The sequence below is a fragment of the Dactylosporangium sp. NPDC051541 genome, assembly GCF_044454505.1.
GTDB lineage: Bacteria > Actinomycetota > Actinomycetes > Mycobacteriales > Micromonosporaceae > Dactylosporangium.
Map to the genome: position 1 here is coordinate 57,672 of NZ_JBITDU010000015.1, position 57,086 is coordinate 114,757.

48 protein-coding genes (2 of these 48 cut by a window edge) are annotated in these 57,086 nt (G+C 71.8%); 20 read left to right on the forward strand and 28 right to left on the reverse strand.

What is annotated here, in order from left to right; all coding sequences use genetic code 11:
- On the forward strand, positions 1-1,102 hold the 3' portion of the coding sequence (gene gabT / locus ACIA8L_RS44305) for a 4-aminobutyrate--2-oxoglutarate transaminase (protein WP_395914636.1). The gene continues 191 nt to the left of window position 1, outside the view; the window shows 1,102 of its 1,293 coding nt (coding positions 192-1,293); its start codon lies beyond the left edge, outside the window; its stop codon occupies positions 1,100-1,102.
- On the opposite strand, the gene speB is transcribed toward gabT, so the two are convergent.
- Genes speB through ACIA8L_RS44335 form a run of 6 tightly spaced genes read right to left on the reverse strand, consistent with a single transcriptional unit; the run spans position 1,085 to position 7,333 of the window.
- Entirely contained in the window at positions 1,085-2,065 is a 981-nt protein-coding gene (gene speB / locus ACIA8L_RS44310; RefSeq protein WP_395914396.1) for an agmatinase, read from the reverse strand. The genes gabT and speB overlap by 18 nt on opposite strands.
- Positions 2,062-3,267 carry a saccharopine dehydrogenase family protein gene (locus ACIA8L_RS44315; RefSeq protein WP_395914398.1) on the reverse strand — a complete coding sequence of 402 codons (1,206 nt, stop codon included), beginning with the start codon at positions 3,265-3,267 and terminating at the stop codon, positions 2,062-2,064. Before ACIA8L_RS44315 ends, speB begins: the two co-directional genes overlap by 4 nt.
- A gap of 27 nt (positions 3,268-3,294) precedes the next feature.
- Positions 3,295-4,104 carry an ABC transporter permease gene (locus ACIA8L_RS44320; protein WP_395914400.1) on the reverse strand — a complete coding sequence of 270 codons (810 nt, stop codon included), beginning with the start codon at positions 4,102-4,104 and terminating at the stop codon, positions 3,295-3,297.
- Positions 4,104-5,000, reverse strand: a complete 897-nt coding sequence (locus tag ACIA8L_RS44325) for an ABC transporter permease (RefSeq protein ID WP_395914402.1) — start codon at positions 4,998-5,000, stop codon at positions 4,104-4,106. Before ACIA8L_RS44325 ends, ACIA8L_RS44320 begins: the two co-directional genes overlap by 1 nt.
- Positions 4,997-6,100 carry an ABC transporter ATP-binding protein gene (locus ACIA8L_RS44330; protein ID WP_395914404.1) on the reverse strand — a complete coding sequence of 368 codons (1,104 nt, stop codon included), beginning with the start codon at positions 6,098-6,100 and terminating at the stop codon, positions 4,997-4,999. Before ACIA8L_RS44330 ends, ACIA8L_RS44325 begins: the two co-directional genes overlap by 4 nt.
- A 3-nt stretch (positions 6,101-6,103) precedes the next feature.
- A complete protein-coding gene (locus tag ACIA8L_RS44335) occupies positions 6,104-7,333 on the reverse strand; it encodes an extracellular solute-binding protein (protein ID WP_395914406.1) in 1,230 nt (409 codons plus the stop codon).
- 243 nt (positions 7,334-7,576) lie between these two features.
- On the opposite strand from ACIA8L_RS44335, the gene ACIA8L_RS44340 reads away from it, so the two are divergent.
- Genes ACIA8L_RS44340 through ACIA8L_RS44350 form a run of 3 tightly spaced genes read left to right on the forward strand, consistent with a single transcriptional unit; the run spans position 7,577 to position 10,810 of the window.
- Positions 7,577-8,077, forward strand: a complete 501-nt coding sequence (locus ACIA8L_RS44340; RefSeq protein WP_223098718.1) for an Lrp/AsnC family transcriptional regulator — start codon at positions 7,577-7,579, stop codon at positions 8,075-8,077.
- Positions 8,074-9,456: an aspartate aminotransferase family protein gene (locus ACIA8L_RS44345; RefSeq protein WP_395914408.1), complete on the forward strand. Its 1,383-nt coding sequence runs from the start codon at positions 8,074-8,076 to the stop codon at positions 9,454-9,456. Before ACIA8L_RS44340 ends, ACIA8L_RS44345 begins: the two co-directional genes overlap by 4 nt.
- Positions 9,457-9,463: 7 nt before the next feature.
- A complete protein-coding gene (locus tag ACIA8L_RS44350) occupies positions 9,464-10,810 on the forward strand; it encodes an NAD(P)/FAD-dependent oxidoreductase (protein ID WP_395914410.1) in 1,347 nt (448 codons plus the stop codon).
- A gap of 5 nt (positions 10,811-10,815) precedes the next feature.
- Here the strand turns inward: ACIA8L_RS44350 and ACIA8L_RS44355 are convergent, their stop codons facing one another.
- Both ACIA8L_RS44355 and ACIA8L_RS44360 read right to left on the reverse strand, forming a co-directional pair.
- A complete protein-coding gene (locus tag ACIA8L_RS44355; RefSeq protein WP_395914411.1) occupies positions 10,816-11,469 on the reverse strand; it encodes a response regulator in 654 nt (217 codons plus the stop codon).
- Positions 11,462-12,532, reverse strand: coding sequence for a sensor histidine kinase (locus ACIA8L_RS44360; RefSeq protein ID WP_395914412.1), 1,071 nt, complete (start codon positions 12,530-12,532; stop codon positions 11,462-11,464). The genes ACIA8L_RS44355 and ACIA8L_RS44360 overlap by 8 nt, the downstream gene beginning before the upstream one ends.
- 142 nt (positions 12,533-12,674) lie before the next feature.
- Between ACIA8L_RS44360 and ACIA8L_RS44365 the strand changes: the two genes are divergently transcribed.
- Positions 12,675-14,429 carry a serine hydrolase domain-containing protein gene (locus tag ACIA8L_RS44365; protein ID WP_395914414.1) on the forward strand — a complete coding sequence of 585 codons (1,755 nt, stop codon included), beginning with the start codon at positions 12,675-12,677 and terminating at the stop codon, positions 14,427-14,429.
- 12 nt (positions 14,430-14,441) lie between these two features.
- Here ACIA8L_RS44365 and ACIA8L_RS44370 read toward each other — a convergent pair whose 3' ends face one another.
- The gene (locus tag ACIA8L_RS44370) at positions 14,442-14,891 is read right to left on the reverse strand and encodes a metallopeptidase family protein (RefSeq protein WP_345134834.1); all 450 of its coding nucleotides are present in this window, start codon (positions 14,889-14,891) and stop codon (positions 14,442-14,444) included.
- Between the two features lie 252 nt (positions 14,892-15,143).
- On the opposite strand from ACIA8L_RS44370, the gene ACIA8L_RS44375 reads away from it, so the two are divergent.
- The gene (locus tag ACIA8L_RS44375; RefSeq protein WP_395914416.1) at positions 15,144-15,497 is read left to right on the forward strand and encodes a DUF3499 domain-containing protein; all 354 of its coding nucleotides are present in this window, start codon (positions 15,144-15,146) and stop codon (positions 15,495-15,497) included.
- Between the two features lie 71 nt (positions 15,498-15,568).
- Here ACIA8L_RS44375 and ACIA8L_RS44380 read toward each other — a convergent pair whose 3' ends face one another.
- On the reverse strand, positions 15,569-15,826 hold the full coding sequence (locus tag ACIA8L_RS44380) for a WhiB family transcriptional regulator (RefSeq protein WP_223098741.1): 258 nt from the start codon (positions 15,824-15,826) through the stop codon (positions 15,569-15,571).
- 387 nt (positions 15,827-16,213) lie between these two features.
- On the opposite strand from ACIA8L_RS44380, the gene ACIA8L_RS44385 reads away from it, so the two are divergent.
- Positions 16,214-16,705 carry a signal peptidase I gene (locus ACIA8L_RS44385; protein ID WP_395914418.1) on the forward strand — a complete coding sequence of 164 codons (492 nt, stop codon included), beginning with the start codon at positions 16,214-16,216 and terminating at the stop codon, positions 16,703-16,705.
- Here ACIA8L_RS44385 and ACIA8L_RS44390 read toward each other — a convergent pair.
- Complete coding sequence (locus tag ACIA8L_RS44390) at positions 16,692-19,172, reverse strand: bifunctional FO biosynthesis protein CofGH (protein WP_395914638.1); 2,481 nt, start codon at positions 19,170-19,172, stop codon at positions 16,692-16,694. The two genes, ACIA8L_RS44385 and ACIA8L_RS44390, sit on opposite strands and share 14 nt — an antisense overlap.
- 133 nt (positions 19,173-19,305) lie before the next feature.
- Positions 19,306-20,916 carry a hypothetical protein gene (locus tag ACIA8L_RS44395; protein WP_395914420.1) on the reverse strand — a complete coding sequence of 537 codons (1,611 nt, stop codon included), beginning with the start codon at positions 20,914-20,916 and terminating at the stop codon, positions 19,306-19,308.
- A gap of 125 nt (positions 20,917-21,041) precedes the next feature.
- Between ACIA8L_RS44395 and cofD the strand changes: the two genes are divergently transcribed.
- The 3 genes from cofD to ACIA8L_RS44410 are packed head-to-tail and all read left to right on the forward strand — an operon-like array spanning position 21,042 to position 23,657.
- Positions 21,042-21,998 (forward strand): 2-phospho-L-lactate transferase, encoded by a 957-nt coding sequence (cofD, locus tag ACIA8L_RS44400; protein WP_395914422.1) that lies wholly within the window; start codon positions 21,042-21,044, stop codon positions 21,996-21,998.
- A complete protein-coding gene (locus ACIA8L_RS44405; RefSeq protein ID WP_395914424.1) occupies positions 21,998-23,074 on the forward strand; it encodes a coenzyme F420-0:L-glutamate ligase in 1,077 nt (358 codons plus the stop codon). The genes cofD and ACIA8L_RS44405 overlap by 1 nt, the downstream gene beginning before the upstream one ends.
- Before the next feature lie 37 nt (positions 23,075-23,111).
- On the forward strand, positions 23,112-23,657 hold the full coding sequence (locus tag ACIA8L_RS44410; RefSeq protein WP_395914426.1) for an NUDIX hydrolase: 546 nt from the start codon (positions 23,112-23,114) through the stop codon (positions 23,655-23,657).
- A 355-nt stretch (positions 23,658-24,012) separates the two neighbouring features.
- Here the strand turns inward: ACIA8L_RS44410 and ACIA8L_RS44415 are convergent, their stop codons facing one another.
- The 3 genes from ACIA8L_RS44415 to ACIA8L_RS44425 all read right to left on the reverse strand — a co-directional run bounded on the left by ACIA8L_RS44415 (position 24,013) and on the right by ACIA8L_RS44425 (position 28,558).
- Positions 24,013-25,131 (reverse strand): mannose-1-phosphate guanylyltransferase, encoded by a 1,119-nt coding sequence (locus ACIA8L_RS44415; RefSeq protein WP_395914428.1) that lies wholly within the window; start codon positions 25,129-25,131, stop codon positions 24,013-24,015.
- 110 nt (positions 25,132-25,241) lie between these two features.
- Positions 25,242-26,390, reverse strand: a complete 1,149-nt coding sequence (locus ACIA8L_RS44420; RefSeq protein ID WP_395914430.1) for a glycosyltransferase family 4 protein — start codon at positions 26,388-26,390, stop codon at positions 25,242-25,244.
- A gap of 170 nt (positions 26,391-26,560) precedes the next feature.
- A complete protein-coding gene (locus ACIA8L_RS44425) occupies positions 26,561-28,558 on the reverse strand; it encodes an FG-GAP-like repeat-containing protein (RefSeq protein ID WP_395914432.1) in 1,998 nt (665 codons plus the stop codon).
- A gap of 189 nt (positions 28,559-28,747) precedes the next feature.
- Here ACIA8L_RS44425 and ACIA8L_RS44430 point away from each other — a divergent pair, with 189 nt between their 5' ends.
- A complete protein-coding gene (locus ACIA8L_RS44430; protein ID WP_395914434.1) occupies positions 28,748-29,425 on the forward strand; it encodes a TIGR03089 family protein in 678 nt (225 codons plus the stop codon).
- Here ACIA8L_RS44430 and ACIA8L_RS44435 read toward each other — a convergent pair.
- The 4 genes from ACIA8L_RS44435 to ACIA8L_RS44450 all read right to left on the reverse strand — a co-directional run bounded on the left by ACIA8L_RS44435 (position 29,409) and on the right by ACIA8L_RS44450 (position 33,670).
- Entirely contained in the window at positions 29,409-31,346 is a 1,938-nt protein-coding gene (locus tag ACIA8L_RS44435; protein ID WP_395914435.1) for an acetoacetate--CoA ligase, read from the reverse strand. The two genes, ACIA8L_RS44430 and ACIA8L_RS44435, sit on opposite strands and share 17 nt — an antisense overlap.
- A 91-nt stretch (positions 31,347-31,437) precedes the next feature.
- Positions 31,438-32,535, reverse strand: a complete 1,098-nt coding sequence (locus ACIA8L_RS44440) for a hypothetical protein (protein ID WP_395914436.1) — start codon at positions 32,533-32,535, stop codon at positions 31,438-31,440.
- A complete protein-coding gene (locus ACIA8L_RS44445; protein WP_395914438.1) occupies positions 32,532-33,089 on the reverse strand; it encodes an RNA polymerase sigma factor in 558 nt (185 codons plus the stop codon). The genes ACIA8L_RS44440 and ACIA8L_RS44445 overlap by 4 nt, the downstream gene beginning before the upstream one ends.
- A gap of 59 nt (positions 33,090-33,148) precedes the next feature.
- A complete protein-coding gene (locus ACIA8L_RS44450; protein WP_395914440.1) occupies positions 33,149-33,670 on the reverse strand; it encodes an acyl-CoA thioesterase in 522 nt (173 codons plus the stop codon).
- A 24-nt stretch (positions 33,671-33,694) separates the two neighbouring features.
- Here ACIA8L_RS44450 and ACIA8L_RS44455 point away from each other — a divergent pair, with 24 nt between their 5' ends.
- The gene (locus ACIA8L_RS44455) at positions 33,695-35,734 is read left to right on the forward strand and encodes a hypothetical protein (protein ID WP_395914442.1); all 2,040 of its coding nucleotides are present in this window, start codon (positions 33,695-33,697) and stop codon (positions 35,732-35,734) included.
- A gap of 87 nt (positions 35,735-35,821) precedes the next feature.
- Here the strand turns inward: ACIA8L_RS44455 and ACIA8L_RS44460 are convergent, their stop codons facing one another.
- The 3 genes from ACIA8L_RS44460 to ACIA8L_RS44470 are packed head-to-tail and all read right to left on the reverse strand — an operon-like array spanning position 35,822 to position 36,998.
- Positions 35,822-36,166, reverse strand: coding sequence for a hypothetical protein (locus ACIA8L_RS44460; protein ID WP_395914444.1), 345 nt, complete (start codon positions 36,164-36,166; stop codon positions 35,822-35,824).
- Complete coding sequence (locus ACIA8L_RS44465) at positions 36,163-36,501, reverse strand: hypothetical protein (RefSeq protein ID WP_395914446.1); 339 nt, start codon at positions 36,499-36,501, stop codon at positions 36,163-36,165. The genes ACIA8L_RS44460 and ACIA8L_RS44465 overlap by 4 nt, the downstream gene beginning before the upstream one ends.
- The gene (locus ACIA8L_RS44470) at positions 36,498-36,998 is read right to left on the reverse strand and encodes a hypothetical protein (RefSeq protein ID WP_395914447.1); all 501 of its coding nucleotides are present in this window, start codon (positions 36,996-36,998) and stop codon (positions 36,498-36,500) included. Before ACIA8L_RS44470 ends, ACIA8L_RS44465 begins: the two co-directional genes overlap by 4 nt.
- Before the next feature lie 257 nt (positions 36,999-37,255).
- Between ACIA8L_RS44470 and ACIA8L_RS44475 the strand changes: the two genes are divergently transcribed.
- Complete coding sequence (locus ACIA8L_RS44475) at positions 37,256-38,626, forward strand: carbohydrate-binding protein (RefSeq protein ID WP_395914449.1); 1,371 nt, start codon at positions 37,256-37,258, stop codon at positions 38,624-38,626.
- A gap of 40 nt (positions 38,627-38,666) precedes the next feature.
- On the opposite strand, the gene ACIA8L_RS44480 is transcribed toward ACIA8L_RS44475, so the two are convergent.
- Genes ACIA8L_RS44480 through ACIA8L_RS44490 form a run of 3 tightly spaced genes read right to left on the reverse strand, consistent with a single transcriptional unit; the run spans position 38,667 to position 42,591 of the window.
- Complete coding sequence (locus tag ACIA8L_RS44480) at positions 38,667-40,745, reverse strand: putative bifunctional diguanylate cyclase/phosphodiesterase (RefSeq protein WP_395914451.1); 2,079 nt, start codon at positions 40,743-40,745, stop codon at positions 38,667-38,669.
- 9 nt (positions 40,746-40,754) lie between these two features.
- The gene (locus ACIA8L_RS44485; RefSeq protein ID WP_395914453.1) at positions 40,755-41,864 is read right to left on the reverse strand and encodes an FIST signal transduction protein; all 1,110 of its coding nucleotides are present in this window, start codon (positions 41,862-41,864) and stop codon (positions 40,755-40,757) included.
- Between the two features lie 34 nt (positions 41,865-41,898).
- Positions 41,899-42,591: a TetR/AcrR family transcriptional regulator C-terminal domain-containing protein gene (locus ACIA8L_RS44490; protein ID WP_395914455.1), complete on the reverse strand. Its 693-nt coding sequence runs from the start codon at positions 42,589-42,591 to the stop codon at positions 41,899-41,901.
- Between the two features lie 42 nt (positions 42,592-42,633).
- Here ACIA8L_RS44490 and ACIA8L_RS44495 point away from each other — a divergent pair, with 42 nt between their 5' ends.
- Positions 42,634-44,088, forward strand: coding sequence for an MDR family MFS transporter (locus tag ACIA8L_RS44495; RefSeq protein WP_395914457.1), 1,455 nt, complete (start codon positions 42,634-42,636; stop codon positions 44,086-44,088).
- Here the strand turns inward: ACIA8L_RS44495 and ACIA8L_RS44500 are convergent.
- Positions 44,000-44,638 carry a VC0807 family protein gene (locus ACIA8L_RS44500; RefSeq protein ID WP_395914458.1) on the reverse strand — a complete coding sequence of 213 codons (639 nt, stop codon included), beginning with the start codon at positions 44,636-44,638 and terminating at the stop codon, positions 44,000-44,002. The genes ACIA8L_RS44495 and ACIA8L_RS44500 overlap by 89 nt on opposite strands.
- A gap of 72 nt (positions 44,639-44,710) precedes the next feature.
- Here ACIA8L_RS44500 and ACIA8L_RS44505 point away from each other — a divergent pair, with 72 nt between their 5' ends.
- On the forward strand, positions 44,711-45,241 hold the full coding sequence (locus tag ACIA8L_RS44505; RefSeq protein ID WP_395914460.1) for a PadR family transcriptional regulator: 531 nt from the start codon (positions 44,711-44,713) through the stop codon (positions 45,239-45,241).
- Here the strand turns inward: ACIA8L_RS44505 and ACIA8L_RS44510 are convergent.
- Complete coding sequence (locus ACIA8L_RS44510) at positions 45,238-50,340, reverse strand: SCO7613 C-terminal domain-containing membrane protein (protein WP_395914462.1); 5,103 nt, start codon at positions 50,338-50,340, stop codon at positions 45,238-45,240. The two genes, ACIA8L_RS44505 and ACIA8L_RS44510, sit on opposite strands and share 4 nt — an antisense overlap.
- A 137-nt stretch (positions 50,341-50,477) precedes the next feature.
- Positions 50,478-51,899 carry a UDP-glucose dehydrogenase family protein gene (locus tag ACIA8L_RS44515; RefSeq protein WP_395914464.1) on the reverse strand — a complete coding sequence of 474 codons (1,422 nt, stop codon included), beginning with the start codon at positions 51,897-51,899 and terminating at the stop codon, positions 50,478-50,480.
- A 190-nt stretch (positions 51,900-52,089) separates the two neighbouring features.
- Here ACIA8L_RS44515 and ACIA8L_RS44520 point away from each other — a divergent pair, with 190 nt between their 5' ends.
- The 5 genes from ACIA8L_RS44520 to ACIA8L_RS44540 all read left to right on the forward strand — a co-directional run.
- Positions 52,090-53,238, forward strand: a complete 1,149-nt coding sequence (locus ACIA8L_RS44520) for an acyl-CoA dehydrogenase family protein (protein ID WP_395914466.1) — start codon at positions 52,090-52,092, stop codon at positions 53,236-53,238.
- A gap of 125 nt (positions 53,239-53,363) precedes the next feature.
- The gene (locus tag ACIA8L_RS44525; protein WP_395914468.1) at positions 53,364-54,002 is read left to right on the forward strand and encodes a type IV toxin-antitoxin system AbiEi family antitoxin domain-containing protein; all 639 of its coding nucleotides are present in this window, start codon (positions 53,364-53,366) and stop codon (positions 54,000-54,002) included.
- Positions 53,999-54,910: a nucleotidyl transferase AbiEii/AbiGii toxin family protein gene (locus ACIA8L_RS44530; RefSeq protein ID WP_395914469.1), complete on the forward strand. Its 912-nt coding sequence runs from the start codon at positions 53,999-54,001 to the stop codon at positions 54,908-54,910. The genes ACIA8L_RS44525 and ACIA8L_RS44530 overlap by 4 nt, the downstream gene beginning before the upstream one ends.
- A gap of 150 nt (positions 54,911-55,060) precedes the next feature.
- Entirely contained in the window at positions 55,061-56,266 is a 1,206-nt protein-coding gene (locus ACIA8L_RS44535; RefSeq protein WP_395914471.1) for a hypothetical protein, read from the forward strand.
- Between the two features lie 38 nt (positions 56,267-56,304).
- Positions 56,305-57,086, forward strand: partial view of a VWA domain-containing protein gene (locus ACIA8L_RS44540; protein WP_395914473.1) — the 5' portion only. 724 nt of this gene lie beyond the right edge of the window; 782 of the gene's 1,506 nt are visible here — the first part of the coding sequence; its start codon is at positions 56,305-56,307; its stop codon lies beyond the right edge, outside the window.

The following is a 57,086-nucleotide window of genomic DNA, read 5'->3' on the forward strand; positions in this document are numbered from 1 at the left end:
CGCGGTGCAGCGGCAGGTGGAGCGGTTCACCCACACCTGCTTCATGATCGCGCCGTACGAGGCCTACGTCGCCGTCTGCGAGCAGCTCAACGCCCTCACCCCGGGCGCGTTCGAGAAGCGCTCGGCCCTGTTCAACTCCGGGGCCGAGGCGGTCGAGAACGCGGTGAAGATCGCCCGGCACGCGACCGGGCGCCGCGCCGTCGTCGTGTTCGACCACGCCTACCACGGCCGGACAAACCTGACGATGGCCCTCACCGCCAAGGACATGCCCTACAAGCACGGCTTCGGCCCGTTCGCCGGTGAGATCTACCGGGTGCCGATGTCATATCCGTTCCGCGACGGCCGGTCCGGCCCCGACGCGGCCGCCCTGTCCATCAACACGATCGAGAAGCAGGTCGGGGCGGATCAGGTCGCGGCGGTGCTCGTCGAGCCGATTCAAGGCGAAGGCGGTTTTGTGGTACCGGCGGAAGGTTTTCTGCCTTCCCTGTCCGACTGGGCCCGGGCCAACGGGGCGCTCTACGTCGCCGACGAGATCCAGACCGGCTTCTGCCGCACCGGCGACTGGTTCGCCAGCACGCACGAGGGGGTGGAGCCGGACCTCGTCACGACGGCCAAGGGCATCGCCGGCGGCCTGCCCCTGGCCGGAGTTACCGGCCGGGCCGAGCTGATGGACGCCGTGCACCCGGGCGGCCTCGGCGGCACCTACGGCGGCAACCCGATCGCCTGCGCGGCCGCGCTCGCCACCATCGAGACCATGCAGGACCTCGACCTGGCCGCGGCCGCCCGCCGGATCGAGTCCGTCATGCTCCCGCGCCTTCGCGAGCTGCAGCAGCAGTACCCCTTCATCGGCGACGTCCGTGGCCGGGGCGCGATGCTGGCCCTGGAGATCGTGGTCCCGGAGACGGAGACGCCCTGGGGGCCGACCCCGGACCCGGCCCGGACCGCCCAGATCCAGCGCCAGGCCCACGAAGCCGGACTGCTGCTGCTCACCTGCGGCACCTACAGCAACGTGATCCGCTTCCTCCCGCCGCTGGTCATGGACGACGCGACCCTGCACCGGGCGCTCGACCTGCTGGCGTCTTCGCTAGCGGCCCTCGAGTAGGGGCCGGCGGGGGTCCCACGGGTCGCCGCGGCGCTTGCGGGCGATCGCCGACAGGGCCTCCAGGACGACGCGGTTGGCCAGCAAGGCGGTGATGTCGGCGTGGTCGTAGGGCGGGCTCACCTCGACCACGTCGACCCCGACGATCGGCAGCTCGTAGCAGCACCGCCGGACCGCGTCCAGCAGCTGGCGGGCGGTCAGCCCGCCCGGCTCCGGCGTGCCCGTCCCCGGAGCCATGCCGGGATCGACCACGTCGATGTCGACGGAGAGGAAGACGCCGTCGCAGTCGTCGGTGGCGATCGCGAACGCCTCGGTCAGGCACTCGTCCAGGCCGCGCGCGCCGATCTCGGTCATCTCGTAGGAGCGCATCCCCTGCGCGGCCATCCAGTCCAGCGTCTCCGGGCCGGGCCAGTAGCCGCGCAGCCCGAGCTGCAGAAAGCGGTCGCCGCGCAGTGCGCCGGACTCGATCAGGCGGCGCATCGGCTGGCCGTGGCCGATCAGCGAGCCGAACTCGGTGTCGCCGGTATCCGCGTGCGCATCGAAGTGGACCATCGAGATCCGGCCGTAACCGAGCTTGCGGGCCACGCCGGTCGCGTCGGGCCAGGCGACGGTGTGGTCGCCGCCGAGCACGACCGGGATAGCGCCCGCGTCGGCGATGGCGAAGACGGCGTCTTCCAGCCGCTGGATCGCCCGGGCCGAGTCCGGCGCGTACATCTCGACGTCGCCGGCGTCGACCACCCGCAGGTCCCGCAGGCCGTCGACCCGCAGGGCCAGCGATGGCCGCGAGCCGTCCTGCGGCAGGTAGCAGGCCTGCCGGACCGCCGAGGGGCCGAACCGTGTCCCGGGCCGGTGCGAGGTGCCCCCGTCGTACGGCGCGCCGATGATGACGACGTCGACGTCCCCCAAGGCCGACACATCACCACGAGGCACACCGAGGAACGTGATGTCGGGCCCGAACATGGTCATAGCTCCTGCATACTCCACGGGACGCCGTGCTCGCTCAGCAGTTCGAGGAACGGCCGCGGCGGCAGGGCTTCCGGGCCGAGGATGCCGGCGCCCTGCCACACACCGGCCGCGAGCAGTTCGAGGGCCACCACGGCGTTGACGGCGGTCTGCCACACGACGACCTGGCAGCCGTACTCCCGCATCGTCCACGCGTTTTCGACGACGTGATAGAGGTAGGTCGCCCGCGGCCGCCCGTCCCGGCCGAGGCCGGTGACGTAGGTGCCGGCGCAGGTGCGGCCGTGCATCCGGTCGCCGAGGGTGGCCGGGTCGGGCAGGACCGCGGCCACCACGTCGCGCGGGGACACCAGGGCGCCGCCGACCCGGATCTTCTTCGTCGAGTCGAGGCCGAGCTTGTGGATGGTCTTGAGGACCTCGATGAACTCGTTGCCCAGGCCGTATTTGAAGGTGACCCGCCGCACGTCGATCCAGCGCGGGATGAGCAGGACCTCCTCGTGCTCCACGTTCACGCACTCGACGGGGCCGATGCCGGCCGGGAAGTCGAAGATCTCGGGCTCCGAGAAGGGCTGCGTGACGTACACCCCCCGGTTCTTCTCGTATATCAGCGGGGCGTTGAGGCACTCCTCGATGGTGGTCCAGATGGAGAACGAGGGGGCGAACTCGTAGCCCTCCACGACCAGGTCGGAGCCGTCGCGGATGCCGATGTCGTGCACCTCGGCGAAGAGGACGTCGGCGGCGTAGCGGGCGAACACGTCGGACAGGCCCGGTTCGACGCCCATGCCGACGAGGGCGAGCCGGTCGGCCGCCTGCCACTTGTCCTCGAGAGCGAACTGCTCACTGCCGAGGAGCACGCCGATCTTCTCGTAGGGCCGCTCGGGGTGCGGCTGCGACAGCGACATCGCCATGTCGATGTAGTGCGCACCGGCCTCGAACGCGCCGGTGAACACCGACATGACGAAGCGGGGGTCGACGGCGTTGAGCACGTGGGTGATGCGCAGGCTCCGGCACAGGTCGGCGACCGCGGGAGCGGAGGAGGCGTCGAGCACGGCCGCGGCGAACCGCGGATCGTCCACTGAGGACACCGCGGCCTGGGCCCGGTCCGGATCGTGGTCGGCGACCACACAATGGTCGAAGAAGGATCGCCGCGCGGCGATGCGCGCGGCCGCGGTGCCGACGCCACCGGCGCCGACGATGAGTAATCGCATGTGGGTCCCTGAGGTTGGGCCAGGGCATCAGGCCGACTTGCGGCGGCGCAGGCGCGGCAACTGTCCGATGAGGACGATGAGGAACGAGATGAGGAACATCGCGGTGCCGATGACGTTGATCTGCGCGGGAATGCCGCGCTGGGACGCGCCCCAGACGAACATCGGGAACGTCACGACCGTCCCGGAGTTGAAGTTGGTGACGATGAAGTCGTCGAACGACAGCGAGAACGACAGCAGGGCGGCCGACACGATGCCGGGCAGCACCAGCGGCAGGGTCACGCGCAGGAACGTCTGCCGCTCATCGGCGTAGAGGTCCATGGCCGCCTCCTGCAGCCGCGGGTCCATGCCGGCCAGCCGGGCCTTGACCGTGACGACGACGAACGACAGGCAGAACATGACGTGCGCGATGACGACGGTCCAGAAGCCGAGCGGGACACCGGCCGCGACGAACAGGGCCAGCAGCGAGGAGCCCATGACGATCTCGGGCGTCGCCATCGGCAGGAAGATCAGCGTGTTGGTGGCGGCGCGGCCGCGGAAGGCGTGCCGGGCCAGGGCGAAGGACATCAGGGTGCCGAGCACGGTCGCGGCCACCGTGGCCAGCAGCGCGATGCCGATGCTGCGGGCGAAGGCGTCGCCGATGCCGGCCACGCCGAACGGGTTCTTCCAGTGCTCGAGGGTGAACTTGTAGTTGTCGAGGGTGTAGGGCGCGTTGGCCCGGGCGTCCCGGAACGACATCGCGGCCACGACGGCGATCGGCACGAAGAGGTACAGCAGGACGAGCAGCCCGATCCCGAGGACCCAGTGGTCGGCGACGGCCCTGCGCAGGCGGTGGAGCATCAGAGCACCTCGTCCGTTCCGGCCCGCTTGACGTAGATGAACACCAGCACCAGGATCGCCGCCATCAGCGTGAACGACAGCGCGGCGGCCGCCGGGTAGTCGCCGACCTTGAGGAACTTGGACTGGATCACATTGCCGATCATGAACTGGCGGTTGGTGCCGAGCAGCTGCGCGTTGATGTAGTCGCCGGCCGCCGGGATGAACGTGAGCAGCGTGCCGGCCACGACCCCGGGCATCGACAGCGGCAGCACGACCCGGGTGAACCGGGCGACCGGGCGCGCGTAGAGGTCGCCGGCCGCCTCGATGAGCCGCGGGTCGAGCTTCTCCAGGCTGGCGTAGAGCGGCAGCACCATGAACGGCAGGAAGTTGTAGACCAGCCCCGCGATCACGGCCGGGGTGGTGGCCAGCAGCCGGCCGTCGGGCAGCGGGACGTGCAGCGCGTTGAGCACCGACACCAGCGTGCCGTTGTCGGAGAGGATGACCTTCCACGCCAGGGTGCGGATCAGGAAGCCGGTGAAGAACGGCGCGATGACGCAGATGAGCAGCACGTTCTTCCAGCGGCCGGCCTTCAGCGCGATCGCGTAGGCCAGCGGGTAGCCGAGCAGGAGCGAGAAGGCGGTGGTGAGCAGCGCATACCAGAGGGAGCGGCCGAACTGGGGCAGATACTCGGCGATGGCGTCGGTGTAGTTGCTGAACGCCCAGGTCATCGCGTATCCGTCCTCCAGCGACCCGCTCGGGTCGTAGAGGCTGGTGGCGAACAGCTGGATGCACGGCACCGCGAAGAACAGGACCAGCCACAGCCCGCCGGGCAGCAGCAGCAAGTACGGCAGCCACCGTCGTTTCGGTTTTTCCAGCTTGACCGGAGCGCCGGTCCCCAGCTGGCCTAACGCGCTCATACGGCCGCTACCACCGGGGCGTGGGTCTGCTCCGCCGGCCGCTCCAGCAGGAAGGCATGGTCGGGCCGCCAGTACACGGTCACCTCGCTGGCGACCGCGAGCGGCGGGGCCACACCCGAGTTGGGCGAGAACACCGTCAGCTCCTCGCCCCACGGTGCCTGGACGAGATACTGCGTGCTGACCCCCATGTAGGAGGAGTCGGTCACGATCCCGGTCACCGACTGGTGCCCGGCCGGCACTTCGCCGGTGGTCAGGTGCATCTTCTCCGGCCGCACCCCGAGCCAGACCGAGCCTTCGTCCGAACGGGCCCGCGCGGCCGGGACCGAGTGCCGGGCACCGTAGGCGTCCAGCAGCAGGTCGTCGCCCGACCGGCCGGTCACGGAGGCGGCCAGGAGGTTGGACTGGCCGAGGAAGTTGGCGACGAAGGCGGTGCCGGGGTAGTCGTACATCTCCACCGGCGCGCCGAGCTGCTCGATGCGGCCCGCGTTCATCACCGCGACCGTGTCGGCCATCGTCATGGCCTCCTCCTGGTCGTGGGTGACGTGCACGAACGTGATCCCGACCTCGGTCTGGATGCGCTTGAGCTCGACCTGCATCTGCCGGCGCAGCTTGAGGTCGAGCGCGCCCAGCGGCTCGTCGAGCAGCAGCACCTGGGGCTGGTTGATCAGGGCCCGGGCCAGCGCGACCCGCTGCTGCTGGCCGCCGGAGAGCTGGGCCGGGCGGCGCTTGCCGAAGCCGTCGAGGTCGACCAGGTGGAGCATCTCCTCCACCTGGTCGGCGCACTTCTTGATGCCGCGCCGGCGCAGGCCGAACGCGACGTTGTCCTCGATGCTCAGATGTGGGAACAACGCATAGCTCTGAAAAACCGTGTTGACCGGCCGCTTGTACGGTCTGAGCCGCGTGATGTCCTGCTCGCCGAGCTGGACCCGGCCCTCCGTCGGCTCCTCGAGCCCGGCGATCATCCGCAGGGTGGTCGTCTTGCCACACCCGGACGCGCCGAGCAGCGCGAAGAACGAGCCCGGGGGCACGGTCAGGCTCAGGTCGTCGACCGCGGTGAACGCGCCGAACCGCTTCGTCACCCCGCTGAGGCGCAGGTCCATGTATCAGGCCCCCGATACGGCTTCGAACTTGGCGGCGTACTTCTTGTCTTCCTCTTCGGTCAGCGCGCGGAACGAGTGCGTCTTGGCCAGCGTCGCCGAGTCCGGGAAGATCAGCGGGTTGGTGGCCAGGTCCGGGTTGATCTTCTGCATCGCGTCCTGGGCGCCCTGCACCGGGCAGATGTAGTTGACCGTCGCGGCCACCTGCGCGGCCACCGCCGGGTCGTAGTAGTAGTCGATGAGCTGCTCGGCGTTGGCCTTGTGTGTCGCCGGCGCGGGGATGAGCAGGTTGTCCGACCAGACGATCAGACCCTCCTCGGGGGTGACGAACGTGACCTTCGAGCCCTCTTCGGCGGCGAGCTGGATGACGTCGCCGGACCACGCGACGCACGCCGCGAGGTCGCCCTTGGCCAGGTCTTCCTTGTAGTCGTTGCCGGTGAACTTGCGGATCTGGCCGGAGTCGACGGCCTTCTTGAGCTTCTCGACGGCGGCGTCGAAGTCGGCGTCGGAGACCGTCGCCGGGTCCTTGCCCATCGACAGCAGCACCAGGCCGATCGTGTCGCGCATCTCGGTGAGCACGGCGACCTTGCCCTTGAGGTCCGGGCGGGTCAGCAGCTCGTCGATCGTCTTGACCTCTTTGGTGACGGCGCCGTTGTAGGCGATGCCGGTCAGGCCGGACTGCCACGGGGCGGCGTGGGTCATGTCCTTGTCCCACGGCCGGTTCTTGAGGTTGGACAGCAGGTTCTTGGTGAAGTTGGGCACCTTGGCCGGGTCGAACGGCTGGACCCAGCCCAGGTTGACGACCCGGGAGGCCATCCAGTCGGTGAGGACCATGACGTCGCGGTCGATCGACTGGCACGCCTGGAGCTGGTTGCGCACCTTGCCGAAAAACTCGTTGTTGTCGTTGACGTCCTCGGTATAGGTGACCGCGATGCCGGTCTTCTGGGTGAACGCATCCAGCGAGGGGCGCTTCTTGTCGTCGTTGGCGTCGACGTCGATGTAGAGCGGCCAGTTGGACCAGTTGAGCTTCTTCTCACTGGCGGAGGCGTCGGCGCCGACGCAGGCGGCCTTCTCGGCGTCGTTCTTCTTCGCGGGCTTCGTGCCGCAGGCGGCGAGCGCGCCGCCGGTCGCGACCATGGCTCCGCCGGCCAGGAGACCACGCATGAGATTCCGGCGCGAGAGGCCGGTGGCGTTGAGCAACGCCTGCGCTTCAGGGGAGAGCGGCGAGTTGCGCACGGGAGGCTCCTATGGATCTCGACGCCGGTGCAAGTGGGGGGTATTGACCGGCAACTGATCCTGACATGCAGTGCCATCACTCACAAGGGATTCCGTTGTCACGATCCGGCTGCACAACGAAAAGCGCAACGAAGTCAAGCCGGAGTCACGGCTGTCACCTCGCCGAAACAGGGAGCCACAGTGTGCAACGGTTTCCGAGCCTCGGCAACCCTAACGATTCCGTGGGTGATTCGTTGACCAGCCATGGAATTAGTTGCCAAAGGGCCCGTCCTGAGCAAGAATCCACACGTGTCCGAGCCCGTACTCGACGACGTCAACAAGCGGATCATCGAGCAGCTGCAGCGCGACGGCCGCATGTCCTACGCCGCCCTGGCGAAGGTCGTCGGCCTGTCCGAAGCGGCCGTGCGCCAGCGTGTGCAACGGCTGCTGGACACCGGTGTCATGCAGATCGTGGCTGTCACCGATCCGCTCTCCCTGGGCTTCGCCCGCCAGGTGATGATCGGGGTGAAGGTCGAGGGCGATCTGCGGCCGGTCGCCAAGTCCCTGGCCTCCGTCCCCGAGATCGACTACGTGGTGATCTGCGCCGGCGGCTACGACCTGCTCGTCGAGCTGGTCTGCACCGACGACGAGCACCTGCTCGACCTGATCAACGACACCGTGCGGAGCATCCCCGGCGTTACCGCGACGGAGACCTTCGTCTACCTCAAGCTCGCCAAACAGACATACGCCTGGGGGACCCGATGACCATCGACCAGCAACCCGACGCCGCCGCGCTCGACAGCTCCGCCCGCGAGCACCTGTGGATGCACTTCACCCGGATGGCGACCTACAAGGACAGTCCCATCCCGGTGATCGTCCGTGGCGAGGGTGCGTACATCTACGACAGCAACGGCCGGCGCTACCTCGACGGCCTCGCCGGGCTGTTCGTCGTCCAGGCCGGCCACGGCCGCCACGAGCTCGCCGACGCGGCCGCCAAGCAGGCCTCCGAGCTGGCCTACTTCCCCCTGTGGTCCTACGCCCACCCGAAGGCGATCGAGCTGGCCGAGCGCCTCACCGACCTCGCGCCGGGCGACCTCAACCGGGTCTTCTTCACCACCGGCGGCTCCGAGGCCGTCGAAAGTGCCTGGAAACTCGCGCGGTCGTACTTCAAGAAGGTCGGCAAGCCGCTGAAGACGAAGGTGCTGTCGCGGTCCATCGCCTACCACGGCACCTCGATGGGCGCGTTGTCGATCACCGGCGTCCCGATCCTGAAGCAGGACTTCGAGCCCCTGGTGCCGGGCGCGTTCCGGGTCCCCAACACCAACTACTACCGCCGCCCCGACGAGTCGATGACCCCGGAGCAGTTCGGCCTCTGGGCCGCCAACCGGATCGCCGAGGCCATCGAGTTCGAGGGCCCGGACACGGTCGCCGCGGTCTACCTGGAGCCGGTGCAGAACGCCGGCGGCTGCTTCCCGCCCCCGCCCGGCTACTTCGAGCGGGTCCGCGAGATCTGCGACCGCTACGACGTCCTGCTCGTCTCCGACGAGGTCATCTGCGCGTTCGGCCGGCTCGGCGAATACTTCGGGGCCACCCGCTACGGCTACCAGCCCGACATCATCACCTGCGCGAAGGGCCTCACCAGCGGCTACGTGCCCCTGGGGGCGATGATCGTCTCCGAGCGGCTGGCCGAGCCGTTCCTCGACGGGCGCAGCTGGTTCGCACACGGCATCACCTACGGCGGGCACCCGGTCGGCTCCGCGGTGGCCCTGGCCAACCTCGACATCTTCGAGCGCGAGGGCCTCAACGAGCACGTGCGGACCAACTCGCCGCTGTTCCGCTCCTACCTCGAGCGCCTCTACGACCTCCCGATCGTCGGCGACGTGCGGGGCGACGGCTACTTCTTCGGCATCGAGCTGGTCAAGGACAAGGCCACCAAGCCGTTCTTCACCGAGGCCGAGTCCGAGGCCCTGCTGCGCGGCTTCCTGTCCAAGGCCCTGTTCGAGGCCGGCCTCTACTGCCGCGCCGACGACCGCGGCGACCCGGTGATCCAGCTGGCCCCGCCGCTGATCTGCGACGAGACCCAGTTCGCGGAGATGGAGCAGATCCTGCGCTCGGTGCTCACCGAGGCATGGAAGCGCCTGTAGAGGCTTCATGAGCTTATGGATGTCGGTACTGCCACCAGAGGCTCCCCGCCCGCCGCTCCCGGGTGACGCGGAGGCCGACGTGTGCATCGTCGGCGCCGGGTTCACGGGCCTGTGGACGGCCTACTACCTCGCGGTCGCCGACCCGTCCGTGCGCATCACGGTGCTGGAGGCCGAGACCGTCGGCTTCGGCGCCAGCGGCCGCAACGGGGGCTGGTGCTCGGCGCTGTTCCCGAAGTCCGTCGCCTACCTGGACCGCCACTACGGCCGCCAGGACGCCCTGGCCCTCAACGCCGCCATGGAGTCCACAGTGGACGAGGTCGGCCGGGTCGCGGCGCTGGAGGGCATCGACTGCGACTATGCCAAGGGCGGCACCGTCACCCTGGCCCGCACGCCGGCCCAGCTCGCCCGGGCCCGGGCCGAGGCGGACGAGGCGGCGCGGTTCGGCCTCGAACTGCACCTGCTCACCGCGGCCGAGGCGCGGGCCCAGGTCGGGGCCACAGACGTCCTGGGCGCCACCTTCACCCCGCACTGCGCCGCGATCCAACCGGCCAAGCTGGTCCGCGGCCTGGCGGCGGCGTGCGAGCGGCGGGGCGTGCGCATCTTCGAACGGACCCGGGTGACCCGGCCGTCCCCCGGCCGCGCCGAGACCGCGCACGGGACGGTCCGCGCCCCGATCGTCGTGCGCGCCACCGAGGGCTTCACCCCGCGGCTGCCGGGCTTCCGCCGGGCCATCGCGCCGGTGTATTCGCTGATGATCGCCACCGAGCCGCTGCCCGCTTCGTTCTGGTCGGCGGCCGGCCTGGCCCACCGCGAGACGTTCGCCGACTTCCGCCACCTCATCATCTACGGCCAGCGCGCCGCCGACGACCGCCTGGCCTTCGGCGGCCGCGGTGCCCCATACCACTACGGCTCGACGATCGACCCGGCCTTCGACCGCGACCAGCGGGTGTTCCAGGAGCTGCGCCGAGCCCTGGGCGAGCTGTTCCCCGCGCTGGGCGAGGTGCCGGTGGAGCACGCCTGGGGCGGCCCGCTCGGCATCGCCCGCGACTGGATGGCGTCCGTCGGCCTGGACCCGGCGACCGGCCTGGCCTGGGCCGGCGGCTACGTCGGCGACGGCGTGAGCACCACCAACCTGGCCGGCCGGACGCTGGCCGACCTGATCCGCGGCGAGCGGACCGAGCTGACCTACCTGCCGTGGGTCGGCCACCGCTCCCCCAACTGGGAGCCGGAGCCGCTGCGCTGGCTGGGTGTCAACACCAGCCTCCGCATCATGTCGGCCGCCGACGCCACCGAGTCCCGCACCGGCCGCCCGTCCCGCCGCGCCGCGTTCATGTCCCGCCTGCTGGGCGGCTAGGCCGGCTACTCGACCAGGCCGGCCCGGAAGGCGGCGATCGCGAGCTGGACCCGGTTGGTGGCGGCGAGCTTGTCGAACAGGTGCGTGACGTGGGTCTTCACCGTGGCCTCGCTCATGTGGAGGGTGGCCGCGATGGTGGCGTTCGCGTGGCCGTTGCCGATCTCGATCAGGACCTCGCGCTCCCGTTCGGTCAGGGCTTCGAGGCGGTCCAGGGCACCGCGGCGGCGGGCGGAGCGGTCCTCGGCGGTGTAGCGGTCGATGACTCGGCGGGTCACCGTCGGGGAGAGCATGGCGTCGCCGGCCGCGGCCAGCCGGATCGCCTTCAGGAGCTCGGCCGGTGGGGTGTCCTTGAGCAGGAAGCCCGTCGCCCCGGTCTCCAACGCCCGGAAGACGGCGTCGTCCGTGTCGAACGTCGTCAGCACCACGACCGCCGGCGGGTCGGTCAGGGCGCGGATCGCCGCGGTCGCCGTCAGGCCGTCCATCCTCGGCATGCGCAGGTCCATGAGGACCACGGCCGGACGCAGCCGGCGGACCGCGTCCAGGCCCGCCGCGCCGTCCTCGGCCTCGCCGACCACCGCCAGGTCGTCGGCCGTGCCCAGGATCATCCGCAGCCCGGCCCGGACCAGGGCCTCGTCGTCGACCAGCACAACGTCAATCACGCGGGACCTCCGCCGTCAGACACCAGCCGCCATCATCCATGGGGCCGGCCTCCAGGGTGCCGCCGACCAGCCGCAGGCGCTCCCGCAGGCCGATCAGGCCGGTGCCCGCGCCCGGGAGGTCCAGGTCCGGGGCGTCCGCCGGGGGTGGGTTGCGGACGTCCACAACGACCGTCGCCCCGGCCGTCAGCGAGACCGTGACCGGGGCGCCCGGAGCGTGTTTGCGGGCGTTGGTCAGGCCCTCCTGGACCACGCGGTACACGACGCGGGCGGTCGCCGGGGGCAGGTCGCCGGCCTCGTCGTGGAGCTCCACCCCCTGGCCGGCCCGGGTCGCGGCGCTCACCAGCGTCGGCAGGTCGGGCAGGTCGGAGGTGGGGGCGCCGGACTGCAGGACGCCCAGGACCTCCCGCAACTCCTGCAGCGCCTCCCGGGCAGTGACCCGGATCAGGCCGGCGCCGGCCCGGACCCGCTCGTCCTCGGTGGCGATCAGCTCCAGGGCCCCGGCGTGCAGAGCGATCAGGGAAACCTTGTGGGCCAGGACGTCGTGCATCTCGCGGGCGATGCGGGTGCGCTCGTCGGCCTTGGCGTGCTCGTCGCGCAGGCGGCGTTCGGCGTCGGCCCGTTCGGCCCGTTCGCGCCAGGAGTCGGCCAGTTCCCGGCGAGTGGCCACGTAGACGCCCAGGGCCGCCAGCAGCGACGCGACCAGGGTGGCGGCGGCGGTGTCCTGGACGTTGACGCGGCCGTCGTCGAGCAGGGACCAGGCGGTGAACCCGGCCACCCCCGCCACCGGGAGGAACCAGGCCCGCGGGCGCGGTGCGTGTACGGCACCGGAGTACACACCGAAGAGGATCGGCAACGGGTTGCCGGACAACGCATAGGAAACCGCGGCCACCCAGCCCACCGCGACCGGGCGGCGGCGGCGCCACCACAGAGCCAGGCTACCGAGGGCACCCACAATGCCTATGACCGCGGAGGGCACGGCGGCCCAGTGGCCCTTCAGCGCCAGTGCGGTCAGCGCGAGGGAGGTCGCCACGAGGACCGCGTCGCCGAGCCGTTGTCTTTCCATGCCGCCAAATCTAGGAGCGGGGCCCGAAAAACACGTCCGACCCGAGTCGCGTCGTCGACGCGGGCCTCTGCGACTTTTGTCGGAGCCGACCGCCGACCGCGCTCCGATGTGGGGCAGGGTGCACGAAGGCCAAGGTCTAGGCATGCGAAGAATGCTGAGCCTGCTGGTGGTCGCGTCATTCGCCGTCGTCGCCCCCACGGCGAAGGAGGCGAGCGCGGCGCCGGCCGGATGCGGCGATGTGAGCACGGCCGGGGCGCTGTTCGACGAGCAGCTCCAGCCGCACATCGGCAACGACCGGATCCCCGGGGCCGTGGTGTCGGTGGTGTCCGGGGGCAGGACCGTGTTCAGCAAGGGGTACGGGCTGGCCGACGTCGAGCGGCAGACCCCGATGGACCCGAAGACGTCCGGGGTGCGCATCGCGTCCATCACGAAGCTGTTCACCTACACGGCGGTCATGCAGCAGGTCGAGGCCGGGAAGCTGAGCCTGGGCGCGGACGTCAACACCTACCTCACCGCGTTCAAGATCCCCGCGACCTTCCCGCAGCCGATCACCCTGCTCGACCTCATGAACCACACCGCCGGCTTCGAGGACCAGATCATCGGCACCGGCGCCCGCACGGCCGCGGACGTACCGCCGCTGGGCGAGTTCCTGGCCGGCCACATGCCGCGCCGGATCCGCCCGCCCGGCCAGGTGTCCGCATACTCCAACTACGGCGCCGCCCTCGCCGGGTACATCGTCGCCGAGACCGCGCACGAGCCCTACGACCAGTACGTCCAGCGGCACATCCTGGACCCGCTCGGCATGGCGCACAGCAGCGCGACCGAGCCGCCGCCATTCACGCCCGTGCGCAGCTACAACACCGAAGAGCACCCGGTCCGGACGGTGCCGTTCATCTTCGACCCGCTGACCCCGGACGGCGCGGTCACCGCCTCCGCCGACGACCTGGCCGAGTTCATGAAGGCCCACCTGGCCGGCGGCGGGAAGCTGCTCTCCCCCGCGACCGCGCAGCTGATGCACACCCGCTCGTTCGCGGCCGACCCACGGCTGGGCGGCTACGCGCACGGCTTCCAGGACCGCACCATGAACGGCCACCGGGTGCTCATGCACGACGGCGGCTGGGAGGGGTTCGCCAGCGTGCTCCTACTCGTGCCGGACTGCGACCTGGGCCTGTTCCTGTCGTTCAACTCGACCCGGGCGGCCGACGCGTTCGGCGTGGTACCGGCGTTCCTGGACCGCTTCGCCCCGAAGATCACCCCGTCGAAGGTCGACGCCCCCGCCACCGGCGCCCCGAAGCCGGGGTTCTACGCGCCGACCCGGCACAACGACTCCACAGTGGAGCATCTGCTGATGCTGCTCGGCCCGATGCGGCTGACCGTGGCCGGCGACGGCACCGTGCACTTCAAGGGCCACGAGTACACGGACGTGGGCGGGGGCCTGTACGCCCAGCGGGACGGCGACGACCACCTGGTCTTCCGGGACGGGCGGGTGGCGACCGACGGGCCGGAGTACGAACTGCTCGGCACCACCGACTCGCTGCCGTTCAACCTCATCCTGCTGGCGGTGTTCGTGGTCGTCGCCCTCGGCACCCTGGTCGCGCTGCGGCGCCGGCCGCTGACGGCGGCCGCCTCGATGCTCGGCGTGGTGTTCCTGGCCCTGCTGACGTGGGCGCTGGGCTGGCACTCGCGGGACTTCATCTACGGGGCGCCGTGGTGGTTCCAGGCCCTGCTGACCCTGCCGGTGCTGGTGGTCGTGGGGTTCATCGCGGCCGTGGCCGAGGCGATCCGGGGCTGGGCGACGACCCGGCCGCGCGGCCGCATCCACCAGGTGGTGTCACTCGGCGGACTCGCCCTGATCACCTGGTTCTTCTGGAACTGGAACCTGTTCCTAGCCTTCTAGGTCGTCCGGTTTCTAGCCTTCCAGGTCATCCGGGGAGACGCCCAGCAGGTTGGCGACCTGCTCGATGATCACGTCGTGGACCAGGTCGGCCAGGTCGTCGTGGTCGGCCGCGCGAAACTCCAGGGGCCGGCGGTACAGCACGATCCGGGGCGGCACACCGTGGCGCCCCGGACGCCCGGGCAGCAGCCGCGCGAGCGGGACCTCGCCGTCCTCGAGCACGTCGGAGTCGTAGACGTTGAGGTCGGGCGGCACGTCCTCGACCGCGAACTCGACCCCGGCCAGCTCCTGGGAGAACCGCTGCTCGAGCTGCTCGACGGAGTCCAGGACGAGGTCGTCGAACATCTCGGCGCGGGTCCGGGACATGGGCAGCGATGCGGGCACCAGCCGGCCGCGCAGACCCCGGCCATGCCGGTCGCGACCGCGCCGGCCCGGTCCGCTGCGTCGTCGGTCTGGGCTCGCCACGGTGTTCAGCGTAGCTGGTCCTCGCGCTCCCTTCGGTCGCTCCCCGGTGAGGGATTCCGTCCACCCACACCCCCGGGCACACTTTGGTCACGCCGTCGGTAAGCGGCGGCTTCGACGTGCGGGCGGCCTCCACGAACCGCGCCGGGTCGCGGCCCGCGACTATCGCTCGGGAGGGCGTGTCGGCGTGGTCACCCCGGCGTGTCGCGGGCCTTACAGGACGGTGCGGGGGCCTCGGAGCGATACCGTTCGGCCGTGAGGACCCCACGTCGATGCTCGCGCAACGGTTGCCCCCGATCGCCCGTTGCGACGTTGACGTACGTTTATGCCGAATCGACCGCAGTTGTCGGTCCGCTGGCCGCGTTCGCCGAGCCGCACTCCTACGACCTGTGCGAGTCGCACGCCCGCGGGCTGACCGCGCCGCGGGGCTGGGACCTGGTCCGCCACGAGGGCGAGTACGGTCCGCCGCCGCCTACGAACGACGACCTGCTCGCGCTGGCGGAAGCGGTCCGGGAGGCGGCCAAGCCGACACCGCACCGCGAGGAGCCGGACACTCAGCACCCATTGGGACGCCGCGGACATTTACGGGTAATTCCCCCAGACGCCTAAAGAAAGGGATACAAAGGGGCGCCGACCCCCAGATAGGAGATCGACGCCCTTTACTTGATAATCCGAACCTGCTAAGCGGCGCGTCGCTTGAGCTTGCGGCGCTCGCGCTCCGAGAGTCCCCCCCAGATCCCGAAGCGCTCGTCGTGCCCCAGCGCGTACTCCAGACAGTCTCCCCGCACCTCGCAGCGCGAGCAGATGCGCTTGGCCTCGCGCGTCGACCCGCCCTTCTCCGGAAAGAAGGCCTCGGGATCGGTCTGTGAACACAGGGCGCGCTCTTGCCACTCCGGAGCGTTACCCAGCAGGTCGGCCACGACTGGTCGGCCGTCCATCAGCGTGCCTCCTTCTTGCGCACCGGCGTCAATGCCGGCGCAACCCCCCACGCGGAAGGCGCATGTCCTACAAGGTTGCTGTACCTCGGCGCGGTGTTCCTTATGTCCGCTTGGTGGCATCTTGCGAGCTACCCGGCGAACATCCCCCGTGAAATTACACGCGTGTAATGCGTGCGTCGTCAAGCCGAACCTGCTAAATAGGCCCGTTCTGGCGACCGCCTGCACCCCCGTGCCGTACCCATACCGACGAAGCCCCGCCCGAGGTAACGGGCGACACGCCGGACGCGCCGGAAGAGTCTCGGCAACTTCTCTCAAGGAACCCCTCGCCCGGCCGAACTGCGCCGATGTGCGGCAAAAGCTGAGACCCACACTCGTGTCGGCCCGCTCATGATTCGTCGTCTGCTCCTGGGCGCCGCCGTCTCCATCGTCCTGTTCACCGTCGGCGTCGCCGGCCTGGGCTGGAAGCCCTACGTCGTGATGTCCGAGTCCATGTCGCCCGCCATGCACGCGGGCGATCTCGTGTTTGTGGACCCCAACGCCCAGTCCGTCGCGCAGTACGAGATCGTCACGTACAACGGACCGCCGGGCCCTATCACCCAGCGGGTGGTTTCCCAGCGCGCCGACGGGGCCCTCACGGTGAAGGGTGATGCGGCCGCGGCCACGGACTCACCCACCGTCGAGCGCAAGAAGGTGGTCGGCCCGGTGCGCCTGATCCTGCCGCACGTGGGCTGGCCGGTGATGCAGGTGCGCACCCACCCGGTGAAAATCGCACTGGGCGCGCTCCTGCTGGCGCTGCTCATCCCCGGCCGGCGCATCTTCGGCCTGCTCCTGCTGGGCGGGTTGGTCGCCGTGGTGGCGATGGTCCCTACGACCGGATAGCGACCTGGCCGTAGGTCGTCGTGCGCTGGCGGACCGGGCGGCCGGCGGCGTGCCCGATCGCCTCGAGCTCCTCCCGGGTGCGGGCGGAGCCGTGCTCGGAGCCGGCCATGCGCGAGATGGTCTCCTCCATGAGCGTGCCGCCGAGGTCGTTGGCGCCGCCGCGCAGCATCGTGACCGTGCCCTCGTCGCCGAGCTTGACCCACGAGCACTGGATGTTGGGGATGCGGCCGTGCAGCAGCACCCGGGCCATCGCGTGCACCGCGCGGTTGTCGCGCCGGGTAGGCCCCGGTCGGGCGATGCCGGCGAGGTAGATGGGGGCGCTGTGGTGTACGAACGGCAGCGCCACGAACTCGGTGAAGCCGCCGGTGCGGTCCTGGATGCCGGCCAGCACCCGGAAGTGGCCGAGCCAGTGGCCGGGGTGGTCGACGTGGCCGTACATCATCGTCGAGCTCGACCGGATGCCGAGCTCGTGCGCCGTCGACACCACCTCGACCCACGCGGACGTCGGCAGCTTGCCCTTGGTGAGCACCCAGCGGACCTCGTCGTCGAGGATCTCGGCGGCGGTGCCGGGGATCGTGTCGAGGCCGGCCTCCTTGAGCTGGGTCAGCCAGTCGCGGATCGACACACCGGCCTTGGCCGCGGCCGTGACAACCTCCATCGGGCTGAACGCGTGGACGTGCATGCCGGGCACCCGCGCCTTGATCGCGCGAACCAGCTCGGCGTAGGCCCCGACCGGCAGCTTCGGGTCGATCCCGCCCTGCATGCAGACCTCGGACGCGCCCGCCTTCCAGGCCTCCTCGGCCCGGTCCGCGACCTGCTCGTAGGAGAGCCGGTAGGCGTCGGCGTCGCGCTCACGCTGGGCGAACGCGCAGAACCGGCAGCCGACGTAGCAGACGTTGGAGAAGTTGATGTTCCGGTTGATGACATACGTGATGTCGTCGCCGGCCGCCTCCCGGCGCAGGTCGTCGGCGATCCGGACGAGCTCCTCCAGCCCCGCGCCGTCCACATTGAACAGTGCGAGCGCGGCCGCCTCGTGCTCCGGCCGCAGGAGCGCACCGGGGTTACTGGCGGCCAGAGAGAGTCCACTGTGGACCTCAGATTCCAAACGCTGAGGAGCCGTCGACGGTACTCGCTGTGCGACCTCGTTCCAGTCGCCGTAGACGGTGTCGAAGTCGCCCCGCCGGTCCGCGCTTCGCCCCTCGTCGTCGATCGCGGTGTGCAGGTCGGTGCGCCCGCTGTCCTCGTGCCCGCCGTCCGGCTCCTGCCACGGCCGGCCCACCGGCATCGCGTGCTCATCGGCCAGGCCGGACTCGCGGTCCAGCAACGCCTCGACGTGGGCGAGGAGGCGGGCGTCCAGCCACGGGACACCGCGGCGGGCATACTCCGGGTAGATGGTCAGACGCTCATGCAGTACAAAACCCGCCGCTTTGGTCTTCAGAGCCAGCTCGTCGATGGCCGGCCAGGGCCGCTCCGGATTGACGTGGTCCGGCGTCACCGGGGACACGCCGCCCCAGTCGTCGATCCCGGCCCGGATGAGCAGCGCGTGCTCGTCGTCGATCAGGTTGGGCGGGGCCTGGATGCGCGCCTTCGGGCCCAGGACCAGCCGGGCCACGGCGATCGTCGCGGCCAGGTCCTGCAGCTCGGCGTCGGGCAGGCCGCGCATCGCCGTGTCGGGCTTGGCCCGGAAGTTCTGGACGATCGTCTCCTGGATGTGGCCGTACTCCCGCATCGTCCGGCGGATCGCGAAGAGCGACTCGGCCCGCTCGTCGAGCGTCTCGCCGATCCCGATGAGGATGCCGGTGGTGAACGGCACCCCGACCCGGCCGGCGTCGTCGAGGACGCGGAGGCGGACGGCGGGCTCCTTGTCCGGCGAGCCGAAGTGCGGGCCGCCCGGCTCCGACCACAGGCGGGTCGCGGTGGTCTCCAGCATCATGCCCATGCTCGGCGCGACCGGCTTGAGCCGCTGCAGCTCGGCCCACGACAGCACGCCCGGGTTGAGGTGCGGCAGCAGACCGGTCTCCTCCAGCACCGCGATGGCGCAGGCCCGCAGGTAGGACAGCGTCGAGTCGTAGCCGCGCTCGTCCAGCCAGCGCTTGGCCTGGTCCCAGCGCTCCTCCGGCCGATCGCCCAGCGTGAACAGGGCCTCCTTGCAGCCCTGGGCGGCGCCGGCGCGGGCGATCTCGAGGACCTCGTCGATCTCGAGGTACTCACTCGGCAGCCGGTGCGGCACGGTCGCGAACGTGCAGTAGTGACACCGGTCCCGGCACAGCCGGGTCAGCGGGATGAAGACCTTCTTGGAGAACGTGATGACACCCGGGCGGCCGGCGTCGGCGAGCCCCGCGTCGCGCACCGACCCGGCGATGCCGAGCAGGTCGTCCAGGGCCGCTCCGCGCGCGGTCAGCAGGACGGCGGCCTCGGTCGCGTCCAGGGTGCGGCCGTCCGCCGCTCGCCGCAGCGCCCGCCGCATCGCGTTGCCTTCAGTACTTCTGCCGTCAGACGTCACCACCGAACTGTAGGCCGCGCGCGGGCGATTCCTCGCGAGCTCGGTGTGTGACGTGTTACCCGTGGCCGCACGGGCGGCGCGGCCACGGGCCGATACGTCAGTTACTCGGCGGGATCGCCTGGGTGCGCTGGGTCTCCTCGCCGTCGTCGCCCCGCTTGTGCTCGGGCTTGAGCACGGTCGTGGCGTCGGGGTCGGCGGTCTCGGTCGACTCGGCCTTGTCGGCCGGGACGACCGGGGCGGCCTGCGTGGCGTCGGGATCGGCCGGGGTCAGCACCGCCGTGCCCTCCTCCTCGGCCGGGGCCGGATGGGTGGACTGGCCGCCGGGCCAGCCCGCCGACGCGAAGCCGCCGGGCGGGGTCGAGGCGCTGGTGTCGGCCGGGGACGCCGACACGGGCTCGTCCTCGACCGGGGTCGGCGCGGGCGCGGTGTAGGCGGCGAACGGCGAGCTGAGCGGCGGGCCCGAAGCCGGCTGGGCCTCGGGGGCCGGCGTCTCGGCCGCGGCCGGGGTCTCCGCCGCGCCGTAGCTCGGCACCGCGGACGTCGGGGCCGTGTAGCCGGGGGTCGCGTAGCCGGGAGTTGGCCCACCCGTGGTCGGGGTGGCGGCGTAGCCGGGAGTCGGCCCGCCCGTGGTCGGGGTGGCGGCGTAGCCGGGAGTCGGCCCGCCCGTCGTCGGGGTGGCGGCGTAACCCGGGGTCGGCCCGCCCGTGGTCGGGGTGGCGGTGTAGCCGGGGGTCGCGTAGGCGGCGGTGGCCTGGGCGGCCGGTGCGTCCGGGGCGACCTGAGCCGGCTGAGCCGCGACCGCCGGGTTGCTGCCGGTCGTCGACGCGGCCTGGGCCTGCTGGGCCGCCTGCGCGGCCTGGGCCTGCTGCTGGGCGGCGTAAGCGGCCTGTTGCTGGGCGTAGTAGGCCTGCTGCTCGGGCGACGCCGCCGGCTGAGCGCCGGTCACGTAGCCGGTCTGCTGCGTGGCCTGGGCCTGCTGGGCGGCGTAGGCGGCCTGCTGCTGGGCGTAGTAGGCCTGCTGCTGTTGCTGGGTGTAGCCCTGCGGATACTGGTAGCCGGGCTGGCCGTAGGGGGCGCTGACCGGCTTCGGGGCCGAGTAGGCGCCCAGGTAGATCCGCGCGGTGAGGAACAGCCCGAGGCCGATGAGGCCGAGCGCGGCCAGGTGCTCCAGGAAGCCGCCGAGGGCCCAGCCGACCGGGGCCTCGTTCTGGAAGTCGCCGATGAGCCCGCCGAGCAGCAGCACGAGGCCGATGATGGCGGCGATCGCATATTCGATCATCGCGACCAGGACCACGGCCTTGGCCCGCGGCGTCACCGGGTCGATCAGGAGCACGATCACGACCGCGATGATCGGCAGCAGGACGACCTCGAAGCCGATCACGTTGCCGAACGAGGCCGTCGCGGTGGCCAGGAACGAGTTGAACAGGCCGGTGAGCAGGCGCACGAGGCCGGCCAGCAGGATCAGCCCGACGGCGCCGAGCAGACCGAAGGCGGCCAGCTCGCGATAGGGCTCCAGCAGACCGCGCGCCTTCTTGGCGTCCGGCGGGGCGACCGCGGGAGCCGGCACAGCCGAGACCGCCTGCGGGACGGCCTGATACTGCTGCGCGGGCGCGGCGACGGGAACCGCCTGGGTCGGGGTCTGATACTGGGCCGCGGCCGGGGTCTGGAACCCCCCGGTGGCGTTCGGATCGGGTGGCTGGGTGCTCACTGGCTCTCCCGAAGATTCAACGGTCCGTGCAACAGGTCGCCAGCAGCCTAGCTGTATGGGGCGAATTGCGCGTGCGCGCTGGACCCCGGACGGCGCCGTAATGAACGTGGGGCAGGATTGAGCGCATGCGGATCGTGGTTCTTGCAGGTGGCATCGGCGGCGCGCGCTTCCTGCTGGGGGTGCGTGCGGTGGCCCGGGAGACGGGGGCCGACGTCACCGCGGTGATCAACATTGGCGACGACGTGACCCTGCACGGGCTGCGCATCTGCCCGGACCTGGACAGCGTGATGTACACGCTCGGTGGCGGCGCGGATCCGGAGCGCGGCTGGGGCCGGGTCGGCGAGACCTGGACGGTGAAGGACGAGCTGGCCGCATACGGCGCCGAGCCCACCTGGTTCGGCCTCGGCGACAAGGACATCGCCACCCACCTGGTGCGCACCCGGATGCTGGACGCCGGCTACCCGCTCTCGGCCGTCACCGAAGCGCTCTGCGACCGCTGGCAGCCCGGCGTGCGCATGCTGCCGGCCAGCGACGATCGCGTGGAGACGCACGCCGTCGTCGAGCTCGACGGCGCGACCCGGGCCATCCACTTCCAGGAGTGGTGGATCCGCTACCGGGCCGGCATCCCGACCCAGCGGTTCGTGTTCGTCGGGGCCGAGACCGCGAAGCCGGCCGCCGGCGTGCTCGACGCGATCGCGGCCGCCGATGTGGTGCTCGTCGCACCCAGCAATCCCGTCGTCTCCATCGCGCCGATCCTGGCCGTGCCGGCCGTCCGCGAGGCCGTGGCCACCGGGCCGGCGCCGGTCGCCGGGTTCTCCCCGATCATCGGCTCGGCGCCGGTGCGGGGCATGGCCGACAAGTGCCTCGATGTGATGGGCGTCGAGTGCAGCCCGGCCGGGGTCGGCGGGCTCCTCGGGGCGCGCTCCGGCGGCGGGGTCCTCGACGCCTGGCTCGTCGACGAGACGGACGCCGGGGTCTCGGTGCCGGGGCTGACGGTCCGGGCCGTGCCGCTCTGGATGACCGACGAGGCCGCGACCGCCGCGATGGTCCGCAGCGCGCTCGACACGGTCGGCGTGGCCTGATGCCGTCGCTGGAGATCCATCCGGTCGTCGGCATCGGCGAGGTGCGGCCGGGCGACAACCTGGCCGACGTCATCACCGGCGCGGCCGACTTCCTCCGCGACGGCGATGTCCTCGTGGTGACCAGCAAAATCGTGAGCAAGGCCGAGGGCCGCCTGGTCGACCTGCCCCCGGACGAGCCGGCCCGGGAGGCCGCCCGCGAGGCCGCGCTGCGGGCCGAGACCGTCCGCGTCGTGGCCCGGCGCGGTGCGACCCGGATCGTGCAGACCCATCACGGCCTCGTGCTCGCCGCGGCCGGCATCGACGCGTCCAACGTGGACGCCGCCCACCTGGTGCTGCTGCCGAAGGACCCGGACGCCTCGGCCCGGGCCCTGCGCGATGAGCTGCGCGAGCGCTTCGGGCTCGACGTCGCCGTCGTCATCACCGACACCATGGGCCGGCCCTGGCGGCTGGGCCTGACCGACGTGGCGATCGGCGCCGCCGGGGTCGACGCGCTGCTGGACTACCGGGGGCTGCACGATGCCTACGGCAACGAGCTCCAGCTGACCCAGATGGCCCTCATCGATCAGCTCGCCGCCGCCGGTGAACTGGTCAAGGGCAAGACGGCGCAGGTGCCGGTGGCGATCGTGCGCGGCCTCGCCCCGCACTTCCCGGCCGCGCACGGCCGCGGCGCCGCCGAGCTCATCCGCGGGGCCGACGCCGACCTCTTCTCCCTCGGCACCGCGGAGGCGACCGCACAGGGCCTGCGGCTGGCCGCCGAGCTGCCCGACGCTCCTTCCTTCGCGCCCGCGCAGGAATCGGTGCGGCTTCCCGAACTGCCGTTCCCGCGGACACGGAGCGTGACGACTCCGGCGAACACCGTGGCCGCCGTTGTCGTGTGGGCCCCCGCCGGCGATCTGCGGGCCGCGGCCGAAGCGGGCCGCCGAGCCGAGCGGCTGCGCGCCGTTCTCGCTGCTGAAGGTTTCGCGACAGCGTGGCTGGAGATCACCGATGCGGCGGCCCTGGCGGATGACGTGCCCGCGGGGGGCGAGCCCCTCGGCGTGCTCGCGATCGGGCAAGGTAGCCTTCCGTCACTATGATGTGGAATGGCACCGTAGCGAGACTAGGTCTACGTCCTTGAGCCTGCACGAAAACGCTCTGGCCGTCCTGGAGGGTTGGGAGGCGCCGTCGGCGGAGGCCGAGGCGACCCGGAAGCGGTTCCTGGAGTTCGTCTTCCCCGACCCGACGACCGTCCTGCGGGAGCACGCCGGCGGCCACGTGACCGCGAGCGCCCTGATCGTCGACGCGGTGGCCGAGCGGGTGCTGCTGTGCCTGCACGGCCGGATCAACCGCTGGGTCCAGCTCGGCGGCCACTGCGAGCCGGAGGACACCACCATCGCCGGTGCCGCCCTGCGCGAGGCGACGGAGGAGTCGGGCATTCTCGGGCTGCGCATCAGCGAGGCCCCGATCAACCTCGACGTGCACCCGGTGCTCTGCTCGGGCGGGCAGTCGTTCCACTACGACATCCGCTACGCGGCGATCGCTCCGGCCGGCGCCGTCGAGAAGGTCAGCTCGGAGTCGAACGCGCTGGGCTGGTTCACCCCGGACGACCTGCCGTCGCCCCTGGCCGACGCGACCGAAGTGCTGGTCGCGCCGGCGTTGACGTGGGCGCGCCGAGGCTGACGGGCAGGTAAGCCGGCGCTTCGCAGGTCAGCGTCGGCCCGCACCACGAAGGTGCGGCCGCGACGTGCGGGTCGCGGCGGGCGATCACCGCTGCCGCGAGCCCGATCGCGGCGCAGGAGTCGCGCGGCGTCGACTCGACGAGGATGTCGCCCTCGGGGAGACCGGCACCGCGAGCCGATCTCCCGCACCGCGAAGGCCGGCTACGACACGCATAGCCGACCTCCCGCGCCGCCAACCTCCCGCGCCGCGATGGGCCTTCGCACCGCCAACCTCCCGTGCCGCCGCCTTGCCGCGCCGCGATGGCCTTCGCACCGTGCCGGGCGTGCGGCGGGCCCACCGCATGCGCGGAACGGGCCTACAGCAGCTCGCTGGAGCCGCGCTCCTTCAGGGAGTCGACCAGCTTCTTGACGTCCTGAGCCCGCGCCCGCGGGCAGATGAGCAGGGCGTCCGGCGTGTCGACGATGATCAGGTCGCTCACGCCCACCGCGGCCACCAGCCGGCCCGAGCGCGGGACGACGACCACGCGCTCCGCGTCCTGCATAAGGACGGTCGACTTGGCCCCGACGGCCGGGTCGTCGATCAGCGCGCCGAGGTCGACCACCACGTTGCCCGCGGTGTCGGTCTCCAGCAGCTCGCCGAGCGTGTGGAAGTCGCCGACGTCGTTCCAGCCGAAGTTGCCGGGCACGGTGCCGACCAGGCCGGCGGCGCCCGCGCCCTCCATGACGCCGAAGTCGACCGAGATCTTGGTCAGGCCGGGCCAGAGCTGGGCCAGGACCTCCTCGCGGTCGTGGGTGTCCCACGACTCGGCGATCCGCTGCAGGCCCTCGTGCAGGGCCGGCTGCTGCCGCGCGAGCTCGTCGAGGAACACGTCGACGCGCCAGACGAACATGCCGGCGTTCCACAGATACTCACCGGAGTCGACGTAGCGCTGGGCCACGTCGAGCTGCGGCTTCTCGGCGAACTCGGCCACCTTGCACACGTCGCCGGTGCCGGTGGGCTCGCCGACGTGCAGGTATCCGTAGCCGGTCTCGGGGTGCGTCGGCGTGATGCCGATCGTCATGAGCAGGCCGTCCTCGGCTCCCTGGATCGCCCGGTGCAGGGTGTCCTGGAAGGCCGGCACATCGCGGACCAGCTGGTCGGCGGCGAAGGCGCCCATGATGGCGTGCGGGTCACGGCGGGCGATCACCGCCGCGGCGAGCCCGATCGCGGCGCAGGAGTCGCGCGGCGTCGGCTCGACGAGGATGTTGCCCTCCGGGAGGCCCGGCAGCTGCCGGGCCACGGCGGCCGCGTGCGCTACGCCGGTCACCACATAGGTGCACTCGGGCGTCGCCAGGCCTTCGAGCCGCCCGTAGGTCGCCTGGAGCAGCGACAACGGGGTCCCGGTGAGGGCGTGGAGAAACTTCGGATGGCCGGCTCGCGACAGCGGCCAGAGCCGCGTGCCGCTGCCACCTGCAGGAATCACCGCGTAGAACACGGGCCCATCATGCCCGGAAAGGGCAACCGTTCCACAACTCGGGGGTGCCAATCCCGTTACAGAAATCGCCCGAAACCGTTTCAGATCACCATGCTCATGGTCACCTAGGGTTAGATACCGCGCGGACCGGCCGCTCTGGCCCACGCGGCGAGATGGACCTCGGCGCTGGACTCCCAGGTGAACTCCTTGGCGCGGGCGGCGCCGGCCTTCGCCAAAGCGTTACGTCGCTCGGTGTCGTCGAGCAGTGCCGCCAAGTCACGGGCGATCTCCTCGGGGCCCGGCCCGGTGTAGGCGACCGCGTCGCCGCCCACCTCCGGCAGCGACAGCCGCGGGGTGGTGAGGACCGGGGCGCCGCAGGCCATGGCCTCCAGGATCGGCAGGCCGAAGCCCTCGCCGAAGGACGGGTAGGCCGCGACCACGGCGCCGCCGAGAAAGCCCGGCAGGTCGGCGTAGCGCAGGTAACCCGGCCGGAGTAACCGCAGGTGGCTCGGGACCTCCGCGATCGCGCCGTCGATCTCGTCGTCGTGACCCTGGCCGCCGGCCACCACCAGCGCCGGCGGGTCGGCCCGGTCGCGCACGGCCGAGATCCAGCCGCGGATCAGGCTGGGCACGTTCTTGCGGGGCTCCTTGGCCCCCAGGAACGCGATGTACTCCGTCGACCCCAGCCCCAGCCGCGCCCGCACCCGGGCCTTCTCGTCGTCGCTGGGCGCGTGGAACGCCTGCGGGTCGACCCCGTGATAGGCCACGTCGATGCGGGTCGGGTCGGCGTCGAGGAGCCGGATCAGCTCGTCGCGGGTCGCCTTGCTGGGCACGATCACCCGGCTGGCGCGCCGCAGTGACGTCTTGATCGCGGAGCGGAAGAACGTGCGGCGGGACTTGTCGTAATGCTCGGGCTCGGTGAAGAACGTGGCGTCGTGAACTGTGACCGTCACCGGGCAGCCGGCCCGCAGCGGGCAGGTGTAGAAGGGCGAGTGCAGGACCTGGGCCCCGACCTGCTGGGCCAGCATCGGCAGGCCGGTCTGCTCCCACGCCAGGCGGGCCGGGCGGTGCGCGGCCACGGCCGGCGCCGACATGATCCGCGCGCTCGGCAGCAGCCGCCCGTAGCGCTCCGCGTCCGTGCGCTGACACACCACGGCCAGATCGGTGTCGAGCACGCCCAGCGCGCCCAGGAGACCGTCTACGTAGCGCCCCACCCCGCCTCGGTCGGCTGGGACACTCGTGGCGTCGACAAGCACGCGTGGCGGTCGGCCGGGGGTCACTTGGCACTCCCTGTGGGACTCGATGCTGAAACTTCGGTGCGACGGTCTTCGCGGCAAAGACTACGCCGCTTCCGCCGGTGATCGATGTCCACGACGCGACTCGCATCGCAGTTCCACCCAGGATTCAGCCTGAATGAATCCGGCCGCCGCCCGCAAAGTTCAAGTTTTGCTCAATTCAGCGGCATCGGTACGTCACCCGGCGCTCCGACGTCGTACTTCCCAACCCCCCGCACGTCGAACCGGCCGTCGTGATACACCGCGAGGTCGGCTTTCCCGTCCCCGTCGTACTGCCCCGGCACCGGCGTGTCACCCGGGTCGCCGAGCCGCACCGGCGCCTGCCCGCCGATCGTGAACTGCTGGGTCGACGGGGACCACACGGCCGCGTCGAGCTTCCCGTCGCCGTCGTAGTCGGCCGGCACCGCGATCGCGCCGGGCTCGCCGAACGTCCACTCGCGGATCGCCCGGATCGCCCACAGCCCGGTGGCCGGCCGCCAGATCGCCGGCTCGGCGCGGCCGTCGCCGGTGTAGTCGCCGGGCACGGGCTGGTCGCCGGGCTGGCCGAGCTGCAGCTCGCCGACGCCCTTGATGTACCAGACCCCGGTGGACGGCCGGAACACGGCGAGGTCGGCCTGGCCGTCGCCGTCGTAGTCGGCCGGTGCCGGGACGTCGCCGGGCAGCCCCCACTGCACCACCGAGCGGCCCTCACCGGTCAGCAGCATCGTCCAGTTGCCGGTGATCGGCGACCAGGTGGCGACATCGGCCTTGCCGTCGCCGTTGTAGTCGGCCGGCACCGCGAGCTCGTTCGGGCCCGAAGTGAAAATCGGCTGCGGGATGCCCTGCAGGCGCACGGTGCCGTCGGCCGGGCGGTAGGAAGCGAGCAGTGACCGTACCGTCGAAGGCTTGGTCAGATCCCCGAGCAGCGCCGCCGCCCGGTCTCGGATCGCGGGCAGGACGTCCATCCCGCGGTCGCCCGGGCACTCGGTCGGATTGGTCTGGCGGTGCGGGAAGACCCGCGGGACGGTGACCGTGGTGCCGACCGGATAACGCGAGGTGGAGCCGCCGCCGGTGAGCACCACGGAGCCGCGCGGGTCGATGGCCTGGCTCAGTGAAAGTTTCCAGGCGGTGTACTTCGCGGCCGACTCCACCACCGCGTCCGGCACGGTGGTGGTGCGGTAGTCGCCGATCATCGCGATGCCGGCGGTGCCGGTGTTGAAGCCGCCCGCCTGCGCGCCCACGACCGGCCGGGACAGCCCGCCGGAGCGGCCCTCCCAGAGCCGGCCGAACCGGTCGACGAGCACGTTGTAGCCGATGTCGCCCCAGCCGCGGCTGACCGTCTGGTACTGGTAGATCGAGCGCAGGATCTTGGGGACGTCGGCCTCGGCGTAGTCGTTGCCGGTGGCCGTGTGGTGCACCGCGACCGCCTTCACCAGCGGTGCGTAGGCCGGTTTCCAGTCCATCAGCGTCTCGTTGGCGCCCCAGGCGGCGCGGCGGTTGACGACCGGCATGAACGGGCGCAGCGCGACCGGGGCGTCCTCGGCGACCGGGGGCGCCGGAGGCAGGGCGGCATCGGCCGGCGCGTCGGTGGGGTCGATCAGATCGGCGGTGACATCGTGCGGGGCCGAACCACTCATGGAGCTGACCGAGACCTGCACGCCGTCGCTGGGGCCGACCCACACCAGATCGGCCCCGCCGCGCTCGGCCTTCGGGCCGGCCGCCGCGGACGGCGACGGTCGCACGCCAGGGGTCTTGCTGAAGTCGCGGGCCACCTCCGCGGCCCCGACGGTCTGCCACCCGCTCCAGGCGCCGCCCACGGGGTGGTGCCGCACGGCGATGCTGACCGCGCCGACGCCGGTGGTCTCCCGCCAGGTCACCCCGATGGCGCTGAACGGGGCGGTCGCCGGGCGGGTGACGGTGAGGGTCCGGCTGCGGGTGGTCTTGTGGTAGCCGCCGGCGAGCGGGACGTCCTCGAGCACGCCGCTCTGGGCGCCGGCCCCGTTCGCGGGCCGGTCGAAGTCGCCGAGCGGCAGGCGCGTCACCTTCGTCGGCACGCCCGCGCCGCCCGGGGCCTGGGCCGCCGGGTTGGCCCACTCGACGGGCGCGGTGAGGTCGTCCGGGGCCACCGGCGGGTCACCCGGGCCGGCCACGGCGCCGCCGCCGATCGCGCCCACGGCAACCAGTGCGAGCGAGCAGCCGGCGAGCGCGAGCGCTTTGCTCCTGGCCGGCGACACAGGCCCCGTCGTCGCGGACGCGATCGGCCGGCGGCGGCTTCGGTAGGGTCGCGTTGCCCAGACACCCATCTCGCTGCCCCATCTCGCTAGAAATCAGGTGAGATGTTATGGAAGGGATTAATTGGACATATGGGTAATACAGTTCCTTCACTCTTTGCGGCAGTTGTCGGGAAAGACCCGTCACTTCCGTTCCTGACGTTCTATGACGACGCCACCGGCGAGCGAACGGAACTGTCCGGCGCCACCCTCGCCAACTGGGTGTCGAAGACCGCCAACCTGCTCGTCGACGGCTGCGGGCTGGGCCCCGGCGACGTGGCCGCGGTCCGGCTCCCACCGCACTGGCAGACGGCCGCGATCCTGCTCGGCGCGTGGACGGTGGGGCTGAAGGTGGACTACGGCCAGCCGACGGCGGCCGGGGCCGACGTCGAGTTCGCGTCGCTGGCCGCGGCCGAGACGGGCGCGCCGGGCCCCGCCGACCGCTATGTGCTCGGCCTCGCCCCGATGGGTCTGCCGATGCGCGGCGACACCCCGGCCGGCTGGGCCGACTACGTGGCCGAGGTGCGGCAGTTCGGCGACCACTACCCCGGCCCGGCCGGCGGCTCCGGCACCGAGGACCTCGTGGGGCGCGCCCGCGCCCTGGACTACTCCGGCGGCCGGCTGCTCGTCGACGCCGTGGCCCACCCCGACCCGGTGGAGTGGCTGGTCGGCCCCCTCGCGGCCGGGGCCAGCATCGTCCTCAGCGTCAACACCGACCCCGAGAAGCTCGCCGGCCGCGCCGAGTCGGAGGGCGCTACCGCCGTGCGTTGACGAAGTACTGCAGTGACTCGGGATTCGCGAGCGCGCCCTCCGCGGCCGCCCGCTCGACCGGGGTTCCGGTCAGAATGCGCTTCACCGGTACTTCCAGCTTCTTGCCCGACAGCGTCCGCGGCACGGCCTCGACCTGGAACACCTCGTCGGGGACGTGCCGCGGCGAGAGCGCGGTGCGCAGCTCCCGGGCGATCCGCGACCGCAGCCCGTCGTCGAGGGTCACCCCGGGCGCGAGGACCACGAACAGCAGCAGCTCTCCGGCGCCGCCCTCAGGATCTTCCAGGTGTACCACCACAGAGTCCACGACCTCGTCGAGTCCCTCGACGACGGAGTAGAACTCGCTCGTGCCGAGCCGCACCCCGCCGCGGTTCAGGGTCGCGTCGGAGCGGCCGGTGATGACACACGCGCCGCGCTCGTCGATCGTGATCCAGTCGCCGTGCCGCCAGACCCCCGGATAGGTCCCGAAGTAGGCCTCGGCGTAGCGGCTCCCGTCAGTGTCGCCCCAGAACCCGACCGGCATGCTCGGCATCGGCGCGGTGATGACGAGTTCGCCGAGCTCGCCGATGACCGGGGTGCCGTCGGCCGCGAACGCCTCGACCCGCGCGCCGAGGGCCCGGCAGGCGATCTCACCGGCCCGGACCGGCAGGAGCGGGACGCCGCCGACGAACGCGGTGCAGACATCGGTACCGCCGGAGGCCGACGCCAGCAGCACGTCCTCGGAGACCGCGGCGTAGACCCACTCGAAGCCCTCGGGCGGCAGCGGCGCCCCGGTCGAGCCGACCCCGCGCAGCCGGCTCAGGTCCGCGAACTCCTTCGGCACCAGCCCGGCCTTGCGGCAGGACAGCAGGAACGGGGCCGACGTGCCGAAGTAGGTCGTGCCGGTCTCCTGCGCGACCCGCCACAGCCAGCCCAGGTCCGGATGCGCCGGGTTGCCGTCGACGAGGACGACGGCGGCGCCGACGGCCGGCCCGGAGACCAGGTAGTTCCACATCATCCAGCCGGTGGTGGTGAACCAGAAGAAGCGGTCGCCGGGGCCCAGGTCGTGGTGCAGGGCCAGCATCTTGAGGTGCTCGAGGAGGATGCCGCCGTGGCCGTGGACGATCGGCTTCGGCAGGCCCGTGGTGCCGGAGGAGTAGAGGACGTACAGCGGATGCCCGAACGGGACCGGCTCGAACTCCAGCGGCTCGTCGGTCGCGGCGGTGAGCTCGGCCCAGCCGTCGTTCTCCTCGTGCAGGTAGCCGATGCGCACCACGTGCTCCACGGACGGCAGCGCGGCCCGGATCGCTTCGACCTCGGCGGTGCGGTCGATGGGCTTGTCGCCGTACATATAGCCGTCCACGGCCACCAGCACCTTGGGCTCGATCTGCTGCCAGCGGTCGACGACCGAGCGGGTGCCGAACTCGGGGGCGCAGCTGGAGAAGATGGCGCCGAGGCCGGCCGTGGCCAGTAGCAGCACGAAGGTCTCGGGGATGTTGGGCGCGTAGGCCGCGACCCGGTCGCCCTTGCCCACGCCGAGTCGCCGCAGTCCGGCCCGGGCGCGGCGAACCTGCTCGCGCAGTTCGGCCGCGGTCAGCTCGATCGGCCCGCGGGTCTGTGAACGGGCGATGACGACCGGCTCATCGGGGGCGAGGCCGGGCATTCGCAGTACATTTGCCGCGTAATTGAGCTCGGCGCCCGGAAACCACACCGCGCCCGGCATCCGGGCCTCCGGCAGGGTGTCGGTGGGCGCCACATGCGCGACGACGTCGAAGTGGTCCCAGATGGCCCGCCAGAACGCCGCCGGCTCGTCGACCGACCACTGCCACAGGTCCTGGTAGCCGGCGAAGGTGAGCCCCCGCTCGGCCTCCAGCCAGCGCAGGAAACCCCCGATCCGGGTGTGGTCGCGCACGTCCGTCGGGGGTTCCCAGAGCACCTTCGCCATTGGTCCATCTTGCGGCACACGTAAACGATCGCTCAGTGTGGGCGACCCCCACCCGATCCCTCGATCCGGTGTGAGCCGCCCACCTGTGTCCCTACTTGCTGGGCCGGGCCGATCCGTCCTTGACCACCGGGGAGGACGGGCGGGTGTCCGGAGCGGGGCGCGGCTGGGTGCCGTAGTCCACCAGGCCCACGTTGGCCGGGTCCAGGCTCAGGTTCTTCTGCGGCCAGGCACTGCCCGCGAAACGGCCGGTGGCCGAGTCGAAGAGCAGGCAGTCGACCGTGCCGGCCCCGCCCGAGTCCCGATCCATGCAGACCAGGTCGTACGGCTTGTTGTCGATCTTCGCGGTCGTCGCCTTCACGTCCGGCATCTTCGCCAGCGTCTTATAGATCGTGGTGCGCTGCTGCGCGGTCCAGAACGGCTCCGAGTAGTTCAGCAGCTCGAAGCTGTCCTTCCAGATCATGCCGTCGGCCGGCCGGTTCGGGTAGGCCGTCTGCGACCAGCTCCGCAGCTGCGCGAGCAGCTGGTCCGGGTCGGTGGGCAGGCTCGCCAGGAACTGCGCGGTCGGCCGGTACAGGCCGGCCGGGACGGCCGCGGCCGCGTCGATCTCCTGCTGGGTGCTGACCGAGTCGAGCTGCGCGTCGTCGGTGCGGCGGACGCGCAGGGCGACCATCGTCTGCGGGTCCAGCCAGATCTCGTGCAGGTACCTCTCAGAGCCGTCCCGCAGGTTGTACGTCTTCACGTAGAGCACCTGCCCGGCGCCGACCGGCATCGGCTGGGTGCCGGCGGCCGCCGCGGCCAGGCGATCCATCGCGGCGACCGCCTTGGCGTGCGTCGCGCCCCCGTCGCTGCTGACCTGGGCATTCAGCGGAGCCTTGGTGCCGGGCGTGACCGGCAGGTCCGCGGCCGCCGAGTTGGCCGGCGCGCCCGTCGAGGGCCGCTGGGCCGGGGCCTGGCCGCTCTCCGTCGCCGGCCCCTTGCCGCCGACGCTCACCGCGACGCCGACCACGACCGCGAGGGCCGCGGCGGCACCGGCGGCCGAGAGCAGCCACTGCCGGCGCCGGTTCGGCGGGCGGTACTCGTTGCTGGCCAGGCGGTACCGCCCGCGGACGAGTACACCCTCCGGGGGGTCGTCCAAAGCGCTGCGGAATTCACGCAGTGCATGCAGATCTCGATCGTCGGTGTTGGTCATCGCCCACCCTCAGCTTTTGAAGACTCGTCGAGTGCCTTGCGCAACTTGGTGCGGGCCCGGTGCAGCGCCGACTGCACCGTGCCGAGGGGCAGGTGCAGCGCCTCGGCGATCTCCGCGTACGACAGGTCGGCCACCGCGTACAGCAGCAGCACGTCACGCTGGCGGGCCGGCAGCTTCGCCAGCACCCGCGCGATCGTGCGGGCCCGCACGCGGGCGTCGACCCGCTCGTCCGTGCGGGCCGCGTGACTCTCCGCCGACATCGGCACCAGCAGCGGGTCCGCGCCGGTCCGGGCCAGCGCCCGGTAGCCGCGCACCTCGTCGCGGCGATGGCGGAACAACACGTTGGTGGCGATGCCGAACAGCCACGGCAAAGGGTCGGCGCCGGGCTCCACGGTGTGCCGTTTCTCGTATGCGACGAGGAACGTCTGGGCCACCGCGTCTTCGGCGCGGTCCGGCCCTACCCGGCGGGCGCAGTAGCGGTACAGCGCCTGCGCGTGCCGGTCGTAGAGGGCGGTGAAGCCGTCCGCGATCAAGAGGTTGCCTTCCGGGTCCACACACCTTCTTGTCCGATCCGCCCGGCGGTGTTCCCCTCGTTTTCGCGCCGTTTTCCGCCCTACCGGCCTGATCGATGCTTATGGATGGCGTCCCGGCGGGCGAGACGGTGCTCGCGTCGGATTTCCGCCTCTCGCCACCGGCCCTCGTCGACCGGCGAGTCGGGCACGACGACCGGGACCGGCCGCGGCTTGCCCTCGGCGTCGACGGCGACGAACACGAGGTAGGCGGTGGCCACGACCAGCGGCGCCGACTCGCTTACCCGGTCCCACCGCTCCGACTCCAGCCGCACGCCGACCTCCATCGAACTCGTCCCGGTCCAGTTGACCTGCGCATACGCGTGGACGAGGTCGCCGACGCGCAGCGGCTCCAGGAACGCGATCTCGTCGATCGAGGCGGTCACGGCCGTCCCGCCGCTGTGCCGCGCGGCCGCCGCCCCGGCCACGTCGTCGACGAACTTCATGATCACGCCGCCGTGGACGGTGCCGTACAGATTCACGTCCACCGCCGTCATGATCCGGCTCAGCGTGACTCGCGAGTAACCGGTAGGGCGGCTGGTCGGACGGCCGGTGTGCTCGGTCATGACAAAGACGGTACGGTGCGAGCCATGCGACACGTCGGAAGCCTGATCGCGGGGATGTTGATCGCCCCGATCGCCTGGCTGCTGATCGCGATCGGTCAGCCAAAATCCGCGGATACCGTCGGCAAGTGGGTCGGAGCCGGTTCATTCGACTCCGTCGACCTGCTGGTGCCCGCCGCCTACCTGCTGGGCGCCGGCCTGCTCATCGGCCTGATCGCCACCCTGCGCATCTCCCCGGTCGGCCCGATCGTCGCGGGCCTGGCGCTGCTGGCCACCTACGTGAGCCTGTTCATCGACCCGCTCTCGGTGATGAGCAGCCTGCCCCGCGACCTGAAGCTCGGCAGCCTCACGGTGGACCTGCGCGGCCCCATCGTCAACGGCACCACCGCCGTCCTCGGACTCGCGCTGCTGATCGCCGCCTTCAGCATCAAGCGCTGGCGGCCCTGGCCGGCCGCGGTGCCCCTGGCCGCGGAGCCGATTGAGCCCGCTGACGTGCACGAGTACCCGCTGGGCCAGGGCCCCGGCCTCGCGCCGCCGCCGATGGCCGCCCGCCCCGGCTACCAGTCCGCGCCGACGACGGCGTTCCCGGCCGCGGCCGGCGCGGCGGCGACCTCGGTGCTGCCGCCCCCGCCGGGCGTCGCCCCGTTCGCCCGCCCGGCCAGCGACGAGACCCAGCCGGTCTTCTCCCCGCCACCGGTCTCCGGTCCGCCAGTCTCCGCTCCGCCGCCGATCTCTTCTCCGCCGCAGTCGCCTTTCGCGCCGCCGCCGGTCTCCACACCCCCCGCTTACACCCCGCCGGTCTCGTCGCCGCCGGTGTCCGGTCCGCCGCCCGGGCCGTTCCCACCCGGACCGTTCCCGCCCGCGCCTCCCGGTGCCGTGCCGCAGCCGGTGTTCGCCCCGCCGCCGGTCTCCACTCCCCCGGCGTCTCCGCCCCCGCTTCCGGTCTCGACACCGCCCGTCTCGACACCGCCGGCGGCCACCGGCGACCCCGGCTGGTTGACGCCGGAGTCGGCCGCCGCCGCGGAGCCCGCGGCCGAGGGTGGTGCGACCGGCTACAGCCGTGGCGCCAGCTCACCTCCGCCCGCGGCCGAGGACGCGCCGCCGTCGTGGCCCGTCGCCCCGCCGACCTCTCCGCCGCCCGCCGACCTGGGCCCGTCCGGCTCCTGGCCCGTGGTCCCGGCGCCCGGCGGCTCCCAGGACACCGACGACGCCACCCGCCCGCTGCACACCACCCCGGTCTCGAGCGCCCCCGCTTCCCCGGCGCCCGCCTCCCCGGTCTCTGTGTCTCCGGCTCCGGCATCTCCGGCCCCTGCCTCTCCGGCCCCTGCGTCTCCGGCTCCGGCATCTCCGGCTCCGGCGGGTGAGGCGGCTCCGAGCCTGCCGACCCGGACCGCCCGCGGACGCGACGAGGAAGAGGAGCAGGACCTGCTGGCCGGCCCGTCGTTCGACGGCTTCGCGGTGCCGTCCCGCCCGGGCCGCGAGGAGGAGACCGAAGCCTTCCACCCGGGCCGCCAGTCCCCGACCCAGCCCCGCCCCCGCCACGCCGCCACCGGCGAGCAAACGGTCGTGTCGACCAGCAACGACGCCACGACCGAGCACCGCAGCCGCTTCGAGCCGATGGCCCCGCAGCCCGCCCCCCAGTCGGCCCCTCCGGCTCCGGCTCCGGCTACCGGGGCGGCCGACGGTGAGAAGACGACGGTCCTCCGCCCGTTCGCCAGCAGCAGCGATGTCGCCGCCGGCATGGGCGAGGCCACGACCAAGTTCGAGGCCCCGGTAGCCGACGCCGAGGCGACGGCCAACTTCGGCTTCGGCGGCGAAACCCTGACCCCGGCCGAGGCCGCCGAGCGCCGGGCCGCCTTCGCCCGCGGCGAGGCCGAACGCCGAGCCACGGCGGCCCAGACGCAACTGGACCGGGTCGCGGCGGAGCGAGCCACCCAGAACAAGCCCGCCGCCCAGCCCCCGGCCCCGGCCGAGGACCCGGAGGCGACAACGAAGATCGAAACCGAGCCGCGCAAGGACAACCCGGGCACGTCCCCTTGGGCCGAGCCCCCGCGCGAACGCGGCTGACCCGCTTCCCGAACCACTCCCGGCCCCGTCGCTCCCCGTGAGCGGCGGGGCCGGTTCTGTGGCCCGGTGCGCCGCCGCAGACCTGGATCAGAGCTGACAGCCAAAGTCGAACGCGATGACATGGCGCCGCATCGCTTCGCGGATATGTGCCCGCGTGTACTGCTGGAAGCGGGTTCCCGGCAGGACCCCGAACTCATACGGCTGCCGACTGCCGCTCAGGACCTGGTTCGCTCGCGGCGAGAACAGGTTGCACACAAACAGGCTGGCCATTGTGGCGGGAAATCCCGAGCGAACACCGAGGTAGTTCAGCGCCTCGTCGCGCGGCAAGGCCGCGAGGTAGTACTTGCATTCGACAGTAAGAACGCAGCCGTTCGCCTTAGGCAGCTGGCCCTTGTCCCGGCAGTCCCGGGCAACTTTGGTGTCTACGATCAAGATGTCGGATTCGCTCTCGAAACTTTCCCTCGCACCTTGACCCGGACATGAACCTCGACCGGTCGGGCGTCTCCGAAGGAGAGCACCGCATGAGTGAACTGCCGCCCGCCGTGCAGGACTCCCGGCGCACCACGGAAGATCAGCTCCTTGACCGGCCTCTCGTCCGCATCTTCGTACACCACCATTGCGCCACTCTCGGCCGCCGCCGCGATGACCTGAGCAAACGCATACACCTCGTAGATCCGGTCGGCGCGGTCCGCACTGGTGCAGGGGGCGGATACGTGCTGGAGCGCTTGATCGAGTTCGATGAGCATCTCGTCCACCCGGCCGGTCATGCCGTGACCTCCGCGCGGAGCGCGATCAAAGCCGCGACGACTCTTCCGCGCTGCTCCGCCTGCCCCGCAGGCTCATCAGCCATCCTGAACTCTCCACCCTCAGGATCGCCATCGCCGCGGACAACCACTGAGTCGGCCACCGGAACTCGACCGTTCCAACCACCCCGAAGTGTCGACAGGGCTTCGGCTTGAACTGATGGAAGGACGTCATACACAGCCAGCATGGCATCGATCAGAAGGAGGACGCTCTCCTCGCTGGTGTACGGGCGAACGCGAAGTTGCGGATCCGGCCTCGCACGAGGGTCGGCATCGTAGTAAACGTGGCCGAAAATCCGCGTTCCCCGGCGTTGGCGGTAGGCGCTGCTGCCATCGTTGGCCGAGTCGGCCACTCCATCGCCGAGCGCGGCGTCGACGGCATCCACCACCCACGTCAAGTCGCGGTCGAGGCAGGCCTGTCGTAGCCGCGCGTTCACCCTGTCAAGCTCCTGCTCTTCCATTGACGAATCTCCGGCCGTGCGGACGTGCGGCATCCAAGATAGCCAATGTCCGGCCGCACGTGGGTCCCCTTGGAGTTGAGGGTCGAGAGCCTCGCGCAGGCTCGAGAATCTGGCCGCCGTCCGAGCCGGCGTAGATCTTGAGGGGGTGCGGGCGGAGCCGGGCTCCCCCGCCGCTCTTAAGGAAACCGACCCTTACATTTAATAGTGTTAACTGATAGCGTCCCTGACCATCGATCCATCGATGGGCAGGAGGTCCCGTGAGATCTCGTCGTCAGACATTCGCCCTGGTGACCGGGGCGGCCGCGGCCATTGTCGCGGCGCTGGCCCTCGCGCCAGTGCTCGGGGCCCAGGCCGCCACGAACGTCGCCGCCGCGGCCTGTAGCGCGCCGAACTGGGCCGAGGGCAACACCTACACGGTCGGCCAGCAGGTGACGTACAGCGGGCACACGTACCAGGCGCTGGTGACCCACACCGCCTATGTGGGCGCCGGCTGGAACCCGGCGGCCACGCCGTCGTTGTGGAAGGACCTCGGGGCCTGCACCGGCGGCAACCCGACCACCTCGCCGTCGCCGTCGCGCACCGCGTCGCCGTCACCGTCGGTGTCGCCGAGCCGGTCGGCCTCCGCGTCGGCCAGCCCGAGCCGGTCGCCGAGCACGTCGACGTCGCCGACCGGTGGGAGCTGCGGCGTCAAGTCGCGGCCGGCCGGGAAGGTGATCCAGGGGTACTGGGAGAACTGGGACGGCGCCTCCAACGGTGTGCACCCGGGGCTCGGCTGGATTCCGATCACCGACAGCCGGATCGCCCAGCACGGGTACAACGTCATCAACCTCGCCTTCCCGGTCATCCGCTCCGACGGCACGGTGCTGTGGGAGAACGGGATGGACGCCGGGGTGAAGGTGCCGACGCCGGCCGAGATGTGCCAGGCGAAGGCCAACGGCGGGACGCTGCTGATGTCGATCGGCGGTGCCGCGGCCGGGATCGACCTGAGCTCGTCGACGGTGGCGGACCGGTTCGTCGCCACGATCGTGCCGATCCTGAAGGCCAACAACTTCGACGGCATCGACATCGACATCGAGACGGGGCTGACCGGCAGCGGCAGCATCGGCACGCTGTCGACGTCGCAGCAGAACCTGATCCGCATCATCGACGGTGTGCTGGCGCAGATGCCGTCGAACTTCGGGCTGACGATGGCGCCGGAGACGGCGTATGTGACCGGCGGCAGCGTCACCTACGGCTCGATCTGGGGCTCGTACCTGCCGATCATCAAGAAGTATCTGGACAACGGCCGCCTGTGGTGGCTGAACATGCAGTACTACAACGGTTCGATGTACGGCTGCGCCGGCGACTCGTACTCGGCCGGCACGGTCCAGGGTTTCACGGTGCAGACGCAGTGCCTGAACAACGGGCTGACGATCCAGGGCACCACGATCCGCATCCCCTATGACAAGCAGGTGCCGGGTCTGCCCGCGCAGTCCGGGGCCGGTGGCGGGTACATGGCGCCGTCGCTGGTGTCGCAGGCGTACAACAGCGTCTCCGGCATCAAGGGTCTCATGACCTGGTCGATCAACTGGGACGGCTCGAAGGGCTGGACCTTCGGCGACAACGTGAAGTCGCTCGAAGGCCGGTAACTCCGTAGCGATAGGGCCGGGCGTGATCGCCCGGCCCTTTTCATGCCGCGCGATAGAGCGGCGGCGAGTCCAGCAACGGCGGGACGTCGGCCGGATCGAGCGGCCGGTGCAGGTGAAAGCCCTGGCCAAGAGCACACCCCAGTTTTTGTACCGCGTCCAGCTGCGCCGCGTTCTCGATGCCCTCGGCCACCACGCGCAGGCCGAGGATCTGCCCGAGCTCCAGGATGCTGGACAGCAGCGCCATGTCCCGCCCGGTGAGCTGGGTCCGGGCGATGAACGCGCGGTCCACCTTGAGCTCGTCCACCGGCAGGTCACGCAGGTAGGCCAGCGACGAGTAGCCGGTGCCGAAGTCGTCGATCGACAGCTGCACCCCGCGGGCCCGCAGCCGGTTGAGGGCCAGCACGGCCGGCTTCGGGTCGCTCATCAGCACCGACTCGGTCAGCTCCAGGGTCACCGCGCTCGTCGGCAGTCCGGCCGCGGCCAGGGTGCGGGTGACGTCCTCGACGAAGCCGGGCCGGACCAGCTCGCGGCCGGACACGTTGACGTTGAGGGTCAGCCCGGGCCGGCGCCGCCGCCAGGCCGCGACCTGCCGGGCCGCGCTGGCCAGCACCCACTGCCCGATGTCGTGGATGAGCCCGGACTCCTCGGCGATCGGCAGGAACTCCCCGGGCGCCACGATCCCGCGCTCGGGCGAGTGCCAGCGCAGCAGCGCCTCCACGCCGACGACCGAGCCGACGTCGAGCCGGACCAGCGGCTGGTACTGCAGCGCGAACTCCCCGCCGGCGATCGCCCGCTGCATGTCCGCCCGCAGCGACAGGTAGTTCAGCGCGGCCGCGTGCATCGCCGGCTCATACACCACGACCCGGCCCGGGCCGTCCTTCTTGGCCCGGTACATCGCCAGGTCCGCGCAGTTGAGCAGCTCGTCCGGGGCGGAGCCGGCGGGGCCCGGGAGGGCGACGCCGATGCTGGCCCCGATGTACACGCTGCGGCCCTTGACCCGGAACGGCTCCCGGACCGCGGCGATGATCCGCTCGCCGGTCGCCACCGCGGTGTCCCGGTGCGCGTCGGCCAGCAGCACCGCGAACTCGTCGCCGCCGAGCCGGGCCACCGCGTCACCGATGCGCACCTCGGCCCGGATCCGCTCGGCCACCGCGGCCAGCAACTGGTCGCCGGCGTCGTGGCCGAGGCTGTCGTTGACGGCCTTGAACCGGTCGAGGTCGATGAACAGCACGCCGGCCCGCGGCCGCCCGTTGAACGTCTTCAGGAACAGGGCGCGGTTGGGCAGGCCGGTGACGTGGTCGTGGTGGGCCTCGTGGACCTGCTCGACGGTACGGGCGTCGGTGAGGGCCAGGCCGACCTGCTGGGCGAACGCCTCGAGCTGGTCGGCGTGATACCCGGCCCCGGCGACCCGGGCCACGAGCGCGCCGGCCGTCTCGCCGGTCACGTCCACGGGGACGGCGATGACGGTCCGGCCTTCGGCATCCTCGTCGATGTGCAGCTCGCCGGTGCGCATGGCGGCGAGCGCGGCCGGGTCGGTGGCCTCGTCCTCGTTCAGGATCAGCTGGACGCTGGCCCCGCCGAGCAGCTCGGCCGCGCCCTCGGTGATCGTGTCGAGGATCTCCTGCAGCGGCCGCCGGCTGGAGATGGCCCGCTGGATCCGCAGCAGGGTCTCGACCAGCCGGGCCTCCCGTTCGCGCTCGGCCCGCAGCGTCTGCTCCGCGGCCAGCGCCCGGGCCCCGCGCAGGCCGGCCCCGAGCATCTGGGCCATGCCCTGCAGCGTCTGGCGCTCCTCGGGGGCGAAGGCCTCGCCGGCCCGACCGAGGATCAGGGCGCCGGGCAGGCCTGATCCGAGCTGACTCGGTACCGCGAAAACCGCCCCGACCCCGGCCAGGTCCACGGCCGCACCGGCCGGTGGCAGGTTCAGCAGCGCCGGGCCGGGCGCACTGCCCCCGAAGCCCCAGGCGCCGCGGACGCGTCCGGCCAGCACGACGAGGCCGACCTCGGCCTCGATGATCTCCACCGCCCGCTCGACGGCGAGCGTGATGGCGGCCTCCTCGGTGGAGGCGTCGTTGACCGCGACGAAGTACTCGGTCAGCTGCTGTGTGGACCAGTTGGGCACGTCGCCGCCTCAGGCCAGCGCCAGGGCGACCAGGGTCAGCTGGTGCATGCCGGCCGCGCCGCGCACCCTGGCTATCTCGCCGAGGGTGTAGAAGCCGGCGAACGGCTTGTCCAGCGCGCCCCGCATCGCCGCCACTTCCGCGGCGGTGCCGTCGTCACCGAGGGTCAGCTTGCGTCCGCCGCAGTCGAACGCGAGGACGCCCAGCGGCTCCGCGCCCCGCAGCGCGCCGACCGCTTCCCGCAGTGCGGCCGGCCCACCGGCGATGAGCTCGTCGCGCTCGGCCTCCATCAGCCAGACGAGGGAGCCTTGCGCTATGTCGGCAGTACCGAAGACGAAACGCTCTTCATCGTCACCACCGTGGACGGACCGGATGTCGAGCCCGCTGCGCCGGTCCAGGCCGATGGGGCACAGGTTGCGCCCGCCGTCGAAGAGCTCGGCGGCGGTGCCCGTGGCCTGACGGCGGCGCTGGAGCACGTCGAGGGCCGGCTCGCCGTCGAACTCGTAGATGCGGCCGTCGGCGGCGCGGGTCACCACCATGGGCGGCTCGACCCGCCGCCACCCGTGCGCGATGCCGATGCCGATGGGCCGGTCGGAGCCGATCGCGACCCCCACCACCTGGCCGGAGCCGCTGGTGGTGAGCCCGCCGGCCAGGGGCACGGCCGCGCCGAGGACGGAGTAGGCGCCGCGGACGATCTCGTGCGGGTCGCGCATCGCACCGTCGGCGAGCAGCAGCAGCGCGGTGTGCGGGGCCGCGATCCCGGCCATGGCCCGGGCCGCTTCGGCGCCGGCCGCGCGGGCGCCGAGCGCGGTGATGTCGGCCGTGTGGGCCCGCACGGTGAAGCCCGGGCCGCCGAGGGCCGCGACGGCCACGCCGTGCTCGGTCGCACCGGCCGGGGACAGCTCGCCGAACCCGGTCCCGCAGACGACGACGGCCGCCCCGGCCTCGGCCCGAACCGCGGCCTCGATCGCGGCGAGGTCGTGGCCGCCGGATGTGAAGACGAACACCGCGACGGGGGTACGCCCGGCGATCGCACCGGCCGCGGCCTCGGCCCCGGCCTTCGCGGAGTCGACGGCCGTGCTGTGGCCGGCGCCGAACCAACGCTCACTCGTGCTCGACATGGCCCTGCTATCGGCACGGCCCCCCCGGAGATGACTAGAGGCCGGCGGCGAACCCGTCCAGCAACCAGTCGAGACCCTCGTCGAAGTCGGCGATCCACTCGTCGATCCCGCCGCGCAGCAGCGCGGGCCGGCCGGCCTCGGCCAGGTGCGGCAGGTCTCCACCGGCGACGAGGTCGGCGAAGTAGGCCTCGGTGGAGGTCTTCCACTCCTCCTCGGTCAGGGCGTCACGCTGCCGGGTCGCCAGCTCCTGGGTGCCGAGCGTCACGAACCCCCACAGGTAGGTGTCGACCGCGCGCAGCAGCCGCAGGGTCCGCTGCGGCGGCAGGCCCAGTCCGGCGACCGCCCGCAGGGACTGCTCGGCGTGGCGGGCCGCGTTGGGCCCGATCGGCGCCCGGGCCCCGAAGACGCCCATCACCCACAGGTGCCGCCGCCCGACCTCGATCTGCCGGTGCAGGACCGCCTTGAGCGCGGCCCGCCAGTCGTCCGGCAGCGGTTGGGGCGCGAGCATCTCGCCCAGCACCTGGTCGACCATCAGGTCCACCAGGTCGTCCTTGCGCTTGAAGTACGAGTACAGGCTCATCGGCCGGGCCGCGAGCTCGGCCGCCACCCGCCGCACCGACACGGCGTCGAGGCCTTCGCGGTCGGCGAGGTCCACCGCGCAGGCGACCACCGCCTCCCGGGTCAGCTTCGCCGGCTTGCCGGGGTCGGATTGGGTCCACACCGTCACGCCGCTATTGTACGACGTACGGAATGGCGATACGGTGTATCAGTGACCGATACGGTGTATCAAAGTGGCAAGCTGCCGAAGGATCTGCTCACGCTGGTGGGCGCGATCCTGCTGGGTGTGTTCCTGGTCCAGATGGACTCGACGATGGTCAACATCGCGCTGGAGAGCTTCCGCCGGGACTTCGGCGCCGATCTCGGCACGGTGCAGTGGGTCAGCGCCGCCTACCTCCTGGCGATGGCCGCGGTGATCCCGGTGGCCGGGTGGGCGATCGACCGGTTCGGGGCCCGCTCCGCCTGGCTGGGCTCGCTGGCGCTGTTCACGCTCGGCTCGCTGCTGTGCGGGGTGGCGTGGTCGGCCGGCAGCCTGATCGCGATGCGGGTGGTGCAGGGCATCGGCGGCGGGATGCTCATGCCGCTGTTCCAGACGATCCTGGCCCGCCGGGCCGCCGGTCAGCAGTTCGGCAAGGTGATGGCGCTGGTCGGGATGCCGATGCTGCTCGGGCCGGTGCTGGGGCCGGTGCTCGGCGGCATCCTGGTCGACGGGGCCGGCTGGCGCTGGATCTTCCTGGTCAACCTGCCGTTCTGCGCGGTCGCGGCGTGGGCCGCGGCCCGGGTGATGCCAGTCGAGCGCATCGAGCGCCCGGCCCGGCTGGACGTGCTCGGCCTGACCCTGCTGTCCCCGGCCCTGGTCGGCATCGTGTGGAGCCTGTCCCGGGCCGGCACCGAGGGCCACTTCAGCGCGCTCACACTGATCTTGCTGGCCGCGGGCGTGACGCTGCTGATCGCGTTCGTCGCGCACGCGCTACGGACCGCCGACCCGGTGATCGACCTGCGCCTGTTCCGCAGCCGCAACTTCACGGCGGCGTCGGCGGTGATGTTCCTCGGCATGATCGCGCTGATCGGCACCATGCTGCTGATACCCCTGTACTACCAGCAGGTCCACGCCTACACCCCGCTGCACGCCGGCCTCCTCATGGCCCCCAGCGGGGTCGGCTCGGCACTGTCGCTGATGCTCGCCGGCCGGCTCACCGACCGCTTCGGCCTGCGCCCGGTCGCGCTCACCGGGGCCGCCCTCCTGCTGGGCTCCGCGCTGGCCCTGACCCGGCTGGACGGGGGCACCGATCAGTGGCTGCTGGCCGGGCTGATCGCGTTGGCCGGGGCCGGTTTCGGTGCCGTCATGGTGCCCGCGCAGGGCGGCATCTACGCCGGCCTGAGCCGGGAGCAGGTTTCCCACGCGACCGGCGCAGTGCGGGTCTTCCAGCAGGTCGGGGGCTCGTTCGGGGTGGCCCTGCTGGCCGTCTCGCTGCAGCGCCACGCGGCCGGGGCCCAGTCACCGCAGGAGCTCGGCGCCGCCTTCGGCACCACCTTCTGGTGGGCCGCCGGCGCCGCCGCGCTGACGATCATCCCGATCACGCTGCTGCGGAGAGCCGCGCCGCCCGCGCCTGCGCCCGTCGCGCGTATCGGACAGTCCACAGCGACAGCAGCACCATCGTCGTGACGAACAGAACCGTGGAGACGGTGACCGCGGTCGAGGTCGCCAGGCTCAGCACCAGCGGGATGCGCACGATCGCGTCGAACAGCAGCCCGACACCCCAGGTCGCGGACATGACCCGGAAGGTGCGCCGGAATCCCGGCTGGTCGCGCCACCTCTGGTCGAACTCCGCGGCCCGGGCCGGGTCACCCTCCTGCATCCGCAGGGCGGCGTGATAGATCAGCGGGCGGCCGACGAAGCAGGACACCACGAAGGCCAGGCCGGCGAGGCCGGTCCCGAACGACTCCTTGACCAGCAGGAACTTCGCTGAGCCGGTCAGGAACGACAGGCCCAGGCCGACCAGGAACACGCCGAGCATGACGGCCGCGAAGACGTCGAACGTCCGGGTCCGGGCCGCGACCCAGAGCACCCGGGCCAGGGCCGCGACCGACCCGCAGAGCAGCGCGACATAGTCACTGGCACCGAGCCAGTGCGCGACGAAGTAGGCGCCGAGGGAGAGACCGACGTCCCAGAGGAGGGACTTGAGGATGGCCAGAACACCGGGGGTCTTGTTCATAGGCCAACCGTGACATGTCAGCTCCGACATGTCAACAGTGACATGTTGGCTCCGACAGGTTAGGCTGCTCTCATGTCCCTCCGTCACGCCCTGCTGGGCCTGCTCGCCGACACCCCGCAGAACGGATACGACCTCACCAAGCGCTTCGAGTCGACGCTCTCAGGGCACGCCTGGAGCGCGGGCCACAGCCAGATCTACCCCGAACTCAAGCGAATGCTGGGCGACGGCCTGATCGAGGTCGTCGACGAGGGCTCGCGCGGCAGCAAGGTCTACGGCGTGACCGCACCCGGCCGCGACGAGCTACGCCGCTGGATGCTGAGCCCGCTCGGCGAGGCCCCGGCCCGCAACGAGTTCGTGCTGCGCCTGTTCCTGCTCTCGGCGCTCGACCGGCCCGACATGCGCACGCTCGTGGACCAGATGGCCGGCCACAGCGACGACCTCGCGCAGGAGTTGGAGGGCGTGGTCAAGATGATCGAGGAGCACGCGCCGACCGACCCGACCTACAACTACTCGCGCTTCGCGGCGGAGTTCGGCCGGCGCTATTACTCACTCCAGCGGGACTGGGCCCGCTGGGTCCTCGAGCAGATCGAGAAGACCGATTAGCGCATCCCCTTGTACGCCCCGCGCAGCCGGTCCAGGCGCTGCCGCTGCTCGTAGGTCGCGCCGAGACTGATCAGCAGCACGCCGGTGCCGGTGAAGAGCAGCAGCATCATCCAGAACGGCAGGCCGATCCGGAACAGCTCGTTGACCGTCGCGATCACCGTCACCGCGGCCCCGACCGCGACCGGCGCCTTCTGCTGCCGGGCCGCGCCGATGGCCACGCAGATGACACCGGCCAGGATCAGCAGCACCCGCCGCAGCTCCGGCGAGTCGGGCTGGGCGACCGCGATCGCCAGGCTCGGGCCGAAGCCCGCCACCAGCGCCGGGCCGTATGCCAGCCAGCTGCCCAGCTCCGGCCGGTTGCGGATCTCGATCAGGCCGGTGATCAGGGCGAGGGCGGCGAACGGGAGCGTGTAGGCCTCCACCACCGCGACCCGCACCGTGATGAGCAGCAGCCAGATGGCGACCAGCTCGGCGATCGACGCGGCGACGATCAGGATCGTGCGCTGCCGGGCGCTGCGGCCCTTGCGCGCCGCCGACAGGCCGAGGATCGCCCCGACCGCGGTCAGCGCGGCCGCGGTGTGCGCCCACGAGCCGAGGGTCAGCAGCACCGCGATCCCGGCCCCGGCGTAGCCGGCCGCCTCGACCGTCAGCGCCTCCCGGTTGATGCTCTCGCTCGGGCGCAGCCGCGGCAGGGCGGCCCCCAGCACCAGCAGCGCGGCCGCGACCACGAGCAGCGGGAACGCGCACTGCTTCAGGCCCAGCCCGGCCGCCAGCCCGGCGGCCACGGCGAAGCCCTGCGCGGTCGAGGCGGCCACGTGCCAGCCGAGCATCCGGCCGTTGGGGGTCTTGCCCCAGATGCCGCCGATCGCGCCGACCACGACCGAGCCCGCCAGCCAGGTCAGGGTCTGGCTGCGGGTGGCCAGGCTGCCGGCGCCGCCCGCGCCCGCGGCCAGGACCGCGATCACGAACACCAGCCGGCGGGCCCCGATCATGAGCCGGCTGTCGGCGCTGTCGGCCGTCGGCGGGACGGTCAGGGCCAGGCCCAGCCCGGCGATCGTGGCCACCAGCAGGGCCAGGGTCGGCTGCGTCGGCCACGGCGCGTCGAGCGCGGCCGGGGCGATGAGCAGCGTCAGGGCCGCCCCTGGCACCACGATCGCGACGGCCCGGTTGACCATCGCCTGCCCGCTGCCCCCGAGGCCGACGGCCATCAGGGCGCCGGCGACCGTGAGCAGGAACGCGCCCAGCACGTGGGTGCTGTTGCCGGCGTACTGCGCGAAGGGACCCAGATCCGCCGCGGTCTCCGGGGTGCCCGTCCAGGGATGGGCGATCCAGCGGTACGGCCCGATCAGCGCGGCCAGCAGCGCGGGCGCGAGGAACACCACGACGATGGCGGCGGGGACCCCGGCCGCCGCGGCGACCCCGAACGCGAAGTTGCGCGGGATGCGGACCTGGTCGGCGGTGATCTCGGCGCGGCGCGGGGGCCGACCGGCGCGGTCCGGCCGGAAGCGCCCGGTGAATTCGAGCTCTTTCGGGGTGTACCAATTCGCCCGCAGCAGTTCCGCCAGCACCCCGAGCAGTGCCGCCGCCGCGGCGTAGACGACCGCGCCGTCACGCTGGAAGAACAGCGCCACCAGGGCGGTCGTGGTCGCGGAGACGGCGACGCCGGTGCTCACGTACGGCATGTAGCCGGGCGCCTGCTGAGCGCTGGCGGCCGCGGCCGCGAGCCCCAGGGCGGCGGTCGCGAGCGCGGCGGTGAGGATGGTGCCGGGCCGGTCCGGGTAGAGGCTGCCGACCATCGCCGCGGCCGCGCCGGTGAAGGCGAACAGCGCGCCCGCGACCCCGGCCCCGCCGACCACGTTGAGCGGGCCCTCGTCCTCGTCGTCCGGGAGCGCCTCGGCCTTCTCCACGCGGCGCAGAGCGACCGCCCGGGCCAGGGCGGCGACGATGGCCGCGCTCACGGCCAGGGCGGCCAGGGTGCCCGCGGTGGCGCCGGGGCGCACGAGACTGGCCCCGGCCGCATAGAGGCCGGCCACCAGGGCCGCGCCGATCCGCGTGTAGACCCCCCGCCAGCTGCGGGCGAAGCAGGCCCAGACGGCGACGCCGGTGGCCGCGGCCCAGCCGATGACCATGGGCGCCGGCCAGCCCAGGCCGAGCCCGACCGGCGCACCGAGGGTGGCCAGGACGACGGCGGCCGAGGCGGTGTCGTCGCCGTAGGGCTGCGGCAGGGCGATCGCGGCCGCCCCGGCCAGCAGGAGCAGGGCGATCGGGATCTGCCAGCCGAACTGGGCCAGGCTGTGCGCGGCCGCGGCCCAGCGCTCGTCGAGCGGGGCGGCCCAGGGCGGGTTCGCGGCCCGGATCACGCCGACCGCCGCGACCACCGAGAGGGCGCCGGCATACAGCCCGGTGCCGAAGCCGACCAGCGCGGCGCCCACGACCGGCCCGCGCCGCCACTCCTCCGGCAGCGACGAGCGGGCCGCCACCGCGACCATGAAGACCAGGAGGGCGAGGGTGACGACCTCGATGCCGGAGGCGGCCAGCGACACGGCCCGGGCGACCGCGCCGATGGCGGCGATCGTGACGGCCGCGGCGGCCGCGTCGGCGCCGGTGAACTCGACGCCGAAGGTCTGCCGGTCGTCCATCCGCGGTGCCAGCCACAGCGCCACCGCGGCCACCACCATGAGCAGGCCGATGACGAAGTCGATGGTCGTGGCGCCGCGGACGATGACGGTGGCCAGGCCGACCGCGATCGCGCCGGCCGTGGCCCCGGCCAGCAGCGGGACGCTGGGTTCGCCGCCGGTGCGGTCCCGGGCGACCTGGGTCAGCGCGGCCACGCCGAGGCTGATCGCGAGGGCCAGGAAGCTCAGCACCAGCACCACGGTCGCGCCGCCCGGCAGGTCGCCGTAGACGATCGCGGCCCCGGCCGCGGCCGCGCCGGGCAGGGCGAAGAGCGCACCACCGGCCGCGGCGTCGGCGACCCGCTGCGTCGCGGCCATCCGGTTGCCATCGGTCTGGTGCGGGCGGGGGAGCCAGGCGATCGCGGCTCCGGCCACGGTGATCGCGGTCAGGGTGAGCGCGGTCGCGCCCGGGCGGACCAGGCTGGCCGCGGCCGCATACAGGCCGAGCACCAGCGCGGCCGCGAGGCAGACCCAGGCCGTGTGCGCGGCCCGGACCCGCAGGGCGACGGCGCCGGCCGCGATCGCCGCCGTCACCGCCAGGGCCGGGATGGCCAGCCAGCTCAGGCCGAGCGCGGCCGGCGCGACCAGCAGCGTCAGGGCCGCACCCCCGACGATGATGTCGGTGCGCAGCTCGTCCGCGGGCACCTGGGGTCCGGCGCCGTCGCGCCCCGGCACGATGCTGACCGGGTCGGTCCGGCCGCTCAGCATGAGCACGCAGGCGCCGGTGAGCAGCAGGATCGCGATGATGTACTGCCAGCCGTCCGGCCCGACCGCGGCGTGGATCCGGCTCTGGTACTCGCTCAGGTCGGCCTTCCACACCGGCCACGCGGCCCGCAGCGGTGCCGCGATGCCGGGGTAGGCCCGCACGAGCACCAGCTGCGCGGCTCCGGCGGCCGCCACCGACACCGCGTAGCGGGGCCCGCGTCGCGCGTCGTCCGGCAGGAACGGGACCCCGGCGGCGGCCACGGCCACCGCGAGGGCGAGGAACAGCGGGGTGGAGCCGGGCAGCCAGACGGCGCCGACCCGGGCGATGGCGACGACGACGGCACCCGTGGCGACGCCCGCCGCGATGTCCGGCAGCGCGCCGCGGCGCCAGGCCAGGGACCCGCCGACGCCGAGCGCGGCCGCGATCAGCATGGCCACCGCGGCCTGCAGGGTCGGCAGCTTCGCGTCGGTGGCGAGCATCCCGGCCCCGGCCGCCAGCAGCGCGACCCCGGTGGCCACGGCGAACAGCACCCAGGCGAAGTCGCGCATCAGCCCGTCGGCGATGCGGTTGGTGCGGCCGGTGTGCGCGGCCTCGTCCTCGGCCGCGGCGTCCTCGTGGTGGGCGTCGATCCGGCGCTGGATCGACTGCTTGAGCGCGATGGCGAAGGCGAGGTCGATCAGCGCCACCCCGCACAGCGCGATCGCCCAGCCGGTCGGGCCGTGGATGGCTTCGTAGAACAGCAGCGGCAGGACCGGCTGCAGGGCCAGCAGGGTGGCGAAGCGGGAGGCGATCAGGTGGCTCTGCATGCTGTACAGGGCCGCGACCCCGGCCGTGAGCAGGCAGACTATGCCCAGGTAGGTGCTCAGCCGGGTGTTGTCCGCGCCCAGCAGCTTCTCCGAGCGCAGCACATAGCCGTCGAGGAGCACGAGCAGCAGGGCGACCGAGGCGACGGTCTCGGCGGTCGCGCTCAGCCCGCGCCGGACCAGCACGAGCGGCAACGCCAGAGCGATCGCGGTGATAGCGGTCAAGGACAGGATTCGCCCGGCGGTACCGATACTGCCGAACGCGTCCAGGGTGAGCACGATCGCGGCGCCGGCCAGCAGCAGGCCGCCCAGCGCCAGGACCGACGCCTGCATGCTGCTCTCGGTGGCCTCCGGCTGGTCACCGGGCGGGAGGGTCTTCTCGCCCGGCCGCGGCCGGCGCGGCGGCGGAGGCCCGTCGAGGGGCGCGATCCGGGGTGATCCGGCCGCGGGCACGTGGCCGCGCTCGATCGACTGCACGGCCCGCGGCGAGAACCGCTGCGGGCCGGCCGGGAGCGTGCCGGTGCTGACGCCGCTGCCGGTGCCGCTGCCGACGGCGGCCGGGGCGCTGAGGGCCGGCTGGGTCGCGGTCGTCTCGGTCACGGCCGGCGGGACAGCCTCGCGCTGGCGGCCCAGCAGCGGCCGCTTGGTCTTCGCGGCCTGGGCGGCCTGCTCCGCCTCGACGGACGCGCGGACCTTGCGGCGGAGGCTGTCGCGCTGCGCGGAGGTGTGGGCGAGCTGCTTGCGCAGCATCTGCGTGTTTTCGGTGAGGTCCCGCTTCTTCTGCTCCAGGGCCGCGACGGTGCGCTGGAACAGAGCGAGCGCGGCCGCGTCCGGATCGTGCGGCCGCCCGCACGACCGGCAGCCGGTGGACTCACTGGCCGCCCCGCCACACGCCGGGCACGGATACGTCTCCACGCCACTCCTCCCCCAGGCTTCCGGCCGGGACCCCTACCCCAGGAGTCCCGGTCGTTCACGCCTTACTGGGAAGAATGCCTTGTTTCGCCGGGCGACGAAAGCGATGCGCCCGTTCGGGAGGTTCTCTGCTTTTGGGCCTAAGCGGCCACCGGCCGGCCCATGCCCCGGTACTCCCAGCCGGCGGCGACCCAGACGGCCTGGTCGAGGCAGTTTCGCCCGTCGATGACCTTCTTGGCCGCGACCAACGCGGCGACGGCGTTGGGGTCGGCGTTGCGGAACTCTTCCCACTCCGTGAGCACGCAGAGCAGGTCGGCTCCGGTGACCGCGTCGGTGAACGTCTTGGCGTAGGTCACGTCGGCGACCTCGGCCCGGGCCTGCTCCATGCCCTCCGGGTCGTAGACCGTGACCTCGGCGCCGGAGCGGGCGAGCTTGCGCACGACCGAGAGGGCCGGCGAGTCGCGCACGTCGTCCGAGTTGGGCTTGAAGGTCGCGCCCAGCACCGTGATCCTGGTGCCGGCCAGGTCCGGGCCGGCCGGGCCGTAGCCGCGGCCGAGCAGCTCGGCGGAGAGCTGGACGATCTTCTGGCGGCGGCGCTGGTTGATCAGGTCGACCTCGTGCAGGAACCGCAGCGCCTCGCCGACGCCGAGCTCCTGGGCCCGGGCCTGGAACGCGCGGATGTCCTTGGGCAGGCAGCCGCCGCCGAAGCCGACGCCGGCGCGGAGGAACTTGTTGCCGATGCGCGCGTCGTAGCCGATCGAGCGGGCCAGCTGGGTCACGTCGGCCCCGGCCGCCTCGCAGACCTCGGCCATCGCGTTGATGAAGGAGATCTTGGTGGCCAGGAACGCGTTGGCCGCGACCTTGACCAGCTCGGCGGTGGCGAAGTCGGTGACGACGACCGGGACCTCGCGGTCCTCGGTGACGGCCAGGTCGAACACGCCCTTGTGGGCCGAGTAGAGCATGCCGGTCGCCCACTCGGACTTGACGCCGAAGATGACGCGGTTGGGCCGCAGCACGTCCTCGACGGCCACGCCCTCCTGCAGGAACTCCGGGCTCCAGGCGACCTCGACGCCCAGGTCGGCGGTGGCGTGGCGGGCCACCAGCTGCTCGATCCACTCGGCGGTGCCGACCGGGACGGTGGACTTGCCGACGATGAGCGCCTTGCGGGTCAGGTGCGGGACCAGGTTGGTGACGGCGCTCTCGACGTGCGACAGGTCGGCGGCCATGCCGTCGGCGCGCTGCGGGGTGCCGACACAGATGAAGTGGATGTCGCCGAACTCGGCGACCTCCTCCCAGGAGGTGGAGAACCGCAGCCGACCGGCCGACAGGTTCTTGCGCAGCAGCTCGTCGAGGCCGGGCTCGTGGAACGGGACGTCGCCGCCGGCCAGCTTGGCGATCTTGGCCTCGTCGATGTCGAAGCCGATGACCTCGTAGCCGAGCTCCGCGAAGCAGATCGCGTAGGTCGCACCGAGATATCCGGTGCCCAGGAAGGTCAACCGGGGCCGCACCGATCCGGACGGCGGGGCAACGGCGGGTGAGGTGCTGGGGTACGCGATGGTCACGCCTGGTCTCCAACTCGATCGAGGTCCGCTCGGTGCGACCCTCACCTGGTGGGATCGGGCCGACGTCGCCACGGCGAGGATAGTCCCTCGGGAGGAGCCGTGCCTCCGACCGATTCGTTACTCGTCGGTATGCTCACATCGGCGAACCGCTGAACGGCGGTTCAGCAGCACTGTGACCAGGGGGTTTGCCATGTTCGACGTCTACTCGCTGCCCGAGGACCACGTCGCCGTGCGTGAGGCGGTGCGAGCGGTGTGTGACGGCAAGGTCGCACCGAATGCCGCGGTAGCGGACGAAACGAGCGAGTTCCCCCAGGCCTCCTACGACGCGCTGCGCGCCTCCGACTTCCACGCACCGCACATCCCCGTCGAATACGGCGGCGCGGGCGCGGACGCCCTGGCCACGGCCATCGTGATCGAGGAGGTCGCCCGGGCCTGCGCCTCGTCCTCCCTCATCCCCGCGGTCAACAAGCTCGGCACGATGCCCCTGCTCCTGGCCGCCTCCCCGGAGCTGAAGGAGCGCTACCTGCGCCCGGTCGCGCGCGGCGACGCGATGTTCTCCTACTGCCTCTCCGAGCCCGACGCCGGCAGCGACGCGGCCGGCATGAAGACCCGCGCCGAGCTGGACGGGGACACCTGGGTCCTCAACGGCGTCAAGCGCTGGATCACCAACGCCGGGGTGAGCGAGTACTACACGGTCTTCGCCGTCACCGACCCGTCCGCCCGCTCCCGCGGCATCTCCGCCTTTGTCGTGGAAAAGGCGGACCCGGGTGTGACGTTCGGCGCACCGGAGAAGAAACTCGGCATCAAGGGCAGCCCGACCCGCGAGGTCTACCTCGACAACGTCCGCATCCCCGCCGACCGCATCATCGGCGCCCCCGGCACCGGCTTCGGCACCGCGATGCGCACCCTGGACCACACCCGGGTCACGATCGCCGCACAGGCCCTCGGCATCGCCCAGGGCGCCCTGGACTTCTCGCTCGGCTACGTCCAGGAGCGCAAACAGTTCGGCAAGGCGATCGCCGACTTCCAGGGCATCCAGTTCATGCTGGCCGACATGGGCATGCGCCTCGAGGCCGCCCGCCAGCTCACCTACGCCGCCGCCGCCAAGTCCGAGCGCGGCGACGCCGACCTGACCTACTTCGGCGCGGCCGCGAAGTGCTTCGCCTCCGACGCCGCGATGTCCATCACAACGGACGCGGTCCAACTCCTGGGCGGCTACGGCTACACCCGCGACTTCCCGCTGGAGCGCATGATGCGCGACGCGAAGATCACCCAGATCTACGAGGGCACCAACCAGGTCCAGCGCATCGTCATGGCCCGCCAACTCCTCAACGGCTGACGGGCGCATCCGCTCAACTTCGCACTTTGCAACCTGCGTGCGAACTCTGGATGCCGGCAAGGCAGCGCCCGTTGTCGACCTCAGGCCGTGCTGCAATGGGGCGCATATTTGATACACTTTGCAGCATGTCCTCTGTGAGGATGCTGACTCGGTTGGCCACCGAGGTTGCCGAGGACCAGTGGGGCTTGGTGACTCGCGCACAGGCGCTCGCCGTAGGGGTACCTCGAGCGACGTTCACTCGCCTGGTTACCGCCGGGGCGCTGGTGCGCGTAGCGCGGAGTGTGTACCGAGTCGCCGGAGGGCCGGATGTCGACCACCTTGACCTGCGGGCAGCATGGCTGCAGATCGACCCGCTTGCCCTGCCGTGGCAGCGGGTGCAATCCGACCGCCTGGCGGTGGTGTCACATCGGTCCGCAGCTGAGCTGTACGGTCTCGGGGATCTGATCGCCGATATCCACGAGTTCGACGTTCCGGTGCGAACTCAGACGCGGCGGAAGGACGTGCGGCTGTACCTGCGTCAGGTTCCGCCGGAGGACCGGGACTTGATCGGCGGGTTGCCGGTGACGCGGGTGCATCGAATCGTGGCGGATCTGCTCGACGGGCACGAGGACGGAAGTGCCGTGGCCACCATCGCGGTGGATGCGGTCCGGCGTGGGCTGACGACCGCGGACATGATCGCCGAGTCGGTGGCGCCGCTCGCCCGCAGATACCAGGCGGCTGACGGCGCGGCCTTGGCAAGCCAACTGTTGGGTGACATCGCATGACGGAGCCATTCCCCTACGCGTCGCCTGCCGCGTTGCGGGCTGCCTTGACAGATCGGTTGAAAAAGCTGGCGAGCGGATCGGCGTTCACGGCGACCGACTTGCAGCGGCAGTTCGCGTACGACCGGCTGTTGACCCGGGTCTTCAGCGCGCCGGATGCCGATCGCTGGGTGCTCAAGGGCGCCACCGCGCTGCTGGCACGCCTGGATTTGGCACGGCACAGCAAGGACATCGACTTGTCCTGGCAATCCACCACCGACCTCGACGAGGCGGAGCAGGCACTCCGTACCGCCGCCGGACAGAACGCCGGCGACTTCTTCAGTTTCGAGATCAGGCCACCGACCCCGCTCGTCGGCGACAAGGGGCGACGTTTCGCTGTTGTGGCTGTATTGGGTGGGCGGCCGTTCGCGTCATTTTCGGTGGATCTTGTCGCGGGGCATTCGATGACCCACCCGCCGGAGGCCGTATCGCCGTTGGTTCAAGTCGAGATTCCCGGCCTGCTGCGGGTGAGCTACCGGGCATATCCGCTCGTCGACCACATCGCCGACAAGGTAACCGCATGCCTGGAAACGCATGCTCGCAGCGATGGGGCGGTGTCGGTATCCACTCGCTACAAGGACTTGGTCGACCTGGTGCTGATTGCTCATACTCAGCGACCCGTCGCTGCCGACTTGCGGCGCGCACTGCTGAGCGAGACCGCGCGCCGCGGGGTCGGGCTGCCGATTGACTTCACGGCGCCGGGACCGCTGTGGCCGGCCGGGTACGAGGCGAAAGCCACCGAACTACCTCAGTTGCTGGAGCTGGGGCGGTTCCCGGCCGCGTTGGCCCTGGTGAAGGCCATGCTCGACCCGGTGCTGGACGGGATGGCCGCCGGGCGGTGGGATCCGGTGCGAGCAGCCTGGGTTGCATAAGCGGAATATGCGACCGGTTGGTGCATTGGATGGCCGTCCCGTCGTCGTGGGCGGGCCGCTGGTCGGCGGGTCGTGCGTGGAGGCTTGGCGGGTAGTTATCTGAAAGTTCGACCATCGCTGATACCCTCCCAGTCGATTGGAGGGCCTTCGATGGCTGCCGACACCTCGACGCAAGCCGAAGTCCAGCTCGCGGTCCGGCGGCCGCCCGCCGGGTTCTGGCTGCGGCCGCGGTTCCTGTGGTCGTTCGTGCCGTTCGTGCTGGTCTTCGCGGTCGGGCTGGGAGTGCTGGCGCGGGACGGGGACGTGCTGTTGCCGTTCGAGCGGCTCGCGGTCGTCGAAGGCAAGATCGCCTCGAAGGCGGACTTCTTCGAGGATGCCGAGGTGCAGCGGATCCTGCTGCGGCACCACCTGCGGGTGCACTTCACCCAGGGCGGGTCGCGGGATCTGGCCAACACGCCGCTGGACGGGTTCGACTTCGTGTTTCCGTCGGGGCAGCCGGCCGGGGACCTGGTCCTGAGCCGGCTCAAGGACCAGGGGCGCAGCACGACCGTCTACAAGCCTTTCACCAGCCCGATCGTGCTGGGCAGCTACCGCGAGTACGCGGAGGCCCTGCGCGCGGCCGGGCTCGCCACGCCGCTCGACGGGGACGCCGACGGCGAACCGCTGTACTACCGGCTCCAGCTGGACGGCTTCCTGGCCGCGATCGAGAGCCGCAAGCGCTGGAGTGAGCTGGCCGGCGGCAAGGTCGCGAGCAGCAACCGGATCACCGCGTGGTCGCCGGACATCTGCCGGTCGAATTCGGCCGGGACCTACATGGCCCTCGTCGCCTTCGTGCGCAACAAGAACGACGTGCCGCAGAGCGAAGCCGAGGCCGAACGGCTGGCCAACGAGATCAAGCCGCTCGTCGGGGTCTTCGGGCTACCGCAGTCCGACCTGTTCAACTCCTACGTCACGCCCGAGGGCAAGGGCCAGCCGATCGTCGTCGTCTACGAGCACCAGTTCCTCGCGTACCAGGCCCAGTACCACGCCCGCACCCAGACGCTGGACCGCGACCGGGTGCTGCTCTACCCGTCGGTGAACTTCCGGACCGATCCCGTCTACATCCCGCTGTCCCCGGTCGGCGAGCGGCTCGGCCGACTCATCACCACCGACCCGGAGCTGCGCCGGCGGGCGGTCGCGCTCGGCTTCCGCACGCTGACGCCGGACGCCGAGCCCGCCGGGCCGGAGTTCGCCGACTACCTGCGCGGGCAGAGCATCCCCGTCCCGGCCTTCCTGACCGATGTCGGCACGACCGCGCAGCTGCCCCGCCTCGACCTTCTGGAGAAGATGATCGGCATCACCGGGAACTGCTCATGATGAGGGCTCTTCGTGCGGCATTGGCGGCGGTGGTACTGGTGGCGAGCGCGACCGCCTGCACGACCGAGCCGGCTCAGGAAGTACACCTGCGAATTGTGGCTTCTCCAGAGCTGGAAGGGGTCCGGCCGCTGCTGCCGGAAGTGCGGCAGGCCACGGGGGTCGATGTCACGCTCGACGTCCGGGCCGGGCTCGACATGCTGCCGCCGGCCGAACTGGGCCAGCAGTTCGACGCCGCGTGGCTCACGACCGCGGCCTACCAGCAACTGCGGCTGCGCAGCGCCGACCGTCCACTCGCGACACCGACGATGCTGTCGCCGGTCGTCATCGGCGTGCGGCCCAAGGCGGCCGAGGCGCTCCGGGCGGCCGCCGGCGGGGCCGCGCTCACCTGGGCCGACGTCGCGGACGCGGCCGCCAGCGGGGTGCTGCGGATGGGGCTGGCCGACCCCAGCCAGGGCGGCTCCGGGCTGGCCGCGCTCGTCGGCGTGGCGACCGCGGCGGCCGGCACCGGCTCGGCGCTGACCCCGGAGGACGTGACGTGCGACCGGCTGCGCGGGTTCTTCGCCGGCCGCAAGCTGACCGCGCCGACGTTCACGGACCTGGCCAAGGAGTACGTCAAGGGCCAGGACGACCTCGACGCGCTGGTCGGCGAGGAGTCGGCGCTGCTCAAGCTCAACGACAGCGGGGAGCTGAAGGAGAAGCTCGAGCTCGTCTACCCGGCCGACGGCATCATCCAGGCCGACTATCCGCTGCAGCTGCTGAAGCCGGACGCGCGCGCCGCGTATGACAAGGTCGTCGACTGGTTCAAGGGGCCGCAGGGCCA

Bases quoted from the DNA above. Each gene is read 5' to 3' on its own strand.
- speB (WP_395914396.1), bottom strand. From the start codon at position 2,065: ATGACCATGTTCGGGCCCGACATCACGTTCCTCGGTGTGCCTCGTGGT.
- ACIA8L_RS44315 (WP_395914398.1), bottom strand. From the start codon at position 3,267: ATGCGATTACTCATCGTCGGCGCCGGTGGCGTCGGCACCGCGGCCGCG.
- ACIA8L_RS44320 (WP_395914400.1), bottom strand. From the start codon at position 4,104: ATGCTCCACCGCCTGCGCAGGGCCGTCGCCGACCACTGGGTCCTCGGG.
- ACIA8L_RS44325 (WP_395914402.1), bottom strand. From the start codon at position 5,000: ATGAGCGCGTTAGGCCAGCTGGGGACCGGCGCTCCGGTCAAGCTGGAA.
- ACIA8L_RS44330 (WP_395914404.1), bottom strand. From the start codon at position 6,100: ATGGACCTGCGCCTCAGCGGGGTGACGAAGCGGTTCGGCGCGTTCACC.
- ACIA8L_RS44340 (WP_223098718.1), top strand. From the start codon at position 7,577: ATGGAATTAGTTGCCAAAGGGCCCGTCCTGAGCAAGAATCCACACGTG.
- ACIA8L_RS44345 (WP_395914408.1), top strand. From the start codon at position 8,074: ATGACCATCGACCAGCAACCCGACGCCGCCGCGCTCGACAGCTCCGCC.
- ACIA8L_RS44350 (WP_395914410.1), top strand. From the start codon at position 9,464: ATGAGCTTATGGATGTCGGTACTGCCACCAGAGGCTCCCCGCCCGCCG.
- ACIA8L_RS44360 (WP_395914412.1), bottom strand. From the start codon at position 12,532: ATGGAAAGACAACGGCTCGGCGACGCGGTCCTCGTGGCGACCTCCCTC.
- ACIA8L_RS44365 (WP_395914414.1), top strand. From the start codon at position 12,675: ATGCGAAGAATGCTGAGCCTGCTGGTGGTCGCGTCATTCGCCGTCGTC.
- ACIA8L_RS44380 (WP_223098741.1), bottom strand. From the start codon at position 15,826: ATGGACGGCCGACCAGTCGTGGCCGACCTGCTGGGTAACGCTCCGGAG.
- ACIA8L_RS44385 (WP_395914418.1), top strand. From the start codon at position 16,214: ATGATTCGTCGTCTGCTCCTGGGCGCCGCCGTCTCCATCGTCCTGTTC.
- ACIA8L_RS44390 (WP_395914638.1), bottom strand. From the start codon at position 19,172: ATGCGGCGGGCGCTGCGGCGAGCGGCGGACGGCCGCACCCTGGACGCG.
- cofD (WP_395914422.1), top strand. From the start codon at position 21,042: ATGCGGATCGTGGTTCTTGCAGGTGGCATCGGCGGCGCGCGCTTCCTG.
- ACIA8L_RS44405 (WP_395914424.1), top strand. From the start codon at position 21,998: ATGCCGTCGCTGGAGATCCATCCGGTCGTCGGCATCGGCGAGGTGCGG.
- ACIA8L_RS44430 (WP_395914434.1), top strand. From the start codon at position 28,748: ATGGGTAATACAGTTCCTTCACTCTTTGCGGCAGTTGTCGGGAAAGAC.
- ACIA8L_RS44435 (WP_395914435.1), bottom strand. From the start codon at position 31,346: ATGGCGAAGGTGCTCTGGGAACCCCCGACGGACGTGCGCGACCACACC.
- ACIA8L_RS44440 (WP_395914436.1), bottom strand. From the start codon at position 32,535: ATGACCAACACCGACGATCGAGATCTGCATGCACTGCGTGAATTCCGC.
- ACIA8L_RS44450 (WP_395914440.1), bottom strand. From the start codon at position 33,670: ATGACCGAGCACACCGGCCGTCCGACCAGCCGCCCTACCGGTTACTCG.
- ACIA8L_RS44455 (WP_395914442.1), top strand. From the start codon at position 33,695: ATGCGACACGTCGGAAGCCTGATCGCGGGGATGTTGATCGCCCCGATC.
- ACIA8L_RS44465 (WP_395914446.1), bottom strand. From the start codon at position 36,501: ATGACCGGCCGGGTGGACGAGATGCTCATCGAACTCGATCAAGCGCTC.
- ACIA8L_RS44470 (WP_395914447.1), bottom strand. From the start codon at position 36,998: ATGGAAGAGCAGGAGCTTGACAGGGTGAACGCGCGGCTACGACAGGCC.
- ACIA8L_RS44485 (WP_395914453.1), bottom strand. From the start codon at position 41,864: ATGTCGAGCACGAGTGAGCGTTGGTTCGGCGCCGGCCACAGCACGGCC.
- ACIA8L_RS44500 (WP_395914458.1), bottom strand. From the start codon at position 44,638: ATGAACAAGACCCCCGGTGTTCTGGCCATCCTCAAGTCCCTCCTCTGG.
- ACIA8L_RS44505 (WP_395914460.1), top strand. From the start codon at position 44,711: ATGTCCCTCCGTCACGCCCTGCTGGGCCTGCTCGCCGACACCCCGCAG.
- ACIA8L_RS44520 (WP_395914466.1), top strand. From the start codon at position 52,090: ATGTTCGACGTCTACTCGCTGCCCGAGGACCACGTCGCCGTGCGTGAG.
- ACIA8L_RS44525 (WP_395914468.1), top strand. From the start codon at position 53,364: ATGTCCTCTGTGAGGATGCTGACTCGGTTGGCCACCGAGGTTGCCGAG.
- ACIA8L_RS44530 (WP_395914469.1), top strand. From the start codon at position 53,999: ATGACGGAGCCATTCCCCTACGCGTCGCCTGCCGCGTTGCGGGCTGCC.
- ACIA8L_RS44535 (WP_395914471.1), top strand. From the start codon at position 55,061: ATGGCTGCCGACACCTCGACGCAAGCCGAAGTCCAGCTCGCGGTCCGG.